Origin of the sequence: Rappaport israeli, assembly GCF_001888055.1 — a bacterium.
Classification (GTDB): Bacteria; Pseudomonadota; Gammaproteobacteria; order Cardiobacteriales; family Cardiobacteriaceae; genus Rappaport; species Rappaport israeli.
Window position 1 is genome coordinate 54,177 of the sequence record NZ_LXHZ01000003.1, and the last position, 51,288, is coordinate 105,464.

General features: G+C 45.9%; 35 protein-coding genes, 1 other RNA gene and 12 pseudogenes (1 of these 48 cut by a window edge). 36 read left to right on the forward strand and 12 right to left on the reverse strand.

Annotated features, from left to right (window positions below; translation table 11 throughout):
* The 10 genes and pseudogenes from A5N84_RS00485 to A5N84_RS00520 all read left to right on the forward strand — a co-directional run.
* On the forward strand, nucleotides 1-249 hold the 3' end of the coding sequence (locus A5N84_RS00485) for a LysM peptidoglycan-binding domain-containing protein (RefSeq protein ID WP_233119774.1). The gene continues 990 nt to the left of window position 1, outside the view; only the last 249 of its 1,239 coding nucleotides appear in the window; its start codon lies off the left edge, out of view; the stop codon is at nucleotides 247-249.
* Nucleotides 246-308: pseudogene (locus A5N84_RS13140) on the forward strand (hypothetical protein); the annotation flags it as partial. The gene A5N84_RS00485 and the pseudogene A5N84_RS13140, both read left to right, overlap by 4 nt.
* Before the next feature lie 15 nt (nucleotides 309-323).
* The gene (dprA, locus tag A5N84_RS00490) at nucleotides 324-1,181 is read left to right on the forward strand and encodes a DNA-processing protein DprA (protein WP_233119775.1); all 858 of its coding nucleotides are present in this window, start codon (nucleotides 324-326) and stop codon (nucleotides 1,179-1,181) included.
* Nucleotides 1,168-1,419 (forward strand): DprA-like winged helix domain-containing protein, encoded by a 252-nt coding sequence (locus A5N84_RS10400; protein WP_198923688.1) that lies wholly within the window; start codon nucleotides 1,168-1,170, stop codon nucleotides 1,417-1,419. The genes dprA and A5N84_RS10400 overlap by 14 nt, the downstream gene beginning before the upstream one ends.
* 16 nt (nucleotides 1,420-1,435) lie before the next feature.
* A complete protein-coding gene (locus A5N84_RS00495) occupies nucleotides 1,436-1,930 on the forward strand; it encodes a DUF494 family protein (RefSeq protein ID WP_072280853.1) in 495 nt (164 codons plus the stop codon).
* Between the two features lie 28 nt (nucleotides 1,931-1,958).
* Nucleotides 1,959-4,403, forward strand: a complete 2,445-nt coding sequence (topA, locus tag A5N84_RS00500) for a type I DNA topoisomerase (protein WP_072280854.1) — start codon at nucleotides 1,959-1,961, stop codon at nucleotides 4,401-4,403.
* A complete protein-coding gene (locus A5N84_RS00505; RefSeq protein WP_072280855.1) occupies nucleotides 4,400-4,843 on the forward strand; it encodes a MarR family winged helix-turn-helix transcriptional regulator in 444 nt (147 codons plus the stop codon). The genes topA and A5N84_RS00505 overlap by 4 nt, the downstream gene beginning before the upstream one ends.
* Nucleotides 4,844-5,018: 175 nt before the next feature.
* On the forward strand, nucleotides 5,019-5,396 hold the full coding sequence (locus A5N84_RS00510) for a VanZ family protein (protein ID WP_143324761.1): 378 nt from the start codon (nucleotides 5,019-5,021) through the stop codon (nucleotides 5,394-5,396).
* A gap of 72 nt (nucleotides 5,397-5,468) precedes the next feature.
* Nucleotides 5,469-5,942 (forward strand): hypothetical protein, encoded by a 474-nt coding sequence (locus A5N84_RS00515; RefSeq protein WP_072280857.1) that lies wholly within the window; start codon nucleotides 5,469-5,471, stop codon nucleotides 5,940-5,942.
* 10 nt (nucleotides 5,943-5,952) lie between these two features.
* Complete coding sequence (locus A5N84_RS00520; protein ID WP_072280858.1) at nucleotides 5,953-6,321, forward strand: hypothetical protein; 369 nt, start codon at nucleotides 5,953-5,955, stop codon at nucleotides 6,319-6,321.
* A gap of 100 nt (nucleotides 6,322-6,421) precedes the next feature.
* On the opposite strand, the gene ppc is transcribed toward A5N84_RS00520, so the two are convergent.
* Nucleotides 6,422-9,196, reverse strand: coding sequence for a phosphoenolpyruvate carboxylase (gene ppc / locus A5N84_RS00525; RefSeq protein ID WP_072280859.1), 2,775 nt, complete (start codon nucleotides 9,194-9,196; stop codon nucleotides 6,422-6,424).
* Between the two features lie 243 nt (nucleotides 9,197-9,439).
* Here ppc and A5N84_RS00530 point away from each other — a divergent pair, with 243 nt between their 5' ends.
* The 18 genes and pseudogenes from A5N84_RS00530 to A5N84_RS00615 all read left to right on the forward strand — a co-directional run bounded on the left by A5N84_RS00530 (nucleotide 9,440) and on the right by A5N84_RS00615 (nucleotide 34,747).
* Nucleotides 9,440-11,755: an NADP-dependent malic enzyme gene (locus A5N84_RS00530; protein ID WP_072280860.1), complete on the forward strand. Its 2,316-nt coding sequence runs from the start codon at nucleotides 9,440-9,442 to the stop codon at nucleotides 11,753-11,755.
* Nucleotides 11,756-11,796: 41 nt separating this feature from the next.
* Nucleotides 11,797-12,243 carry a hypothetical protein gene (locus A5N84_RS11110; protein WP_233119776.1) on the forward strand — a complete coding sequence of 149 codons (447 nt, stop codon included), beginning with the start codon at nucleotides 11,797-11,799 and terminating at the stop codon, nucleotides 12,241-12,243.
* Entirely contained in the window at nucleotides 12,237-14,438 is a 2,202-nt protein-coding gene (pepN, locus tag A5N84_RS00535) for an aminopeptidase N (RefSeq protein ID WP_233119777.1), read from the forward strand. The genes A5N84_RS11110 and pepN overlap by 7 nt, the downstream gene beginning before the upstream one ends.
* Nucleotides 14,435-16,561: a RelA/SpoT family protein gene (locus A5N84_RS00540; protein WP_072280861.1), complete on the forward strand. Its 2,127-nt coding sequence runs from the start codon at nucleotides 14,435-14,437 to the stop codon at nucleotides 16,559-16,561. The genes pepN and A5N84_RS00540 overlap by 4 nt, the downstream gene beginning before the upstream one ends.
* A gap of 110 nt (nucleotides 16,562-16,671) precedes the next feature.
* Nucleotides 16,672-18,752 (forward strand): annotated as a pseudogene (locus A5N84_RS00545) (M3 family metallopeptidase).
* Nucleotides 18,753-18,773: 21 nt separating this feature from the next.
* A complete protein-coding gene (locus A5N84_RS09335) occupies nucleotides 18,774-19,619 on the forward strand; it encodes an NAD(P)-binding protein (protein ID WP_078055487.1) in 846 nt (281 codons plus the stop codon).
* A gap of 119 nt (nucleotides 19,620-19,738) precedes the next feature.
* On the forward strand, nucleotides 19,739-20,596 hold the full coding sequence (locus tag A5N84_RS09340; RefSeq protein WP_143324762.1) for an FAD-dependent oxidoreductase: 858 nt from the start codon (nucleotides 19,739-19,741) through the stop codon (nucleotides 20,594-20,596).
* Nucleotides 20,597-21,157: 561 nt separating this feature from the next.
* Nucleotides 21,158-21,505: a transfer-messenger RNA gene (gene ssrA / locus A5N84_RS00555) on the forward strand.
* A gap of 744 nt (nucleotides 21,506-22,249) precedes the next feature.
* Entirely contained in the window at nucleotides 22,250-23,497 is a 1,248-nt protein-coding gene (locus A5N84_RS00565) for an exonuclease SbcCD subunit D C-terminal domain-containing protein (protein ID WP_072280863.1), read from the forward strand.
* An 11-nt stretch (nucleotides 23,498-23,508) separates the two neighbouring features.
* A pseudogene (locus tag A5N84_RS00570) lies at nucleotides 23,509-26,756 on the forward strand (AAA family ATPase).
* 154 nt (nucleotides 26,757-26,910) lie between these two features.
* A pseudogene (gene dnaX, locus A5N84_RS00575) lies at nucleotides 26,911-27,992 on the forward strand (DNA polymerase III subunit gamma/tau); the annotation flags it as partial.
* A gap of 1,768 nt (nucleotides 27,993-29,760) precedes the next feature.
* Complete coding sequence (locus tag A5N84_RS00585; protein WP_072280866.1) at nucleotides 29,761-30,087, forward strand: YbaB/EbfC family nucleoid-associated protein; 327 nt, start codon at nucleotides 29,761-29,763, stop codon at nucleotides 30,085-30,087.
* Between the two features lie 10 nt (nucleotides 30,088-30,097).
* Nucleotides 30,098-30,701: pseudogene (gene recR / locus A5N84_RS00590) on the forward strand (recombination mediator RecR).
* A 20-nt stretch (nucleotides 30,702-30,721) separates the two neighbouring features.
* Complete coding sequence (locus A5N84_RS00595) at nucleotides 30,722-31,381, forward strand: adenylyltransferase/cytidyltransferase family protein (RefSeq protein ID WP_072280867.1); 660 nt, start codon at nucleotides 30,722-30,724, stop codon at nucleotides 31,379-31,381.
* Nucleotides 31,306-31,734: a hypothetical protein gene (locus A5N84_RS10140; protein WP_158008600.1), complete on the forward strand. Its 429-nt coding sequence runs from the start codon at nucleotides 31,306-31,308 to the stop codon at nucleotides 31,732-31,734. Before A5N84_RS00595 ends, A5N84_RS10140 begins: the two co-directional genes overlap by 76 nt.
* 84 nt (nucleotides 31,735-31,818) lie before the next feature.
* Nucleotides 31,819-33,650: pseudogene (gene edd / locus A5N84_RS00605) on the forward strand (phosphogluconate dehydratase).
* A 33-nt stretch (nucleotides 33,651-33,683) separates the two neighbouring features.
* Nucleotides 33,684-34,394 (forward strand): purine-nucleoside phosphorylase, encoded by a 711-nt coding sequence (gene deoD, locus A5N84_RS00610; protein WP_072280869.1) that lies wholly within the window; start codon nucleotides 33,684-33,686, stop codon nucleotides 34,392-34,394.
* Nucleotides 34,395-34,507: 113 nt separating this feature from the next.
* Nucleotides 34,508-34,747, forward strand: a complete 240-nt coding sequence (locus A5N84_RS00615) for an accessory factor UbiK family protein (RefSeq protein ID WP_072280870.1) — start codon at nucleotides 34,508-34,510, stop codon at nucleotides 34,745-34,747.
* 198 nt (nucleotides 34,748-34,945) lie between these two features.
* Here A5N84_RS00615 and A5N84_RS00620 read toward each other — a convergent pair whose 3' ends face one another.
* From A5N84_RS00620 to A5N84_RS12305, 11 genes and pseudogenes are all read right to left on the reverse strand, one after another.
* A complete protein-coding gene (locus tag A5N84_RS00620; protein ID WP_072280871.1) occupies nucleotides 34,946-35,521 on the reverse strand; it encodes a BON domain-containing protein in 576 nt (191 codons plus the stop codon).
* A gap of 348 nt (nucleotides 35,522-35,869) precedes the next feature.
* Nucleotides 35,870-36,463 (reverse strand): annotated as a pseudogene (locus tag A5N84_RS10145) (porin); the annotation flags it as partial.
* Between the two features lie 41 nt (nucleotides 36,464-36,504).
* The gene (locus tag A5N84_RS00630; RefSeq protein ID WP_072280873.1) at nucleotides 36,505-36,861 is read right to left on the reverse strand and encodes a porin; all 357 of its coding nucleotides are present in this window, start codon (nucleotides 36,859-36,861) and stop codon (nucleotides 36,505-36,507) included.
* A 275-nt stretch (nucleotides 36,862-37,136) separates the two neighbouring features.
* Nucleotides 37,137-37,445 (reverse strand): Trp family transcriptional regulator, encoded by a 309-nt coding sequence (locus A5N84_RS13145; protein WP_072280891.1) that lies wholly within the window; start codon nucleotides 37,443-37,445, stop codon nucleotides 37,137-37,139.
* Nucleotides 37,446-37,472: 27 nt separating this feature from the next.
* On the reverse strand, nucleotides 37,473-38,879 hold the full coding sequence (locus A5N84_RS00640; protein ID WP_072280874.1) for a surface lipoprotein assembly modifier: 1,407 nt from the start codon (nucleotides 38,877-38,879) through the stop codon (nucleotides 37,473-37,475).
* Nucleotides 38,880-38,964: 85 nt separating this feature from the next.
* Nucleotides 38,965-39,632, reverse strand: a pseudogene (locus tag A5N84_RS00645) (epoxyqueuosine reductase QueH).
* 12 nt (nucleotides 39,633-39,644) lie between these two features.
* Nucleotides 39,645-40,166, reverse strand: a complete 522-nt coding sequence (locus A5N84_RS00650; protein ID WP_072280875.1) for a hypothetical protein — start codon at nucleotides 40,164-40,166, stop codon at nucleotides 39,645-39,647.
* Nucleotides 40,163-41,376: pseudogene (gene fabB, locus A5N84_RS13150) on the reverse strand (beta-ketoacyl-ACP synthase I). Before fabB ends, A5N84_RS00650 begins: the two are co-directional and overlap by 4 nt.
* 50 nt (nucleotides 41,377-41,426) lie before the next feature.
* Nucleotides 41,427-41,953, reverse strand: a pseudogene (gene fabA / locus A5N84_RS00660) (3-hydroxyacyl-[acyl-carrier-protein] dehydratase FabA).
* A 33-nt stretch (nucleotides 41,954-41,986) separates the two neighbouring features.
* Entirely contained in the window at nucleotides 41,987-42,532 is a 546-nt protein-coding gene (locus tag A5N84_RS12300; RefSeq protein ID WP_072280876.1) for a L,D-transpeptidase family protein, read from the reverse strand.
* Nucleotides 42,462-43,736: a L,D-transpeptidase scaffold domain-containing protein gene (locus A5N84_RS12305; RefSeq protein ID WP_072280877.1), complete on the reverse strand. Its 1,275-nt coding sequence runs from the start codon at nucleotides 43,734-43,736 to the stop codon at nucleotides 42,462-42,464. Before A5N84_RS12305 ends, A5N84_RS12300 begins: the two co-directional genes overlap by 71 nt.
* Nucleotides 43,737-43,837: 101 nt before the next feature.
* On the opposite strand from A5N84_RS12305, the gene A5N84_RS00675 reads away from it, so the two are divergent.
* From A5N84_RS00675 to A5N84_RS00710, 8 genes and pseudogenes are all read left to right on the forward strand, one after another.
* Nucleotides 43,838-44,368 (forward strand): RDD family protein, encoded by a 531-nt coding sequence (locus A5N84_RS00675; protein ID WP_233119779.1) that lies wholly within the window; start codon nucleotides 43,838-43,840, stop codon nucleotides 44,366-44,368.
* 30 nt (nucleotides 44,369-44,398) lie between these two features.
* Nucleotides 44,399-45,580 (forward strand): amino acid aminotransferase, encoded by a 1,182-nt coding sequence (locus A5N84_RS00680; RefSeq protein ID WP_072280879.1) that lies wholly within the window; start codon nucleotides 44,399-44,401, stop codon nucleotides 45,578-45,580.
* 278 nt (nucleotides 45,581-45,858) lie between these two features.
* A pseudogene (locus A5N84_RS00685) lies at nucleotides 45,859-46,628 on the forward strand (amino acid ABC transporter substrate-binding protein).
* Nucleotides 46,629-46,703: 75 nt separating this feature from the next.
* Nucleotides 46,704-47,420, forward strand: coding sequence for an amino acid ABC transporter permease (locus tag A5N84_RS00690; RefSeq protein WP_072280880.1), 717 nt, complete (start codon nucleotides 46,704-46,706; stop codon nucleotides 47,418-47,420).
* Nucleotides 47,421-47,430: 10 nt separating this feature from the next.
* Entirely contained in the window at nucleotides 47,431-48,174 is a 744-nt protein-coding gene (locus A5N84_RS00695) for an amino acid ABC transporter ATP-binding protein (RefSeq protein WP_072280881.1), read from the forward strand.
* 9 nt (nucleotides 48,175-48,183) lie between these two features.
* Complete coding sequence (gene hemG, locus A5N84_RS00700; RefSeq protein WP_072280882.1) at nucleotides 48,184-48,774, forward strand: menaquinone-dependent protoporphyrinogen IX dehydrogenase; 591 nt, start codon at nucleotides 48,184-48,186, stop codon at nucleotides 48,772-48,774.
* 84 nt (nucleotides 48,775-48,858) lie between these two features.
* A pseudogene (gene purF / locus A5N84_RS00705) lies at nucleotides 48,859-50,370 on the forward strand (amidophosphoribosyltransferase).
* On the forward strand, nucleotides 50,345-51,124 hold the full coding sequence (locus tag A5N84_RS00710) for a class I SAM-dependent methyltransferase (protein WP_233119781.1): 780 nt from the start codon (nucleotides 50,345-50,347) through the stop codon (nucleotides 51,122-51,124). Before purF ends, A5N84_RS00710 begins: the two are co-directional and overlap by 26 nt.
* Nucleotides 51,125-51,288 lie beyond the last annotated feature (164 nt).

Genomic DNA, 51,288 nt, shown 5'->3' on the forward strand with positions numbered 1-51,288 from the left:
ACTTTAGCAATTAAAGAATTTGACACCATCATTACCAGCTTTGGTGCAGATAATAATGCGCGCCCTGGAGATGTGTGGAAAATTGCGCGTCCTGGTCCAACGCGGGTGATTAATGGTCAAATCTTGCAAACACCTGATAAAGATATTGGTTATTTAATGATTTATCGTGTTTACAATGATGTGAGTTTGGCATTTGTGCTGGATTCTTCACAAGAAATTTATGAAACTGATTATCTTGTCCGCCCTTGAATGAACAGGATTTAGAGGCTTGGTGTTCGCTTTGGCGGGCACCAAGAGTCGGGGTAAAAACTTTTTATCAGCTTGTGGCGCTTTTTGGGTCGCCACAGGCGTTTTTTCATGCCTCGCAAAAAGAGTTGCGCGGAAAAATGCCAAATGTCGCCAGTGAAAAATATCAGACGTGGCAACAGGCAAAAGGCAGTGGGGCGCAAGATATTGCTTGGCTTAATGAGGGGGAAAGACGCGCGATTATTACGCTTGATGATGTGCGTTATCCGCCACTTTTAAAAATGATTTCTGACCCACCACCTCTTTTATTTGCTTGTGGTGAAATGGATTTGTTACAGCAGGAGCAATTGGCGGTGGTGGGCAGTCGTAATGCCACTCGTCCAGCGCTACAGACAACGACTGATTTTGTACAGGCACTATGCGCTCAGGGTTGGACGATTACCAGCGGATTGGCATTGGGGGTTGATGCAGCGGCGCACCAAGCGGCTTTAGATTGTAAGGGGCGTACTATTGCTGTGGTGGCAACGGGGCTAGATAGGGTCTATCCTGCTAAAAATCGGGCGTTGGCGCATGCAATTGCGCGTGATGGGTTGATTATTTCAGAATTTCCTATTGGTACAGGAGTGCGTAGTGGGCATTTTCCACGGCGTAATCGGTTAATTAGTGGGATGTCGCAAGGCGTTTTGGTTAGTGAGGCATCGCTTAAAAGTGGTTCGTTGATTACAGCGCGCATGGCGATGGAGCAAGGGCGCGAGGTGTTTGCTATTCCAGGCTCTATTCATAATCCTATGGCACGTGGGTGTCATTATTTGATTAAGCAGGGGACAAAGTTAGTTGAAACCGCCCAAGATATTATAGAGGAGTTGCAATATACCTCTTCCTTGGCGCGCAAAAGTACAAAACAAACGCCTGCAAAAAGTAATGCAACCAACTGAAAACACAACGCTTGAAGTAGATGAAAAGATAAAAGCGCCTCAAGAGATCACAACAGAAAATGAAGATGCACAACAACAGGTATTATTGGACTTGATGGGTTATGAGCCGTGGCATATTGACGCACTAATTACGCAAACTCAATTGACGAGTGCGCAAATTTCCGCCATGCTGTTAATATTGGAATTAGACGGCTGGGTGGAGAGTTTGCCTGGTAGTATTTTTCAGCGGATACGTTAAAGAATGGGGAAAATCCATGCGTGAATCGGTTATTGATGTATTGTTTTATCTTTTTGATGATATTTTGCCTGAGCAGAATTCGCATGAAACTGATTTAAATCAGATGGCTTTATGGCTTAGTGAGGCAGGATTTGAACGCGAGGATGTCGGGCGTGCAATGGATTGGTTTTATGAACTAACTCAGCTCAGCGCGCCTGTTGAAACTCTACGACATACTGGTATGCGTGATTATTCTGTGCGCATATTTTCTCCACAGGAGCAATTTTATATTGATGATGAGGGGCAAAATTATTTGCAAGGATTGCTGCGTATGGGGTTATTAGACAATGTATTGCTTGAGAAAGTCATTGAGCGGGCATTGGCGCTTGAGGAAGCGCTCGATGTTATGATGCTTCGCTGGGTTGCTGCGATGGTGGTATTAAATGTCTATGGTGTGAACGAAGAGGCGTTATCTGAGCCTTTACGCGAAGAGTTTTGCACGCCATTAGGAGAACAGCGTTTATTGCATTAAGCGCTAAAGGATAAATAGAAGAATTTTTATGGCTAAACATTTATTGATTGTCGAATCTCCAGCAAAGTCTAAAACGCTGGCTAAATATTTGGGTAAGGATTATGAAATTCTTGCCTCTTATGGGCACGTGCGCGATTTGATTCCGAAAAATGGCGCTGTGGAAACAGAAAATGATTTTGTAATGAATTACGCTGTGATTGAGCGCAATGCTAAACATGTCAATAGCATCGCAAAAACGCTTAAAGAGTGTGATGATTTATATTTAGCGACTGACCCTGATAGAGAAGGGGAGGCGATTTCGTGGCATTTGTATGAATTATTAAAAAATAAAGGCGCGCTAAAAGATAAGAAGGTTTATCGCGTGGTATTTCATGAGATTACTAAAAATGCGATTGAGCAAGCAGTGCAAAATCCGCGTGAGATTGCAATGGATTTGGTTAATGCGCAACAGGCGCGTCGCGCGTTAGATTATTTAGTAGGATTTAATTTATCGCCACTTTTATGGCGAAAGGTTAAACCTGGATTATCCGCTGGGCGAGTGCAAAGTCCTGCGCTTCGTATGATTGTTGAACGCGAGCGCGAGATAGAAGCTTTTGAGAGTGAAGAATATTGGAAAATATTAGCGCAACTTAGCCAAAACAATCACGATTTTCAAGCGCAATTAACTTATTATCAAGGCGAGAAAGTCAAGCAATTTACCTTTGGCAATGAGCAGGACACGCAAGCTGCGATTGCGGTACTGAAAAAACAGGCTAATGGACGGTTAACCGTGATAGAGGTGGTGGCAAAAGACCGTGCTAGACATCCAGCACCGCCTTTTATCACCTCCACTTTGCAACAAGAAGCTGCGCGTAAATTGCGCTTTTCTGCCCAACGTACTATGCGCGTAGCGCAGCGTTTGTATGAGGAAGGTTATATTACTTATATGCGTACGGACTCGGTTAATTTGGCTAAAGAGGCGGTTAGTGCGTTACGTGATTTAATTGCTACACAATACGGCAAGGATTATTTGCCAGAAAAAGAAAGAAGCTATCTAACCAAATCTAAAAATGCCCAAGAAGCGCATGAGGCGATTCGTCCAACAGATGCAACTGTAGAACCACAGGCATTAGCTGGATTGGGCGCAGATGAGCAGAAGCTCTATGATTTGGTGCGCAAGCGTGCGATTGCCTCACAAATGGCATCGGCGGTATTAGAGCAGGTGAGTATTGATTTTGAAGCTGGTGGGTTGGACAATCAATTCCGCGTGAGTGGTTCAACGATTAAATTCGCAGGCTTTATGAGCGTATATCTTGAAGATCAAGATGATGTCAGTGATGAGGTGCAGGCAATATTGCCTAAATTACAACAAGGCGATGTGGTTGCGTTAAACGATATTCTTGGAACGCAACATTTTACGCAACCGCCTCCGCGTTATACTGAAGCGAGTTTGATTAAATCCTTGGAAGAAAAAGGGATTGGGCGCCCTTCTACTTATGCAAGCATTATCAGTACGTTGGTTAGTCGTGAATATGTAGAATTAGAGGCAAGACGCTTTACGCCGACTATCATTGGGAAGGTGGTTAATGATTTTCTCACCAATCATTTTGAGCGCTATGTGGACTATGATTTTACCGCTAAATTAGAAGATAATTTAGATGATGTGTCGCGTGGAGATTTAGAGTGGAAGCCACTATTGCGAGAGTTTTGGGATAATTTTTCACAAAATATTGAGCAGAAGAAAGATATTTCCCGCGAAGAGGTGATGCAGGCACGTGATTTAGGCGTTGATAGCAAAACAGGTAAACCCGTTAGCGCGCGCTTTGGACGCTTTGGGCCGTTTGTGCAATTAGGCAGTAAAGAAGATGAGGAAAAGCCTAAATTTGCCAGCATTCCTGATGATTGGGATATGGAAACAATTACGCTTGAACAGGCGATGGAATTGTTTAAATTGCCACGTAGTTTGGGGAAAAGTGAAGAAGGCGAGGAAATGACGACCAATATTGGGCGTTATGGTCCTTATTTGCGCTATGGTAAAAAGTATGCTGCTTTACCAAAAGACGAAGACCCGCTTACGATTACGCGTGAGCGCGCGCTGGCGTTGATTGAGGAGAAGCGCGAGGAAGAGCGCAAGAAATATATTAAAGAAATTCCTTATGGGGAGGCGCCACTTCAGGTATTAAATGGACGTTTTGGACCGTATGTAACAGATGGCAAAGTAAATGCTTCTATCCCTAAGGCAATTGAGCCTGAGGATTTAACGCTTGAGCAAGCGCTTGATTTGATTGAAAAATCAATTGCGCGAAAAGCAAAGCGAGGCATGGCGACAAAGGGGAAAAAAGACGCTAACGAAAAGAAAGCATCGGCGAAAAAAACCACCAGTAAAAAGACCGCTGCTAAAAAATCGACTGCCAGTAAGGCTAAAGCAAGTACTAAATCTAAGTCATCAACCGCTAAGAATTCAACCGCTAAGAAAAAGAGTAGTGAACAATGAGTGAACAGAAATTAGACGATTTGCGTTATGGATTTGCATTTTTAATGCATGATACAACCCGCCTTATGAATCGTTATTACGACCGACGGGTGAAAATTCATGGGATTACGCGTACGCAGTGGACTTTGTTGACTTATCTTTCGCGCTATGAGGGAATTAGTCAAACAAAATTGGCAGAATATATGGATTTGGCGCCTATGACGTTAACGCGACAAATCGATAAATTAGAGCAAGATGGCTTGTTAGACCGTCGTCAGGATAGTCGCGATAGGCGAACCAATCTAATTTTCTTAACAGAAAAAAGCCAGCTGTTAATGAAAAATATGCATAAAATCGCAAGTGAGGCAAAAGAGGCTGGGTTATGTGATTTTAGTGAGCAGGAGCGCGAGCAGTTTCGTGAATATTTAGTACGCATGCGGCGTAATATGGCAAGCGCATAAAGCTTTGCGACTTATTCTAAGGCGCTTATTCACTTTGCTGGATAAGCGCTAAATTTTTATCTGTAATTTCTGCAATAGGGTAGGCGATTTTTTGCAAACAAAGGAGAGATGAAAACCAAACCAATGAGATAAAAATGAAAGAGAGGTTTTTTGGGGTTAGAAGAGGGCGGCAGGGTTGATAAAACAAATATCTAAGAAAAAATGGCGGACTATAGCAAGTCTTTGGTTGGTGGCGGTGGTGGTGATGTGTTTACTGCCTATGAGTCAGGTGGCGCCAATATCAAAAGAGCTGGCAGGGGGTATGGCGGTGGATAAGTGGGCGCATTTTGGGATTTATTGTATTGCGGCAATATTATGGCGGTTGGCAGGATGTTGTCTGTGGCGAGTGTTGCTGTTTTTATCCCTGATGGGTTGGGGGGTGGAGTGGGCGCAGGGGTTGACGACTTGGCGTAGTGCGCAGTGGGCAGATGGTGTGGCGAATATGTTAGGGGTGGGTTTGGGGTGTATGATGGTTGCGCTTATCCGTTGGGTTGGTTTTTTTACCAAAAGTTAAGAGATAATGTGAGTTTTGATGGGGCAGGGGTAGTTTCTAGACCGCTAAAGCTATTTTAATTTAGGAGAGATTATGGATGATTTTTATCGCGCATCGCGTACCAATTTAGAGAAAGTAGGAGACGGGGCGGTAAGTGAGTCGGTGGTAAAGGTATTATCGACAAGTAGTTCTTGGGCGCGTTTCAATGCGGTGATTAATTCTATAAATTTGGTCTTTACATTATTTTATGTCGCCATGATTCTTTTGAATCTGTTTTCTTCTGAAGTTTCATTGCAAGGGCGTTTGGCGAATGTTTTAATTGATGGATGGTGGGGGGTGGTGTCGATAGTGATTTATTGGTTTTTTGCTAAATCTATGAGTGATTATGCAACTTTGACTAAGCGTTTGTTGGTGAGTCGACAGGTGGAGGCAGATGTGGCGCAATGTTTTGCCCATAGTTCGACGTTTATTAAGACGCTGGAAATAACCTTGTTATTGTTTATCGGGGTTTTTGTTTTGGGTTTGATGACAGCGGTTATTTTGCCGATGTATATGTTGTTTAGATAAGGAGGCTTAGATGAATGCGTTAATTATGGCACAACTGCCGAAGGCGATTTTCTGGAGTCGTTTGACATCGATTTTCTTTTTGGTGATGGCGATTGTTTTAGTTTTATATACCATTATTATTGTTATTTTTGCCAATGGGGTCTTTTCAATAGTCAGTTTGCTTGGTGTGGCAGTGATGGGGGGATTTTTTTGGTTGTTTCGCGCGTATCAATTGGCATGTCAACAGTTATTGGCACAACCAACAAGCGCGCATTTAGAGCATGCTGTGCGTCGGCAGACGTTGATTATTAAGGTATTTGGTATGATTGCATTGTTTGTGATTGTGTTGATTGTGGTGGGGATAGCGCTAGCGATAACTGGTAGCATATATTTTCTCTAGTTCAAACTGATTGGATTGTATAACGTTAGAATAACCTAACCCCGTTATATTAAATAACGGGGTTTTTTAATGATTGATTTTTGCTTAATTGGGAGAGGGTTTAGCCTGTGTTGCGTAGTCCAGCAGCTAGGGCGTTGATGCTGCGAATGAGCGGGTCTTCTACGCTAATCTCTTGCGTATCGTTAGAGGTTTTCTCACGACGGGCGCGCTTGAGTAATTCAATTTGAATGTAGTTGATGGGGTCGAGATAGGCGTTGCGCCATTCGAGTGAGTTGGCAAGTTCGGTTTGGGTGGAGAGAAGTTGGGTTTGTTGTAAAAGGGTGTTGAGGTTTTCTTGAGTGAGGCGATGCTCTTTTAAAATGGTTTGTAAGATATTATCGCGCAACTGTGGGTCGTCGCATAATTGGCTGTAGGCTTGGGCAATGCTGGTTTCTGATTTGGTAAATGCCATTTCAATATTGCTGATAAAGACTTTGAAAAAAGACCAATGCTGGTTCATCTCTTGTAGTAGGGTTTGTTGGCTTGGGGTTAGGCTAGATAAAGCGCTACCAACGCCATACCACGCAGGAAGGGTAAACCGCGCCAGCGACCAACCAAAGACCCAAGGAATGGCGCGGATGGTGGATTTGCTGGGGAGTCCTTTTTTGCGGTGTGCTGGGCGTGAGCCGATATTAAGGAGGGAAATTTCTTGTACGGGCGTGGCTTGAGAATAAAATTGATAAAAGCCTTCGGTGTGGTCGGTGAGTGCGCGGTAGCTTTGTTCGCCAGCTTGGGCGAGTTGGGCAAAAAGGGTTTCATATTGTGGCAGTTGCGCAGGTTGGGCTACAAAGCGACTTGAGCTGGCTTTGAGTGCGCCAGTAATGCCCATGGTGAGTTCAAATACGGCGGTATCGGCGTTGGCGTATTTGGCATAGAGTACTTCGCCTTGCTCGGTAAATTTGATTTGTCCGTGTAATGTGCCAGCAGGTTGGGCGGCAATGGCTGCATGAGTTGAGCCCCCACCGCGACTCACTGAGCCACCGCGACCGTGAAAGAGACGGGTTTTGATGCCAAATTGATGAGCGATTTGGGTGATGATTTGTTGGGCTTTGTAGAGTTGCCACGCGGAGGTGATGATGCCACCATCTTTGGAGGAGTCGGAGTAGCCAAGCATAATTTCTTGGGTATCGTTATCTTGGTTGAGAAGTTGGCGATAGAGGGCGTTGTTAAGTAGGGCAGGGAGGATATGTTCGATTTGTTTTAAATCTTCGATGGTTTCAAAAAGTGGTGCGACAGGAAGGGCGGCGCTGAGTTGTCCTTGCTCATCTAGGGTGCTTAGCCCTGCAAAACGCATGAGGAAGAGCACTTCAAGGAGCTGGCTGGCGTTATTGGTCATGGAGATAATGTAGCTACCGAAGGTGCGCACTCCGACAAGTTGGCGCAGTTTGGCAATGGTGCGCATTAGGGCGAGTTGCTCTTTGGTTTGCTCGCTTAGCTCAGCGTCATATAGAAGCGGTGCGCCACGGGTGCTGAGGAGTTTGGTCAGCCAGTATTGGCGTTGGGTTTCATCAAGGTTTTGATAATCAGGAAGATTGGGGGCGTGAGCGAATATATCAGCGATTACCTCGCTGTGATAGCTGGATTCTTGGCGGATGTCTAACGCGGCTAGATGAAAACCACAGGTTTTAACCAGACGAATGAGGTCAAGCAGAGCGCCGTTGGCGTGGGTTTCGTCGTGTTGATGAACGCTTTGGTAGATGAGTTGTAGGTCTTCTAAGAAGTCCTCAGGGCTTGCGTAGGCATGCTGATGGGCGCTGTGTTCGCCTTGATGTTGGATTAGGGTGTTGGTGGCTTTAACTTTGGCCAAAATGATAGAGAGTAATCGGCGGTAAGGTTCGTTTTGATAGTCTTTGGGATTGTAGGTAAAGATATCTTCATCAAGCTGGCGGTAGTGGTTGATGCGTTGATAAATGGCTGAATCAATATTAACGATGGTATCGCTATGGATAAGGGTTTGGCGTAGTTTTTCTAAGCATTGTTGATAGTGATTTAAAACGGTATCGGCATGCATGAGCACCGCTTGTTCGGTTGTTTGATGGGTAACGTAGGGGTTGCCGTCTCTATCTCCCCCAATCCAAGAGCCAAAAGTTAGAAAGGTAGGGAGGTTTAAAGATTGTAATTCAGGGTAGGTGTCGGCAATGGCGCGCTCAAGATTGCGATAAATTTGCGGAATGGCGCTAAATAAACTGACGTTAAAATAATGTAGTCCGTTATTAATTTCATCATATACCAAAGGTTTACGGGTGCGCACTTCATCTGATGACCATAATAAATCGATGGTTTGAGCAATGGCTTGTTTGGCTTGTTGGTAGGCAGGGCTATCTTCTGGATGTTGGTTGAGCTGTTGATTTTGACGAAAGAGGGATTGTAGGTTATTCATGGTGGTGCGACGGCGCGCTTCGGTGGGATGTGCGGTAAATACGGGGGTAATGTGTAATTGTTCGAGCAGTTCTTGCATTTGCTCTGGGCTAATTTCTCTTGCGCGACAGTCTTGTAGGGTGCGACGAAATGAGCCTTCCCAGCAAATACCGTTTTGCTGGCGTTGGGTGTGTCGTTGTTCGCTTAAAGCGCTTTCTTCGCAAAGATTGGCGAGGGAGAAATAAATAGAAAACCCACGAATGACGTTTTTAAGAGTTTGATTATCTAGCGAGGCGATAAGCTCAATTAAGGATTGTTTGTGTTGGGCGTTGGGTTTGCGCCGTTCTTGGATAAAACCTTGGCGTAGGGTCTCGATGGTTTGTAGGGTGTTTTCACCCGCTTGGCGAGAAATTGCATCTCCTAATAATGCGCCCATTAAACGAATGCGATCTCTTAATAAGTCATGATGAATTGTCATAATATTGCCCTTTTTAAAAACGTTTAGCCTACGCGGGTTTTTGTTGCGCGATAAGCGCTATAAAATACGCACAAATGCATTAATTGCAAGTATAAAAAATATCTCCTTGAGGGATTGTTTGCAAAATATAGAGTTGGATTAAATTCTTTCGTGAGTGTGGTGAAGTTTCTGTTAAAATCGCGCCTTATGTTGTCTTTGAATTAAATCAGAAATCATGGCATTTAAGTTGTCAAGGAAATCAGTATGAGTGACGATACTTTTAAAGAGGAAGCCCTACGTTATCATAGTTATCCGACGGCGGGGAAATTAGCAGTAATCCCTACAAAAACCTTAGCCAATCAACGTGATTTATCTTTAGCCTATTCCCCTGGTGTGGCTTATGCCTGTCAGGCGATTGAACAAGACCCGTTGCAAGCTGATTATCTTACCGCGCGAGGGAATTTGGTGGCGGTGATTTCTAATGGTACGGCGGTATTGGGTTTGGGCAATATCGGTGCGCTGGCAAGCAAACCAGTTATGGAAGGCAAAGGGGTATTATTTAAAAAGTTTGCGGGTATTGATGTATTTGACCTTGAAATTAAAGAAGAAAATGTCGATAAGATTGTTGAAACCATCGCAAGTCTTGAGCCAACGTTTGGGGGCATTAATCTGGAAGATTTTAAAGCGCCAGAGTGTTTTGAAATTGAACGACGCTTGAAAGAGCGCATGAATATTCCCGTTTTTCATGACGACCAACACGGAACGGCAATTATCGCAACCGCAGCGCTTATTAACGCATTACGTATTCAGAAAAAAGAGATTAAGAAGGTGCGCGTGGTTGCATCTGGAGCAGGTGCTGCGGGCATGGCTTGTTTGGATATGTTTATTGCCTTGGGAGTGAGTCGGGATAATATCATTGTGTGCGATTCCAAAGGCCCAATTTATGAGGGTAGAGAAGGCAAATTAGACGGTCGCAAACAAGAGTTTGTCGCAAAAACACAGGCTCGGAGCTTGGCAGAAGCGCTAGAAGGTGCGGATGTATTTTTGGGTGTCTCGCAAGCAGGAGTGTTAGATGCGCAGATGGTTTCAACAATGGCAGATTCGCCACTGATTTTAGCACTTGCCAATCCTGTTCCTGAAATTATGCCTGATGAAGTCCATCGCGTGCGCAAAGATGCGATTGTGGCAACGGGGCGCTCTGATTTTCCTAATCAGGTGAATAATGTGTTGTGTTTCCCTTATTTATTCCGCGGAGCGTTGGATGTGGGCGCGACGGTGATTAATGAGGAAATGAAATTAGCCGCCTGTTATGCTTTGGCAGATTTGGCGCAATCGCCAGCGGGTGAAGAAGTGATTGCCGCCTATGGTGGGGATAAGCTTTCTTTTGGCAAGGATTATGTGATTCCAAAACCATTTGACCCTCGTTTGATTGCCACTATTCCTTATGCTGTGGCAGAAGCAGCGATGTCTTCAGGTGTGGCACGTCGTCCTATTGCAAATATGAAAGCCTATCGCGAACAGCTAGAAACGCTTTTAACCCGTAGTGGGTTTGTTATGAAACCCATTTTAGAGCAGGCTAAAGAGAAAAAACTAAAAGTCGTTTTTGCTGAAGGGGAGGAATTGCGTGTATTGCGGGCGGTGTTGGCATGCTTGCAAGAGGGGTTGTGTGAGCCAATTTTAATTGGCAGACGTAAACGCATTGAAGAGCGCTTAAAAGAGCATTTTTTACCTATTGATTTGGATAAAGATGTAACCCTAATTGAGCCAATGGATAATCCTTACTACACCGAATGTTGGCAGGGGTATCATAAGCTGCGCGCGCGCGAAGGCGTAGGCCCAAATGAGGCGAAAATTCATTTAAATACGCGCCCAACGGTTTTAGCGGCAATGTTGGTTAAACTGGGTCATGCAGATACATTAATTTGTGGCGTGGTAGGGCGTTATCATCGCCATTTGCGTCGCATTTCTGGTATTTTTGGCATGCGTGGCGCACTTTCACAACCCGCGGCAATGAATATGATTATTCACCCGAAAGGCACTATTTTTATAACCGATACGCATGTGCATGAGAATCCTGATGCCGAAGAATTGGCAGAAATTACCATCCGCGCTGCACAAACGGTAGAACGGTTAGGGATTACGCCTAAAGTGGCGTTATTATCGCATTCTAATTTTGGCTCTATGCGCGAATCGCAAAGCTCTATTAAAATGCGTGCGGCATTAAAACGTATTCAACAGCGCCAACCTAATTTGATGATTGAAGGTGAAATGCAGGCAGATAGCGCATTGGCTGAAGAGATTCGTCGTGAGATTTTCCCTGCCAATCAATTAGATGGGACGGCAAACGTGTTGGTGATGCCAAATTTAGATGCTGCTAATATTGCTTATAACATGACTAAAGTAACTTCTGATAGCACAGAGGTCGGGCCAATTCTGTTGGGTTTAAAACGCCCTGTGCAAGTGCTGTTACATACCGCAACGACAAGACGCATTATTAATATGGTGGGTATTGCGGTATTAGAAACCAATGCCTATTATCAACGTATGGAAAGCAAATTGCAGCAAGGCGAGTTGGATTGATTTTATCGCGCAGAATTAAAATAAATTGGGTTTAAAAAGATATGAATGAATTAGAGATTGTTCGTCTGGCCGACTATGAACCGCCAGCTTTTACCACGTTACACCATGATTTAACCTTTGATTTGCAACAAGACCATACATTGGTAACGCATAATCAACAATTTAAGCGTATCCAAGCCAGTGTCGATGAAAATGGTTGGGCGGTTGAGTTGCAAAAACATTTAGAGCTTGATGGTGAGGGGCTTGAACTAATAGAAATTGCCATTAATGACAAGGCATTGTCTGATAATCAATGGCGCTATGAAAATAATAAACTCACGTTATTTAATGTAGCAGATGAATTTACGCTCACCACTAAAGTTAAGATTTATCCAGATGATAATAAGGAACTTTCTGGGCTTTATCGTTCTAATGGCGTGTATTGCACCCAATGCGAAGCGCAAGGTTTTCGCCGTATTTCTTTTGCTCAAGACCGCCTGATGTGTTAGCGACTTATCGTGTGCGCATTGAAAGTGATAGTGAGACTGCGCCTGTACAATTGTCTAACGGCAATTTAGAGGTTGAGGGGACTATTGATGCCAAGCGACATTTTAGTGAATGGACAGACCCACACCCCAAGCCAACGTATTTATTTGCTTTGGTGGCAGGGGATTTAGAGCAAGTCAATCGTCGTATTACTACGCCACTGGGTAAAAAAATTGATTTAAGAATCTATACAGAAGCAGCTTTTATTAAGCAAACTGATTTTGCCATGCAATCTTTGATTGAATCGATTAAATGGGATGAGGAGCGTTTTAATCTATCTTATGATTTAGAGCGCTTTAATATTGTTGCGGTTAGTGATTTCAATATGGGCGCGATGGAAAATAAAGGGCTGAATATTTTTAATACGCGCTATGTGTTGGCAGATACAGAGACCGCTACCGATGAGGATTTTCATAGCATTCGCTCAGTGATTGGGCATGAATATTTTCATAATTGGACGGGAAATCGGATTACCTGCCGTGATTGGTTTCAATTAAGCCTTAAAGAAGGGTTAACCGTTTTTCGCGACCAAGAATTTTCTGCCGATATGGGTGAGCGTTCGATTGAGCGCATTGCTGATGTTAATTGCTTGCGTCGGGTGCAATTTCCTGAAGATGCTGGCCCTATGGCGCACCCCGTGCGTCCTACATCCTACGCTGCGATTGATAATTTCTATACCGCTACCGTGTATGAAAAAGGTGCAGAAATTATCCGCATGATGCATACCATCATTGGTGAAGAGCTTTTTCAAAAAGGCATGGCGTTGTATGTGGAGCGACACGATGGACAGGCGGTGCGGATTGAAGAATTTGCGCAGTGTATGCAAGATGCCTCGGGATTTGATTTTCGTGGGTTGTTCTTTAATTGGTATACCACCAGTGGCACGCCGCATGTGCAATTTACCTCATCTTATAACCAGCGCGAGCGCACCTTTACACTAAGCGCAGGGCAGCAAGTCAAAAAAGTAAATCCAGAATCGGCATTGCTTATTCCTATCCGCATTTCGCTCTTATCGCGCAATGGACGAGAATATAAATTTGAAGATGGGTCATTTAGTCAATTGTTGTTATTGGATAATCGGCGGGGTAGTTGGGTTTTTGAGCATGCAGATTCTGATTTGATTCCTGTGATTATGCATGGTTTTACCGCCCCTGTTCGCTACGAGCATCATTATGAAGATGAAGAATTAGCCGTTATCGTTAATCATGCCAAAGATGGATTTGCGCGCTATGAAGCGATGCAACGATGCTTTTTGCGCCTATTTGAGCAGTCGCTTAAACAGCCTAAAGCTTTGGTTGAAGGAGCTAAAAAGATTGGCAAACTCTGCCAAGAAATTATTGACAATACTCAACGCAGTGCGCAGGAAAAAGCGCTATTACTGGCATTACCAAGCATCAATGACGTGATGGGGCAATTTGATGCGCCTGTAGATATGGATGCGATAACCAATGCCTATGAGCGGGTTTTGCGCTTAGTGGCTTTGAAAATTCGTTTACCGCTAACCAGAGAATTTAAAGCGCACCCCCAACCCGAACAACCGCGTTATAGTGTAAAAGATGCAGGTGAGCGTGCTTTGCGTGGTCTGTGTATTCATTATCTATCGGTCTTTAACGAGCCTAAAATTCGGCAATGGTTGTTTGAATTATACGAACAAGCCAATTGCATGACTGAGCGCATGAATGCACTACAAGGACTTAATCGATATCATGATGACTGGCGCAGTCAGGCGTTAGATGAGTTTAGTCAACGCTTTGCAGATTATCCGTTGGTGATGGATAAATGGTTTGCCTTGCAGGCGCGCTATGAGGGAGAAGACACGCTCACCCATTTAGAAAAATTGGTCAATGATGCGCGTTTTGATTTAACCAATCCCAATCGCTTTAGGGCGTTGGTGGGGACTTTCGCGCAACAGAATTTATTGCGTTTTCATCATCAAGATGGCAGTGGCTATCGGTTTGTTGCCAGCCAAATTCGGCGTATTTTAGGCATTAATCCGCAGTTGAGCGCGCGTCTTTTAAACGTTTTTGCAAGCGTTGCCAAATTAGATGAGGCGCGTCAGCAAATGGTGGCGCAGTTGTTGCGTGAGTTGTTGACGGTAGAAAGCATTAGTGTGGATGCGCGTGAGGTGATTGAGCGCATTTTAAGCGGTTTAAAATGAGTGTAGCGCCACACCCACTGGATAACTTAGATTCTAGCATTCGCCAAGCGCTTGAGCCTGCATATGAGTTAGCTAGTGGCTGTGCGTCTTTTAAACCAAGCCATGCGCAAACGCTTTTACAACTGCTGATTGAGCTAAAATCTGATACGACCTTGCTTTGTGCTGCTTTATTTGTTCGTCCTTTGCGGGCGCAGGAATTGGCATTAGAAGAGATTGAGGCGGTTAGTAGTGAGGCGGTGGTTGGGGTGTTGCAAGCATTAGAAGATTTAAGCCTCATTGACCGCCTGCATGAGCAGGAGCAGAGCGATTTAGAAAGTTTGCGCAAGATGTTGTTGGCGATTGCCTCAGATATTCGCGCGGTGATTTTAAAGTTATCTTTGCAAGCGCTGTTAATGCGAGAGGTTGAGCGTTTTGACCCTCAAACTCAGCAACGCCTTGCGCTACAAACGCAAGATTTATTTGCCCCACTTGCTAATCGTTTGGGCATTGCGCAACTTAAACTAGAGTTAGAAGATAATGCCTTGCGCATTTTAGAGCCTGATATTTATCAGGAGATTTCGCAAGCCCTAGAAGAAAACCGTGCTGACCGTGAGCGCTATATTGAGCGCATTATTGCGTTACTGCGTCGGGAGTTACAGCAAGCAGATATCCGTATTAATCGCATTTATGGGCGAGTTAAACATATCAATAGTATTTATCTGAAGATGAAGCGTAAACGCTTGCGCTTTGAGCAGGTTAATGATGTGCGCGCGGTGCGGGTGGAGGTGCCAACTAAGGGGGAATGTTATGGGGTGTTGAGTGTGGTGAATGCGTTGTGGCAGCCCATTGCTGAAGAATTTGATGATTATATTGCTCAGCCCAAAGCCAATGGCTATCAATCGTTGCATACGTCGTTAATTGGCCCTGATAATCGGGTGCTGGAGGTGCAAATTCGCACCAGTGATATGCATCAACGCGCTGAGTTGGGAGTGGCGGCGCATTGGCTGTATAAGGAAAAGGGCGCGCGCCATACCAAACAATTTGAGCAACAGATTGAATGGTTGCGACGCATTTTAGAAGGCGGGGACGCGGCGCGTGGGGATGTGGTGTTTAATCAATTTCGCAATGAAGCGTTTCGTGATAGGGTGTACGCCGTTTCTCCACAAGGGCGCGTGGTGGACTTGCCTGAAGGCGCGACGCCACTAGATTTTGCTTATCATATTCATACTCAGCTTGGGCATCGCTGTATTGGCGCGAAACTCAATCAAAAAATCGTCCCCCTCACCACAGCGCTAAAAAATGGCGATGTGGTGGATATTTTGACGCAAAAAGAAGCTAATCCCAGCCGTGATTGGTTAAATGAGCATTTAGGATATTTACAAAGTGGGCGCGCTAAGGCGAAGGTGCGAAGTTATTTTAAAAAGCTAGAGCGTGAGAAAAGTATTGCCGCAGGGCAAGAGATGTTGCAAAAAGAAGCTAAGCGCCTAGATATTCAGTTGAAAACGGAGGATTTGCAGGCGCTGGTGAAAAAATTCAATGTCAATACGATAGATGAATTATTAGCAGCGATTGGTTTTGGGGATGTGAGTGTGTTGATGTTGGTGCATGAATTGCTTGCGCGTCAACCAAAACCATGTGAGAGTTTGGATGAGCGCTTGGCGCGGATTCCGATTAAAGCGCCTAGAAAACAAGCGCGCCAAAGTGTGATTGTAGAAGGGATGGATGATTTGATGATTAACTTTGCCAGTTGTTGTCAACCTGTCCCACCTGCGCCAATTAGCGGATTTATTACGCTGGGGCGAGGGGTGAATGTGCACCGCAAAAGTTGTACTAATGTTCAACACTTAGCCAAAATGCACCCTGAGCGGATGATTGAGGCGCATTGGTCTAATGCCGTTGGTGGGGTGTTTAGCGTGGATGTGGCGGTATGTGCTTTTGACCGCGCGCATTTGTTGCGCGATATTACTCAGATTATCGCCAATGAAAAAAGCACGATTTTAAAAGTGGATTTGCAACAAGATAAACAACAGCAATTGCATGGGCAATTTACCTTGGAAATTGCGGATATGAGCCAGCTTTCGCGGATTATCGACCGTTTAAGTCAGCTTAAGGATATGAAAAAAGTACATCGTGTAAGTCATTAGGGCAATGAGTCGGTCGAAGATGGCTTGAGAAGCCTTATGTTGACGCGCGGATAAAGCGTGAGCACTTAAAACACAAATTTTATATAGAGTTATATTAAAAGGATATTGTTATGAGCAAACAAATCACTTCTTTTGCTAGTCAAGATTTTAGCCAAAACCCGTTATATCATCCGCCAGAAGCGCCTAATTTTGCCGCGATTCGTCCTGAGCATGTGCAGGCGATTGAGGCGATTATTGCAGAGAATCGGCAGGCGGTTGAGGATTTGTTGGCGCAGTCGGTGTTTAGTTGGCAGAATTTTGTTCTGCCATTAGAGCGCATGGAGAATCGCTTATCTAAGGCGTTTTCGCCGATTTCGCATTTGCAATCAGTCTGTAGTAGTGAGCAGTGGCGTAAGGCGTATGAAAAGGTGTTACCGCTACTGTCTGAATATGGCGCGGATATGGCTCAGCATAGTGGGTTGTATGCGGCGTTTAAAAGCATTCGTGAGGGGGCGGAGTTTGCAACGCTTAATGCTTCGCAACAAAAAATTATTGTCGATGCGCTGGAGGATTTTGAGCGCAGTGGGGTGGCGTTGTCTGATGAAGATAAGGCGACTTTTAAAGCGCTAACGTTAAAACTTTCTGAGTTGACGACGCAATTTGCTAATCATGTGTTGGATGCAACGAATGCTTGGCAACTACACTTAACCGATGCACAACGTTTGCAAGGATTGCCTGAGAGTACGCTGGCATTATTGGCGGATTTGGCGCGACAACGTCAGTTGGAGGGGTATGTCTTAACGTTGGATGCGCCTGTGGTGATTGCGGTGTTGACCTATGCCAATGAGCGCGCGTTGCGTCGTGAGGTGTATGAGGCTTATAGCGCGCGTGCTTCAGATAGAAGTGATGAGGGGCGTTTTGATAATCAAAACATTATTCAAGAGATTTTATCGCTTCGACAGCAAAAGGCGCAGTTGTTAGGGTTTGAGGATTATGCGGCGTTGTCGTTGGATGTGAAGATGGCAAAATCACCGCAGGCGGTGATGGATTTTATCGAGGATTTGCTGGCTAAAAGTAAATCCAAAGGTGAGCAAGAGATGGCGGAGGTGCGCGCTTATGCAAAGACGCAGTTTGGATTAGAGCGCGTTGAGCCTTGGGATGTGGCGTTTGTAAGCGAGGCGTTGCAACAGGATAAATTTTCAATATCACAAGAGCAGCTGCGCGCTTATTTTCCTATTGATAAGGTCTTGGAGGGATTGTTTTGGGTGGCGCAGACGTTATTTGCGGTGCGTTTTCGTCCCAATGAGACGTTGAGTGTGTGGCATAAGGATGTGTTAGCATTTGATGTGTTAGATGAGCAGGGGCAGTTGCTGGCGCAGTTTTATTTGGATTTGTATGCGCGCGCGCAAAACGAGGGGGCGCGTGGATGGATGGTGCGGTGTCGCGCTTTAAAGATGGTGCACATTTGCAGTTGCCAGTGGCGTATTTGGTGTGCAATTTTACGCCTGCGGTGGGCGATGCGGTGGCGCATTTAACGCATGATGAGGTTACTACTTTATTTCATGAGTTTGGGCATGGGTTGCACCATATGCTAACGCAAGTGGAATACTATAGCTTGTCAGGGATTAATGGCGTGGAATGGGATGCGGTGGAGCAACCCAGTCAGTTTATGGAAAATTTCTGCTATACCCCTGAGGGGATTGCTGCATTAACGCGCCATCAACAATCTGGAGAGGTTATGCCTGAGGCGTTGGTGGATAAATTGGTGGCAGCGAAAAATTTTCAGTCGGCGATGGCGTTGTTGCGTCAGTTAGAATTTGCCTTATTTGATTTGCAGGTGCATAGCAAGGCAACCGCTGGACAACCAGTCTTAGAGATTTTGCAAGCGGTGCGCGCGAAGGTGGCGGTAACGCCTGAATATGAACACAATCGTTTTCCCATGCAATTTAGCCATATTTTTGCTGGCGGTTATGCCGCAGGATATTACAGCTATAAATGGGCAGAGGTGTTATCAGCGGATTCATTTGCCGCTTTTGAAGAGGAGGGCGTGTTTAATCCTAAGACGGGCGCGCGCTTTCGGAAGGAGATTTTGGCGGTGGGCAGTTCGCGTTCATCAATGGAGAGTTTTAAAGCGTTTCGAGGGCGTGAGCCATCAGTTGAGGCGTTGTTGCGCCATAGCGCAATTGTAGATGAGCGTGTATTAGCGCAGTAATAGATTCAATAAGAGGCAGATATGGCGATTACAAGACGGGATTTTTTAAATGGGGTAGCGTTGAGTGTAGGCGCTGGCTTGTTGCCGTGGCAACAGTTGGCAGCGCAGCAAGGGCGCTACTATCCGCCTATGTTGGTAGGATTGCGGGGCAATCATGAGGGCAGTAATCGCTATACGCATCCGCTGGCGTTTGGGGCGCTTAAAATCGATATTGAGGCGCTACCCATTGAAGAGGATTATGATTTAGTGGTGGTGGGCGCTGGCATTAGTGGGCTGGCGTCGGCGTGGTTTTATCGTCAGAAATTTCCTCAAGCTCGTATTTTGATTTTAGATAATCATGATGATTTTGGTGGGCATGCAAAGCGTAATGAAATGGGGGAGGGGGAAAACTTTCGCATTACTTATGGGGGGAGTGAGTCGCTGGATTCACCTGAGGGGACGTTTAGCGCGGTAGCGAAGGAATTATTGCAATCTTTAGGGGTGGATTACACTAAATTCCATCAGTATTTTCAACAAGATTTGTATGAAAGCCATGGCATGACGGAGGGAATTTATTTTGATGCGGCACATTTTCGCCGAGATGTTGTCGTAAAGGGAGACCCTTATTTTGGAGAAGCGGATGCTGCGTCAGTGGTGGCGCAATTCCCACTTTCTGAAGAAGATAAGGCGGCGCTAACGCAGTTATTTGTCAATCCTGAAAATTATTTTCCTGAGCACAGTCGCCAAGAAATTGAAGCGATTTTAGGGGCGATGAGTTATGAGCACTTTTTGCAACACCATGTGCGGTTGAGCAAATCTGCGCGCTCGGTGTTTCAAGCCTATCCTGCAGATGAGTGGGGGTATCCCTATGATGCTATGCCGCTATAGATGGTTTTCATGATGGCTACCCTGGATTTGACCAGCTCGATTTACCAGAGATTGAGCAAGAAGATGAACCTTATATTTATCATTTTCCTGATGGCAATGCCTCTATTGCGCGGTTATTGGTGCGTTCATTGATTGGCGATGTTGCCTCAGGTAATACGATGGAGGATGTGGTGAGCGCGCAGTTTGATTATGCAAAATTAGATTTGCCCAATAATGCGGTGCGTCTGCGTTTGAATTCTACCGTGGCGGTGGTGCGCAATGAAGAAGATGGGGTGGGGGTGGTGTATTTGCGCCGTGAAGCAGATGCGGATAAACAAGTTCGGGTGCGCGCAAAACATTGTGTGATGGCGTGTTATTACCGCATGATGCCTGCAATTGCGCCACAACTGCCCAAAACGCAACAAGACGCCATAATAGAAAATGTAAAAATTCCTTTTCTTTATACAAAGGTATTAATTAAAAACTGGCAGGCATTTAAAGATTTGGGCGTGCATAGTTTTTATTGTCCAACAGCGCCATATGCGGTGGTAAAACTAGATTATCCCGTGAGTATGGGAGAGTATGATTGTCCACGTGAGCCTGAGCAGGCGATGGTCATTCACATGGTGCGCGCAACAGCACCTTACGGGACGCGCGGCGATGTGCGTGAAATGGCGCAGTTGGGGCGGAAATTAATTTATGGCACAGCATATAAAACATTAGAGCAAGAAGCCATTGCGCAGTTAAATGGGTTATTAAGCCCCGTGGGAGTCAAAGTTGAACCATTGATTGAAGCCATCACCATTAACCGCTGGGCGCATGGTTATAGCTATGAGCCTAAAACGCTGTTTGATGGAACATCCGATATAGAAACACTCAAAACACAAGCGCGCCAACCTTTAGGAAATATACACATCGCTAATTGCGATAGTGGCTTTAGCGCTTATTTGCAAGTGGCGGTGGATGAGGCGCATCGCGCGGTGAGTGAGATGAGTTAGGTTGAAGGACAGGTAATGAGGCTTTGTTGCAGTTAGAAAGAAGGGGGGAGATAGCGCGGTTTAATAAGGTCTGCGAGTTCGAGGTAGGAAAGGGGAATTTCAATATAGCCTTCACCAAAAGAACCTAAAGAATAGGGATTATAAAAAAAGTAATGCCTTCAGTGGTAAAGTAGAACATATTTACCGTCTAATTCTGTGGCACTCTCTCACGTCGCAACTCAAAACCCACCACACAATTACGCTACACCGATAACCATGGTAATAATCCATCCTCTTGTGCCATCAACGCCACTCGCCCTGATAAATCATACCCCCGAGCGCCCCAAAATTACATGCCACTACCCAGCAGAAAACACCTGCGAGTACTCTTCAAACACCGCCTGATCGCCATAGATAATCGACAAATTATCTACCCTAACCGTCACTACCATCTCTCCCCCTTCTCACACAGCCAAGCAAAACCGCCATTTGCCATAGTAATAATGAATTGAAATAAAAAAGATAAAAAGCTTACCCTACTAGCCAAAGAAAAAAAATCTGTTATAATCGCTCGCCACATCTGGGGGCGTTCTTGGATTCGACGGGGATAACAAAGCTCTAGGTGCATGTCGAGAATGAAAGACTCTCGTAAAATTCTTTCAAATATTAGTTGCAAACGAAGACAACTACGCTTTAGCGGCTTAATTCCCGCTTTCACTCACCTAAATTTGTCTGTGGATTTAGACTGAGTGTAATCTACACAGAATCGCGATTGAGCGTGTCTAGCGTTTAATCGTTAAACCAACTAGACTCGCATTTTGGAAGTTTGTTCGTTGACTGAAAAAATGTTAAAACCAAAAACGAACTAAACATGTAGTACCGAAAGTGGCGTATTTGCGGACGGGGGTTCAAATCCCCCCGCCTCCACCAAACCCATTATCAAGCACCATCAAGGTGCTTTTTTTGTATCTTTAAAACCCTTGTTGTTGCTTGGTTTTTACCTCATGGGGGCGCACTGAGCCTCTCCTGCATGCAAGACTTTTTATTGGTGTTTATTATCATGGGGCGGGAAAATACAACTTGCCTTAAAACCCATGTCCTGCGTGGGATTGATGGTTAAAAAACTAACAGCAAGGAAAGATATGGGAAAACTTACGCGCAAAGCTTGCGATAATGCCAAATTATCCAAATTATCCAAATTATCCAAATTATCCAAATTATCCAAATTATCCAGTCCCAGACTCAGCCCTGAAGGCAAGCCCAAGCGCTATGCAGACAGGTAGGGGTTGTATTTGGAGGTTACGCGCAAAGGGAAGTACTGGCGGGGCGCTTATCTTTTTGAGGGCAAGCAAAAGACGGTATTGTTTATAGTTGGAGAAGTGGAAAAGTAGTACAAGGCGGCGAGCCGCAGACAGTACAGATAGTACGGCAAGGCGAGCTAACGCCGTAATACTTTTTCAATTCTTCGACTATAGCATTTTGTTGGATATGCTTTCAAAGCCATTTGCACCCGTTAATAAAATATCTAGAGGCGGGTCAGGATTAAAATCTGATGCCTAGATTTTTTAAATGCTTGGATAAGCGAGGAATTCAGCCTAATTGATTAGGAAAAATCACCAATGATTGGTTTAAAATGAAAACTGATGATTTTTCGCAGGCAGGTAAGGATAGTCAATGAATCAGAAATTACCACCACTTAAGTTGCTTCATACTTCCGACTGGCATATTGGGCGCACGCTTTATGGTAGGAAGCGCTATCAAGAGTTTGCTGCGTTTTTGCATTGGCTGGCTCAGACTATTGAAGAGGAAAAAGTTGATGTTTTGCTGGTGGCGGGGGATATTTTTGATACCAACACGCCAAGCAATCGCGCTCAAGAGCTCTATTACCAATTCCTATGCCGTGTGGCGGTATCATGCTGTCGGCATGTGGTTGTGATCGGAGGCAATCATGATTCCCCATCTTTTCTTAATGCGCCAAAGGCGTTGCTCAAAACTTTAAATGTTTATGTGGTTGGTAGTAGCACGCAATCTTTAGAAGATGAGGTGTTGATGCTTTGTAATGAGCAGGGCGCGCCAGAGTTGATTGTCTGTGCTGTGCCTTATCTTCGCGATAGGGATATCCGCATAGCAGAGGCGGGTGAGAGTATTGAGGATAAGGAACGAAAATTAATAGAGGGCATCCGCAATCATTATGCCACTGTTGGCGCTTTGGCAGAGCACAAGCGCGAAAAACTCGGGAGGGATATTCCCATTGTTGGCATGGGGCATTTATTTAGCGCAGGCGGACAAACCGTTGATGGCGATGGCGTACGCGAACTTTATGTTGGCTCTTTGGCTCATGTTACGGCGGGGATTTTTCCAGTGTGTTTTGATTATTTGGCGCTGGGGCATTTGCATGTTCCGCAAAAGGTGGGCGGTTTTGAAACCATGCGCTATAGTGGCTCTCCGCTACCTATGGGCTTTGGAGAGGCAAAACAGCAAAAGAGCGTTTGTTTGGTTGAGTTTCACAGCACGGCGGCATCTGTACAGCTAATCAATGTACCAGTGTTTCAAAGGCTTGAGCACATCAAGGGGGATTGGGAGGCTATTTCAAACCGCCTTTTTGAACTAGCGACAACGAATGCCCAAGGCTGGCTTGAAGTGATTTATGATGGCAGTGAGATTATTGGGAATTTGCGTGAGCGCTTAGAATCAGCAATTTCTAATACCCAAATGGAAATTCTTCGCATAAAGAATAACCGCATTATTGACCGTGTGTTGGGGCAAGCTGAAGAAGAAACGCTGGATGATTTGAATGTGCATGATGTGTTTAAACGCTGTCTCGCCGTTTATGAAGTGCCTGAAGATCAGCGCGTTGAACTGCTGCAAGCCTACCAAGAAATAGTTTTGTCTCTCTATGAAGATGACGTACAGGCGCAATAAAGAGGCTGCCAATGAAGATATTACAGCTACGCTTTAAAAATTTGAATTCACTGGTTGGTCAATGGCAGATTGACCTGACGCATCCTGATTTTGTATCTGATGGAATTTTTGCCATCACTGGGCCTACAGGCGCAGGAAAAACAACCATTCTTGATGCGATTTGCTTAGCGCTTTATGGGCGCACGCCCCGCCTGAACAAGATTACCAAAAGCGCAAACGAAATCATGTCCCGCCAGACTGGTGAATGTTTTGCGGAGGTAACCTTCCAAACCCAGAGCGGACGTTACCGCTGTTATTGGAGCCAACACCGAGCGCGGAAGAAAGCAGACGGCGAACTCCAATCCCCAAAACATGAAATTGCTGATGCTGATTCTGGCGAAATTTTCGAATCTAAGATTAAAGGCGTAGCGAGCAGATTGAATCGGTTACTGGTATGGACTTTGAACGGTTCACCCGTTCCATATTGCTCGCTCAGGGCGACTTTTCCGCCTTCCTTCAAGCGCCAGCGGATGAGCGCGCCCCAATGTTAGAACAAATCACAGGGACAGAAATTTACAGCCAAATCTCCATTCGTGTGCATGAGCGCAGACGTGAAGCGCGAGAAAAACTAAACCTACTACAGGCTGAAACGGCAGGGATAGTGATGCTTGACCCAAAGCAAGAACAAGAGACCAGACAGACGCTTGAGATAAACAACAAGGAGGAAACAGACCTTACCGCCAAATTCGCTGAAACCCAAAAAGCCATGGACTGGCTGACTACTATTGATGGGTTAAAAAAGGAAATCATTCACCTAAGCGATGAAGCAAATAAGCTACAGGGCGATATTGAGGCATTTAAACCAGAACGAGAAAAGCTCAATCAAGCTTTGAGCGCCGTTTCATTAGATGGCGCTTATGCAACGCTTAGCGCTATCCGTAAACAACAGACAGATGACAGAGCAGGGTTAAAAACAGAGCAAGAGGCGCTTCCTAGGTTGGAATCCTTTGCCAAAGAACAGACCAAGGCACTGAAATTGGCTGAACAACAAACCATTCAAGCTAAAGAAGCGCTGAAGAGCGCCACCCCTATACTGCAAAAAATTCGCGCCCTTGATGAGAAACTTTCTGCTAAGAAAAAAACGCTAGAGCAAGAGAATGAAAGCTATAAAAAGGCAATAATAACAATAGAAGCAGACAAAAAAGCTCAAATTGAAGAACTAGAAAAACGCGCCAAGGCTTACGCGAGCCTAGCTTTTGTAGAAGATTATCTCAAGGAGCATGCACAAGATGAATGGCTAATAAGCGCTCTGGCTGGTGTGGAAGAACAAATTGATGGACTACTTTTTAAACAAGATGAAATCCTGCAAAAGGAGGCAGCTCAAGAAGCGGTTCATACAACTTTGCAACGGGCGATAAAGTCATACGAAACCCATCACAAACAATTGAGCATTTGTAAAAAGGAATTGGGAGATAGCTTAAAACGCCTTGAGCAAAATAAAGAGGCATTAAGCCAATTATTAGGAGAGCGCTTATTGCGAGAATATCGCACCGAGAAAGAAACTTTGCTACGTGAAATGGCATTTTTAACCAAAATTGCGAAACTGCAAGCGCATCGGGCAAAACTAGAAGACGGTAAGCCCTGTCCATTATGTGGCGCGACGGAACATCCGTTTGCGCAAGGCAATCTCCCTATCCCTGATGAAACCGAGCGCAGGATTGAGGCTTTGACCAGCTTGATTAGCAAAGCAGAACATCAGGAAGCCATCATCAAAAAACTAGCAGAAGCCGAGAAGTTAGCCCGTAAGAATCTAACGGAGGCTGAAAAATTAGAGCTAGTAGCGGCGAATGAGCAAACAAGCGCCAAGAAAGCGCTAACCGAGACGCAGGACACTCTGGTAAAACTGCGTGCTGATTTTGCCAAACGCAGGCAGGCTGTTTTAACCAAACTGCAAAATCTTGGAATTACAGATATCCCTAAAACAGATTTTTCATCATTAATCGAACACCTCAAAGCGCGACTGAAAGCGTGGCAGGAACAGGTTAAAAAAAAGGCAGAGATTGAAAAACAAATCTTGGCTTTTGACAGTGAAATAAAGCGACTGGATGCGCTGATTGAAACTCAAAGCAACGCTTTGACTGAAAAACTAGAACGCCTCGACATCTTAGAAAAGGAGTTCACCGCTGGAAATGATGAGCGCAAAGCAATCTATGGTGATAAGAATCCCGAAAATGAGGAGCGCCATTTAATCAAGACGATTTCACAGGCTGAAGATTTTGAAAAACAGCTCAGAGAACGACACCATGAATCCCAACAAAAATGCAATATCGCAAAATCTTCTATCGACACTCTCAATAAACGCATCGAGCAACGCGCGCCAGAGTTAAAAAAACTTGAGACAGAATTCATCACGGCGCTTGCACTTGCAGGTTTTTCAAGTGAAGAACAATTCTTGGCGGCGATACTGTCGCCTAAACAACGAGCAGAGCTGATGAGTAAGGTCAAAAATATAGATGAGCGTCAAACAGATTTAAAAGCCAGACAAAAGGATAGGGAAACACGCTTGGCAAAAGAGATTTCTCACAAGCTTACAGACCAATCATTGGAAGAACTACAAGCGCAACTCAAAGCGCAAGAGGTGAGCCTAAAAGAGCTGAGGGATATTATCGCTGGTCTTAAACACAAATTAAGCGAACATGCGAGCGCTAAAGCGCGAATAAAGGAAAAACAAGTTGCTATCGAAATTCAGGAAAAAGAGCGCCAAAGATGGGAAAACTTACACGAATTAATCGGCTCAGCCGACGGCAAAAAGTACCGAAATTTTGCTCAAGGGCTGACTTTTGAAATGATGGTTGCTTATGCCAACCAACAACTGCAGAAAATGACCGACCGCTATTTGTTAACCCGAGACACTGCTCAGCCGCTAGAGCTTAACGTGATAGATAACTATCAGGCTGGAGAGATTCGTTCTAGCAAAAATCTTTCTGGTGGAGAGAGTTTTATCGTTAGTTTGTCCTTGGCTCTGGGGTTGTCTCATATGGCGAGCCAGAATGTCCGCGTGGATTCATTATTTTTAGATGAAGGCTTTGGCACCCTAGACGAGGAAGCCCTTGATAGCGCCTTGCAAACCCTTACAGGGCTACAGCAAGAAGGCAAACTAATCGGCATCATTTCGCATGTTAGCGCCTTAAAAGAGCGTATTAGCACGCAAATCCATGTAACCCCTAAAACAGGTGGCAGAAGTCAACTATCAGGGGCTGGATGTCGTCAAATCGCCTAAACTTAGCGCAACTGAAATTTTAAAAGAGTGTATATCAAAAAATATTTAAAATGCGCTGAACCATTAACAGCGTTGAAAGCTTTTTTGTTCAAGGCGCAAAATAAGGGGATTCTGTTGTTATAATGTCGTCTATTTTGGCTTAACTGAAGAATGTATGCACCAAGTATTAGCGCGTAAATGGCGACCTAAAAATTTTCATGAGTTGGTAGGGCAGGCGCATGTGCGCCAAGCGCTGATCTATGCGCTTGACCATCAACGTTTGCATCATGCCTATTTATTTACAGGTACGCGCGGTGTGGGTAAAACAACCATTGCGCGCATTTTGGCAAAATCGTTGAATTGTTTGACGCATGGCGTGTCGTCTAATCCTTGTGGTCAGTGTCAGTATTGTCAAGAGATTGAGCAGGGAAGATTTCCAGATTTAATTGAAGTGGACGCTGCCTCACGCACGGGCGTCGAGGATACGCGAGAGTTGCTTGATAATGTGCCGTATGCACCTGTTAAAGGGCGCTATAAAATTTATCTTATTGACGAAGTGCATATGTTTTCAAAAAGCAGTTTTAATGCGCTGTTAAAAACGCTAGAAGAACCGCCAGAGCATGTGAAATTTGTATTAGCAACCACCGACCCACAAAAATTACCTGCCACAGTGTTATCGCGTTGCTTGCAATTTCATCTTAAAAATATGAGCGAAGCGCAGATTATTGCACATGTGCAAACCATTTTAGAGCATGAAGGGGTGGGCTATGAGGATGAGGCGGTGCGCTTGTTAGCACAGGCAGGCAATGGCAGTATGCGCGATGCTTTGAGCTTGCTCGACCAAGCCATTGCTTTTGGACAAGGTAAAATCGCTACCACAGAAGTGGCGAACTTGCTTGGTGCAGTCCCGATTACTCAGTTGCGCGGTTTATTAAAAGCATTGGTTTTAGGCGATGCGCGCGCGTTGCGTGAGGCATTGGCACAGATGGAGCGTTTTCGCCTGATTATAGTGAGGTATTGCGTCGGTTATTAGAGCAGTTTCAGTTGATTACCATTGCTCAGCTAGAGGCGGAGCGTGAATTGGGCGAAGTGGGGGAATTTAATGCAAGTTTGGCGCGCGCCTTGCCTGTGGAGTTGTTGCAGTTGTGGTATCAAATCGCAACCGATACTTGGCGCAATTTGCCATATCAGCCTGATGCGCGTTTAGCGTTGGAGATGGGATTGTTGCGAATGTTGGCTTTACAACCTGTTATGGCAGGGGTGGACATTGCACAAGTACAAGCATTAGAAGAGCCACAAGCGCCAATATTTGCCGAAGATGCGCCAGAATTAACCGAATTGGCGGCGCAGCTAGAAGAGAAGATAGCGACAGGCGGTGAAGCAAAAAAGCCCGCCCATGAGGCGCACTCAGAGGTTGGGGTAGAGCAAGATACAGCGCGCTTTCATGAGACGGATGGGGCGCAAGCGCAAGAAATAGAGGCAACGCAATTGCGCGCAATGCAACCGCAACTACAGGAGCAAGGGCAAGCGCGAACACAAGCGCCAGCGCCTCAGCAAGAAATTCCGCAATCCTTGAATCTTGACAAGAATTCTCCGCCTTGGGAAGCGGAGGCGGAAAATCAAGCGACCGCGCAACACACTTACGCAGTGCGTGAGGGTGATTCTGATGCGCCGATAGCGTCAGCACAAGCACAAGCACAAGCACAAGCACAAGCACAAGCACAAGGGCAAGGGCAAGGGCAAGGGCAAGGGCAAGTGCGAACACAAGCGCCAGCGCCTCAGCAAGAAATTCCGCAATCCTTGAATCTTGATAAGAATTCTCCGCCTTGGGAAGCGGAGGCGGAAAATCAAGCGACCGCGCAACACACTTACGCAGTGCGTGAAGGTGATTCTGATGCGCCGATAGCGTCAGCACAAGCACAAGAACAAGAACAAGCACAAGCACAAGCACAAGCACAAGCACAAGAACAAGAACAAGAACAAGAACAAGAACAAGAACAAGAACAAGAAATAGAGGCAATGCAATCCCACGCGATAGAAGCGCAACCGTCGAGCATTGCAATTAATCCGCCACCGTGGGAGGAGACGGAGGCATTAACATGGGAAGATGAGCAAGAACCGCCAAAGTGGTTAACCGATGTGCCGCCTTTGGATATGGATATGCCTTGGGAGTTGGCGCGTGAGCAAGAAAGCCATGCAGACTTTATGCAAGAGAGGGGGCAGGGGTATTTTCCCAATGATGCAGGGCGTGAGATGTCGCATGTAAGGCAACCTTTAAAGCAAAGCGCCAATAAGCAGGCAGAGCAATCTACGCATTCAAAATCAGCCAGTATGTCTCAAGCAATCGCGCGGGCAGGCGTTCAAGCGGTAGAGGCGCGTTCAAGCGCAAATCTAAGACCAGATGCGGGCGTTCAAGTGGTAGAGGCGCATCCAAATCCAAATCCAAATCCAAATCCAAATCCAAATCCAAATCCAAATACGAGCGCTCAAGCGGTTGCGTTTTCTGCTGGAGGAGAGGGGATTGTGTTAGGTGAGGAGGGGCGAAGATTTGCGAGTTTGCAGGAGTTGTTATCAGCGTGTGTGGCGCGTGCGATGCTTTGGGATGATTTGTTAAAGCAGATGGCTTTGAGTCATGAGGCGTTGATGTTGGCAGAATTTGCTACGCCGAGCGCGTGGCAGGCGCCAGTGTTGACGTTAGATTGTGAGCAGGAGATGGCGGGGTTGATTAGTGATGCGCAAAAGCAGGCGTTGTCTCAGGCGTTGTCGGGGTTGTATTCTGGGGAGCGTTGTGAGGTGGTGCTGGCGTTTAAAGAAGCGGTACAGACGCCGAGTAAGCGTTATTTATTAGCAGCTGAGCAACGAGAACAGGCGGCGAGAGCGCGTTTTTTAGCACATCCGCAGGTGGTGGCGTTAACGAAAACATTGCATGCGGTGGTGGATATGGAGAGTGTTGCGCCTTTAGATGAGGCGTGATTTTTATTATTGATTGGTTTTTATTGAAGTTTTTATTTTAAAAGGAGTCGTTATGTTTAAAGGTGGTTTGGGCGGTATGATGAAAAAGGCGCAGGAAATGCAGGAAAATATGCAGCGCATGCAAAAGGAGTTGGTGCATAAGACTGTGGTGGGGCAGTCGGGCGCTGGGGGGGTGAAGGTTACGCTTAATGGGCATTATGGTTGTGAGCGGGTGGAGATTGCTGATGAGCTTTGGCAGGAGGAGCGCGAGATGTTAGAGGCGTTAGTGGCGGCAGCGGTGAGTGATGCAACGCAAAAGACAAAGGCGCTGGTTGAGGCGGAGATGGCGAAGTTGACGGGGGGCATGAATTTACCAGATGGATTTAAGATGCCATTTTAGGTGCTAGAGGATGTCTTTTTCTCTTTCTTTTGATGAATTGGTGCAGGCGCTGACGTGTTTGCCTGGGGTGGGGGGCAAAAACCGCGCAACGTATGGCGCTTAATATGTTGTTGAAAAAACCTGAGCAGGCGGGGCAGTTGGCGCAGGCGATTGCAAAGGCGTTGACGACGGTGCAGCGGTGCAGGCGTTGTCGTAATTTATCAGATAGTGAGGTGTGCTTGATTTGTAGTAATGCCAAGCGCGATGCGCAGGTGATTTGTGTGGTGGAAAATCCTGATGATGTGTTGGCAATTGAGCAGTCGACGGATTATCGTGGGCAATATTTTGTTTTGATGGGGCATATTGCGCCATTAGATGGGATTGGCCCGCAGGAGTTGGGGTTGGATGTATTAGATGCGCGTTTGGCTGAGGGGGGGATTCGGGAGATGGTATTGGCAACGAATGCGACGCTGGAGGGGGAGTCAACGGCGTATTTTTTGGCTCAGTTGGCGCAAAAACATGGGGTGTTGGCAACGCGTTTGACGCATGGGGTGCCGATGGGGGGGGAGTTGGTGTATATCGATAAACGGACGTTGTCGCTGGCTTTTGCAACGCGCTCGCGCTATCAAGAATGAGATTCTAAAGAGGCGGATAGATGGCTAAGCAATTGGATTTTTTGGTGTTTATTGGGCGGTTTCAGCCGTTGCACCGTGCGCATGTGGCGGTGATTGAGGCAGCGCTTGCTCAGGCACATTCGGTGATTGTGTTGTGTGGTTCGGCAAAGAGTGCGCGTGATTTGCGTAATCCGTGGTCGGTTTTAGAAAGAGAGCGGATGATTCGTGGGGTGTTTGATGCGCAAGACAATGCGCGTTTATGGGTGCGCGGGATTGAGGATGTGCCTTATGATGATGCGCGTTGGGTGGCGCAGGTGGAGGCAACGGTTGCTGAGATTGTGGGAGAGGATGCCAAGGCAAGGGTGGGGTTGATTGGGCATGAGAAGGATGAGAGCTCGTATTATTTGCAGTTGTTTGCGCGTTGGTCTTTTGTGGCGATGGACAATATTGATGGCTTGAATGCAACGGATATCCGCAAGCGTTATTTTGCTTTGCAGGCGCAGGAGGCGGTGGCGGAGAAGGATTTGCCACAGGCGGTGGTGGCGTTTTTAGAGGAATTTCGTCTAAAAGAAGCGTATGCGCAGTTGCAGGCGGTGCAGCAGGCGGTTAGCGATGAGAAGGCGCGTTGGCGCATGCGCCTAAAGAGGCGGTGGCGTTGTGTGCGGCAGCTTGGGTGGTGTGTGGTGAGTCGGTGTTGGTGATGCCTTGTGTGGAGGGGGTGGGGCGTTTGTGGGCGTTGCCTCATAGGCGTTTAAGTCAGGGAGCGCGTTTGTTTGAATCGGCTGTGTCTGCGGTGTTGGCGACTTTGGGCGGAGAGCGTGAGGAATTGGTCGCTCATTTTAGTGGGCAGCGGGTATTTGATGCGCCTAAGCGGGTTGATGGGGTGCGAGAGGTGGTGCAGGTGTTTGGGTTTGAGTTTGCCAAAGAGGCGTTGCCTACACTGCAAGGAGAGGGGCGTTGGCTTGCGCGTGGGGCGCTACAACGTGGGGATTTTTATGCCGATTATTATGATGTGATTGAGCATTGTTGGCGTAAAGGTTTCAATAAATGGTAATTTAAATTTGTAGGTGGTGCGGATGTGGCTTGGGTGGCGGTGGTAGAATAGGGGTTTTAATAATGATTAATTGGGAATGTCATCATGAATAAAGTGTTATTAGAGGTTACTCATCGAATTGTTGAGCGTAGTCGTCCTGTGCGTGAGCGGTATTTGGCGCAGGTTGAATCAGCAAAGAAGGTCGACCGTTTGGGGCGGATGGAGTTATCTTGTACGAATTTGGCGCATGCTTTTGCGGCGATGCCTGAGGCGGCGAAGGAGCGTATTAAGGCTTCACGTGCGCCGAATTTGGCGATTGTCTCTTCTTATAATGATATGTTGTCAGCGCATCAGCCGTTGAAAGATTTTCCACAGTGGATTAAGGAGGCGGTGTTTGAGGCGGGCGCTACAGCGCAGTTTGCGGGGGGGACGCCTGCGATGTGTGATGGGGTTACGCAAGGTCGTCCAGGGATGGAGTTGTCGTTATTTTCGCGCGATGTGATTGCGCAAAGTACGGCAATTGCGTTGTCGCATTTGATGTTTGATGGTGGGTTGTATTTGGGGTGTGCGATAAGATTGTGCCAGGGTTGTTGATGGGGGCGTTGTCGTTTGGGCATTTGCCAGCCATTTTTGTGCCTGCAGGCCCTATGACAAGTGGGATTGCAAATGATGAAAAAGCAAAAACGCGTCAGTTATTTGCTGAAGGGAAGGTTGGACGTGAGGTGCTGTTGGAAAGTGAGGCGCAGTCTTATCATTCAGCAGGGACATGTACGTTTTATGGTACGGCAAATTCAAATCAGATGATGATGGAGTTGATGGGTTTGCATTTGCCTGGCGCGGCGTTTGCTAATCCAAATACGCCTATTCGAGAATTGCTCACGCGCGCTGCAGGAACTCAGGCGGCGAGAATGGTGCGCCCTGATAGTGGGGTAAAACCACTAGGCGAGATGGTGGATGAGAAAACGATTGTTAATGCGGTGGTGGGGTTGTTGGCAACTGGGGGGTCAACGAATCATACATTGCATTTGATTGCGATTGCGCGCTGTGCGGGAATTGATTTGCAGTGGTCAGATTTTAGCGATTTGTCTGCAATTATTCCTTTACTAATGCGGGTTTATCCAAATGGTAAGGCGGATGTGAACCATTTCCATGCTGCTGGTGGGTTGGGATTTGTGATTCGTGAATTAATTGAAGCAGGATTGGTGCATGAGGATGTTTCTACGGTGATGGGGCAGGGGTTGTCAGCTTATGCGCAAGAGCCTTGTATTCGCGATGGGCAGTTAAGCTGGCAAGAGGCGCCAAAAATGAGTGGGGATGAAAATGTGTTGCGCCCTGTAAGTCGTGCGTTTTCAGATAATGGCGGTTTGAAAATGTTACATGGCAATATTGGACGGGCGGTGATTAAGATTTCTGCTGTAGCGCCTGAACATCGTGTGGTTGAAGCGCCTGCAAAAATATTCCACGACCAGCAGTCGCTGATTGAAGCGTTTAATGCTGGGCAATTGAATGAGGATTTTGTCGCGGTGGTGCGTTATCAAGGCCCTAAAGCCAATGGAATGCCAGAGCTCCATCAGCTAACCCCACAATTAACTTCTTTGCAACAACAAGGCTATAAAGTGGCATTGGTTACAGATGGGCGGATGTCGGGTGCATCGGGGAAAGTGCCTGCTGCCATTCATGTTTCGCCTGAGGCGTTATTAGGTGGAATGATTGGGCGTATTCATGAAGGCGATATGGTGCGCATGGATGCTGAAAATGGGGTGTTGGAAGTGTTGGTGAGTGATGAGGAGTTAGAAGCGCGCGAGGTCAGAACGCCTGATTTAAGCGCAAATCAAATGGGAACGGGGCGTGAATTATTTACTGGCTTTCGTATGCTTACCACGCCTGCTGAAGAGGGCGCGATGAGTTTCCCACATCCGCTTTGGCAGAAGAAATAATATTTTGATGGTTTAATTCAATAGGAGAAAAAAATGGCTACCCCACATATTAATGCTGAAAAAGGTGATTTTGCACAAACAGTGCTGATGCCAGGCGACCCGCTGCGTGCAAAATATATCGCAGAAACGTTTTTAACCAATGTGCGCCAAGTCAATGAAGTGCGTGGAATGTTAGGCTTTACTGGTGAATATGAAGGTAAGAAATTATCCGTAATGGGGCATGGAATGGGGATTCCTTCTTGCTCAATTTATGCTAAAGAATTGATTACTGAATATGGCGTAGAGAACTTAATCCGTGTGGGGTCGTGTGGTGCGGTGTTGGATGATGTGAAAGTGCGTGATGTGGTGATTGGGATGGGCGCTTGTACCGATTCACAAGTAAACCGTACGCGTTTTAAAGGCTATGATTTTGCAGCTATTGCTGATTTTGGCTTGACGTGTGCTTTAGTTGAAGCGGCAAAGGCGCTTAATGTACAGGCTAAAGTGGGCAATCTGTTTTCCGCGGATTTATTTTATACCCCTGATGCAGAAATGTTTGAGGTCATGCGTCGTTATCAAATTCTAGGCGTTGAAATGGAAGCTGCGGGCATTTATGGTGTGGCGGCAGAATTTGGTGCAAAGGCAGCAACGATTTGCACGGTGTCTGATCACATTATCAAAGGCGAGGCGACTAGTGCACAGGAAAGACAAACCTCATTTAATGATATGATTAAAATCGCGCTTAATGCAGCGGTTTCTATCTAAAATCCAGTAAAAATTCTCTAGCAATGAAGGTAAGTTTGAACACCAACAAAGCTAGAGAATTTTTTAGAATTTACAAAAGACAATATCAATTTATCATCTATTAAGAGAAGACAATGAAAAATAATCCTTTTGCTTTCATGCGTAGCAAAATTGAAGAAGCGATGCCTGAAGCATTGCGCCCAATTAATGCGGAAATTAAAAGCGCTACACGCCGATTTATTCAAGAACGGTTAAGCGATTTTGATTTGGTACCGCGTCAGGAATTTGAGCAACAACAACAATTACTGGCACAAGCACAACAACGCATTGAAGCACTAGAGAAACAATTAAGCGAACTTACGCCAACCCGTTAGGTTGATGTTTTTAGTTGATGCTTAGAAGTGGGTGGGTCTAAATCCATAGCGTTCAGCGCGTGCGTTAGAGATAGTTAAGTTAAAAGAAACCCCTATTATGATTGGCATAATAGGGGTTTTAGTTTATCTGAAAACTATGCGCTCATTGTTATAAATCGAGCTTTTTGTAGAGCACAGATTTTTTAGTTGGACAAATGATTATCTGATTTCAAAATAAGTAATGACTTTTCTGACGCCTGAAACCCGTCGAGCGATTTCTGTTGCAGCCTTAGCTTCTTGCTCACTCACTAGCCCCATTAAATAAGTAATTCCATGTTCAGTAACGACTTTGACGCGTGTGGGGTCAAATCCTGCTACAGCAACATCCAATAAAGCAATTTTCACTTTTGCTGTCTGTTTGGTGTCATAAGTGCGCTCAGCTAAAGTTGATTTTCGCCCAATAATAAGCTGGTTTTGAATCAACTTAACATAGCCAATTTGTTGCACAATATCAACAGCCCGCGCGCGAATCTGCTCATTAAACACTTCACCTGAGAGTAGCACCTGACCATTATAAGCGGTTACATTGATATGGCTATTATCAGAGACCAAGTCATCGCCAGATAATTTGCCAAAAACCAATACTTCTAAAGTGTTGTCATCAATGACTGTACCTGCAGTGCGACGCTCATGAATAACGCCTGCTGTGGTAGCTGCGCCACCAATTAAAAGCGGTGCGCAAGCTTGGATAAATAGCGCCGAGAGAATGAGTGCAATGGAATGATGAATTTGCATGGTTGACTTCACCTGTGCTGATTTAAAGCGTTAATTATAGACAGTATTGTTATTATTGCCTATCTCTATCTAAATTGTGAGGATAAAGTTTAATTTTTTGATGATATTGGTATGGCGGCATCACTAGTAAGCCTAATTTTTTTGCCAAATACATAAAGCCTTTAGTTATTATCTATGTTTTTATATTAATAATTTACCAAAGCATCATAAAGGTTTTGGGATTTTAATAAAGACTACCTGCTTATCTTAATTTTGCTGGGCAAATATTATTTTTTAGTTTAGCGAGGCGAATGGAGCATAAAAAAAGCGAACCGAAGTTCGCTTTTTTGAGTTCTAGCAAAAAATTGCTTAGAAGTTGTGGCGTACACCAACAACTGCTTGGAAACCATCTTTTTCATTTTTGGTTCTAGTGTAGTTAGCTTCAACCCAAGATTTGGTGCGTGGGCTGAATTTGTACTGATAACCCAATGCTGCTTGAAGAGCATCACTTCTGCTGCTCTTATTGTCAACATAAGCAAGACCAGCACGGAAAGTGCTCGCACCGTTGTACCACTCACCAGCAACATTATAAATTTTAGATTTTGATGAAGCGCTTTGTGCGCCAACGCCTACTTGATATTGGCTAGTTTTGTAAGAAACATTTCCAACTAAGAATTCATCAGAACCGTTTCTTGCGTTAGCAGTACCTTGATATTGTTTGAGGTATGCAGCACTTGCATTGATGCCATTAGCTTCATACAACGCACCAACTTCAAATGCATCAGCACCTTTAGAAGCTAGGTTTTGACCATCTAATACGATTGAACCACCTAAAGTTAAACCAGCAATATTTGGTGATAAGTAGTTAATAGCTTTGCTAACAGTACCTGGAGCATCAATGTCAGCAAGGCTTAGTTGGTTAAAGCCACCACGGAAACCTGTTGCTTCGTCTAAAAGGGTACCTTGCTTACCAAGAGTTAGTTGACCGAAATCACCACGGAAGCCTAAATATGCTTTTTTAGTTGAGTTAAGACCATAGGAGCATTCTTACCATCTTCACTTAATTTAGTAGCATCATCTACACCAAATTCGTACTTGAAGAATGCTTCTAAACCATTTGCTAATACTTCATTCCCTTTAACGCCAATTTTTGCGCTTTTGGTTTGTAAATCCCAGTGGGTTTTTTTAAGGCTGTTTGGTTTTAAGCCATTTACTACGCCATCATTGCTGTTAGCAATAGTTACTGAGTAGCCTAATGAACCATAAAGAGTAGTGCTGTTTTTGCCTTCCACTTTCACTGCTGCGTTGGCAGAAGCGATGCTTCCTGAAACAACAGCTAATGCGATTAATGTTTTTTTCATGTGTGTCTCCAAGTGCTATATATATGCTAAATTTTGTTAATTCGCGGATTCGCCTAATCCGAAGGCAATGATACTTTCTTTTTTGTGTTCTTGCAACATTTTTGTTGCAAGAAACCAACAAGGCACAATTTGTGGTTTTTTCACGACAATTTACTGGGTGTTGTTGGTTAATGGTTTGATTTTTAATTATTTTTACAAAAGCTCTTATCTGCTTTAACAGTAAGATTAATGCAATATTTTTTATTAAGCATAAAACTTAACAACCTATAGGTTGTTTAGATGATGTTAGAGGTGGGGATTAAAAAGTTTTTCGCCGATATCGGGTAGGAGCTGATTGATGTTGTGCTGTTGGTAGCTTTGGCGCCTCGAGAGACGGTAACAAGGCTTACGCCTACCGTGGTGCTGATATCTCGTTGGGTTGTGCCTTGTTGTAAAAGGGCAAAAATTTGTAGGCGCTTGTAAAGCTCTTGTTGTTCTTTGGGGCTTAAAAGCGCCCCTAGGATAGCAGCTAGGCGCTCTTGGTCGGTGGTTTGCTGGAGGAGGGTTAGGAGGTAGTGTTCTGGGGGTTGTTTTGGGGGTGTGATAAGTCATAATAATGATTCTTTTGTAGGTTAGAAGGTTTTGGAAAATTCCAGATAGGCGTTTGTGCTTTGGCGGTTGTCGTAGTAGAAGTGGTTGCTGTCGGTTTTGTTCCAATTTAAGGTCAGTTTTGGGGTGATGCCCCATAGGTGCCAGTCGCGTTTCCAAAGGCTTAAGCTGGCGCTGTATTCTAAATCTTGGCGTTTATGTTCAACAAGAAATGCGCCTGCATATTGGCGTTTGCTTAGGCTGGTGGTGAGGCGGGTGGATAGTCCTTGTGTCCATTCTTGTCCCCAACCAAGATTTAGGCTCGGGCGGGTGTAGGTGTCGGATTTGTTATCAGCATGATGATGATAAACGCCAATGCCAGCAAAATAATAGCGTTGGGCGTTGGCGATATGAAGGAGGTTGCTCCCAAGGTAGTATTGATTGCTATGGGTTTTGTTTTGATTGCTTTTGGTGTGGCTGTAGAGGGCGTTGGCATTGAGTTGCCAGTTGGGGGTTAGCCAATATTGTCCGTTTAGATTGACGCCGAGAGCGGTGGTGTAGGGCTTATTGGCGTAAAAGCGTTGGTTGATGAAGGGGTTAATGCGCAGGTTGTGTTTAAGATCTTGCCAGCCAAGGCTAGTTCCAAGGGTGAGGTTTAGGTTGTTGTAGTTGCTTTTATCCCATTGGTCGCCGTCAATGCTGGCGTTTATGGCGCTGTAATAGCCGTTGGCGTGGGTAAAGGTTTTATCAGCGCTGACATTATAATGAATGCCTTTGGCTTGTTCGCGGGCGGGGTAGCTGCGTTCTGTTGGGCAGAAGTAGTTTGATTCACCCCGAGCGATGGCTTCTTTAATTTTTTGATCGCATTGTTCTTTGGTATTGAGGATGATTTTTTGCACGCTGGGGGCGTTGTTAATATTGTTATCGCTTTGATAATAGGCGCTAAATTCAAAGTTCCATTGTTGTTTTTTTTGTAGGTTGGTGAGTTGTTGTTCGATAAGTTGCTGGATGTCTTCGGGTAGGGGTTCGCTGTGTAGGCGTTGGAGTTGGTCTTGCGCGGCGCTGTCTTGATGGTCGGCGATTAGGGCTAGCGCAAGTTTAAGGCGTACGGGGGGGAGGTTGCTTTCTTGCGCAAGCATTTCGCGGTAAAGGGCGATGGCGTCTTTTAAGCGGTTTTGTTGTTGCGCGAGGTTGGCTTTGGCATAGCGGATAAGCTGTTGGTTGGCGTTGGCGCTATTTTCATAGATATCTAGCAGGGCGCTGATGTTTTCGAGGTTGTTATCAACAATGGCTTGGTCGAGAAGATGAGCGGTTAAATTAGGGTCTTGATAAAGGGCATCTTGAGTTAGGGGTTGTTTAGGCTCCAGAGGTGTGGGTTCGTTAGGATTGTGGGCGTTTTGCGCAAGTGCAGTGAGTGGAGCGAGGGCGGTAAGGAGGAGGAAAAAACGCATGGAATAATTCCTTTTTAGCAGGTAAAGGTGGGCGATTATATCATGCGTTTTTGGTTTTTAGGGGAAGGTGGCGGGTTATTGAGGGTTAATTTTGGGTGTTGTCTTTGCCATAAAATTTTACGCCAATTTTAATTTTTGAGCGTCCTTGAGAGAGGCGGTGTTGGTTGGTGTCGCGTAGGGAGTAAACGCAACCACAATATTCTTGCATATAAAATTGTTCGCGTTTGCTAATTTCAATCATGCGTTGTGAACCGCCTTGTTTGCGCCAGTTGTATGTCCAATATTGAACGTCGGGATAAGGGGCGGCGGCGCGTTCGCCACTTTCGTTGATTTGTTGCATATTTTTCCAGCGTGAGATGCCTAGAGAGCTGGTTATGATGGGAAAACCGTGTTCATGGGCGTAGAGCGCGGTGCGCTCAAAGCGCATATCAAAGCACATGGTGCAACGAATGCCTCTTTCGGGTTCGTGTTCCATGCCTTTGGCGCGCTCAAACCAGTTGTCGGTATCGTAGTCGCAATCGATAAAGGGGACGTTGAATTTTTCAGCAAAGGCGATGTTCTCATCTTTGCGCAGGAGATATTCTTTGCGTGGATGGATGTTGGGATTGTAAAAAATATGGTGTAGTCGATGCCTGAGGCGAGCATGGCTTCCATGACTTCGCCCGAGCAGGGCGCGCAGCAGGAGTGGAGGAGGACTTTTTTATGTCCATCTGGCGGTGTGAGGATTTGGCGTTGCGGTTGGATATTTTGCATAGGAACTCTTTTTTATTGTGAATTTGATTCGGGGTTGGTGTAGTAGGTGCTATTGGCTTCAAGAGGGGTGAGCATGCCAAAGAAGTCGGCAGGAATGGGGCAAGGTTTATTTTCATCAAATAAATAGGTGTTGCCACGAAATTTAATCATTCCGCTACAGGTATCTGCTGGAATAATGGCAGGTTCGTTGGTGGTTTTGGGAATTTGTGCGGTTTGCTGTTCGCGGATAATTTGGCAATGGTTATATTTATGTTTATTTTCATCATCGGCAAAGACAAATGTATTACCATTGCGGCATTGGTAGATGCGTCGGGCAATGACGACGGTTTCGCTTGCATCAAGGGTTTCAGCGGTTACGAGTGTGGGTTGACCGACAAATTGTGGCTCTTCTTCGGATGGTTCGTGAGTGGAGGGGGTTTGCGTTTTAGGGCTGTTTTGCAAAGGCAAGGGGCGCACAGGGGTTCGCTCACCACTGTTTTGGGCATGAGCAGTGGTGATGAGCAAAGCGCTAAGGATAAAGCTTAAGAATTTCATGCAAGACGGCTAAAAATCAATGTGGCATTGGTGCCGCCAAATCCAAAGCTATTAGACATGATGGCTTGTAAAGGCGTTTGGATGTTTTGTTGAATGATGTTTAGCCCTTGAGCATTCTCATCCAGCGTTTCGATATTGACAGAGGCAACCGCAAAATCATTGAGCATCATTAATAATGAGTAGATGACTTCATTAGAGCCTGCCGCACCAAGAGCATGCCCTGAAAGGGATTTGGTGGAGCTTATCATGGGCATGGATTGATTTTGAAAGACTTCGGCAATGGCACTGAGTTCGCGCGTATCCCCTACGGGTGTGGAGGTGCCATGGGCATTGATGTAGTCAATATTGCCAGTGTGGGTTTGGAGCGCCATTTGCATGCACCGCACCGCGCCTTCGCCTGAAGGTTGAACCATATCATAACCATCAGAAGTAGCGCCGTAGCCCGTGATTTCAGCAAGAATGGTTGCCCCGCGCGCTTTAGCATGTTCGTATTCTTCTAAAACAAGCACGCTACCTCCGCCTGAGATAACAAAACCATCACGCGCTTTATCATAGGCGCGGGAGGCTTTGGTGGGTTGGTCGTTGTATTGTGTAGAGAGGGCGCCCATGGCGTCAAAGAGCATGGTGAGCGTCCAGTCAACATCTTCACCACCGCCTGCAAAGACGATATCTTGTTTGCCCATTTGGATGAGTTCTGCACCATGACCAATACAATGCGCGCTAGTAGAGCAGGCGGAGCTCATGGAGTAGTTCACGCCTTTGATTTGAAATGGAACGGCTAAGCAGGCGGCGGTGGTTGACGCCATGGTTTTGGTAACGCCATAAGGTCCAATGCGCTTAACGCCACTTTCTCTTAAGATGTCAGCGGCTTCTACTTGTGCTGAAGGGGCAGCGCCTCCTGTGCCAATAACAATGCCTGCACGCGGACTAGAGACTTGTTCGGGAGTGAGTTTGGCTTGCTCAATGGCTTCTTGCATGGCGATATAACAATATGCTGCAGCGTTACTCATAAAGCGTAGACTTTTGCGGTCGATGTGTGCTTTTAGGTCAATATTGATATCCCCGTGTACTTGTGAGCGCAAGCCTCTTTCCTGATAACTTGGCGCAAAAGAGATACCTGATTTTAGGGTTTGAAGCGCGTTTAAAACCTCGGTTTTGTTGTTACCTAACTTGACACGATACCCATGCCAGTTACGACCACTCGTCTCATGATGTTGTTCTCCTTAGTTGAGAAGAAAAATAAAAATGCTTTCTTTGAAGTTAAAAGTTCTCGGTTTGCGTAAATAGCCCTACCCGTAGATTGTTGCCCGCATAGATGGGTTTACCGTCTACTTCCATAGTGGCATCTGCAATGCCTAGAACAAGCTGGCGCATGATGATGCGTTTCATATGGATGTGATAGGTGATTTTTTGTTACTGGGCAGAACTTGTCCGCTAAATTTAACCTCACCACAACCTAGGGCGCGTCCGCGTCCTTGTCCGCCGCTCCAGCCAAGGAAAAAACCAACCAGTTGCCACATGGCATCTAACCCTAAACAGCCAGGCATGACGGGGTCTCCTTCGAAATGGCAAGCAAAAAACCATAAATCAGGGGAGATGTCGAGTTCAGCGATAATTTCGCCTTTTCCGTAGTTGCCGCCAGTGTTGTTGATATTAACAATGCGATCGACCATCAGCATATTGGGGAGGGGTAATTGGGCGTTGTTTTCACCAAAGAGGTTGCCGTGGGCGCATTGTAAAAGTTCGTCTTTGCTGAAGCTTTGTTTGTGAGTAAGTGCGTTTGTCATGCCTATCCTAATGTTAAATAAACGGTTGTTGAGTTATAAATTCAGAGCCTGTTGGTATTGTTTAAGTAGTTTGTTGTCCAAATTATAAATATCTTGAGCGAATTTAATTTGTCCTTGAGTGTCTGCCCATGTTGTCCAATAGACTAAATAAATGGGCGTTTCATTGGGGGGATTGACCCAACTTTCTTTGCTTTTGTTGGCGGCGGCGCGGATTTTCTCAGGAGTCCACTGGCTATTTTTTAGAAGTATATCAGCAAAATCCATGGGGTCTTGTAAACGTATGCAACCAGAGCTATAAGCGCGGTTGGCGCGGTCAAATAGTTCTTTATTGGGGGTGTCGTGCAAATATATGGCGTGTGGGTTGGGAAAGAGGAATTTTATGCGACCAAGGGCGTTTTGTCTACCTGGTTTTTGGCGTAGGGTGTAGTGCGTGGCGTCGCTGGTATGCCAGTTAACCGCTGAGGGTGAAAGGGTTTTGCCATTAGGGGCAACTGCTTCATAAGTGCCATCAAAGGCGGCGGCGTTTTGGCGGAGTTGGGGGAGTTTGTCGTGCTTGAATATGCCAGGGGGACTGTCCAAGTGGGCTCATAACAACGTGGCGGATGCGGTCAGTAAAAGCAGGAGTGGGGCGGGTTTTGCGTCCTACTACCGCCTTGGTGTGATAAATCACTTGATTGTTATCAAGCATATTAACTTGATAACTGGGGATGTTGACTAAAACATAGGGATTGCCGAGGTCTTGGGGCAGCCAGCGTTGGCGTTCGAGGTTGATGGCTAGTTGGTTGATAAGGTCTTGACGGGTTGTGTTGAGGAGCGCGCGGGTGGCAGGTCCTGCTATCCCGTCGGGGTCAATACCTATATGCTGTTGATAATGTTGTAATTTTTGTTTGAGTTCGGCGTCAAAATAATGATTATTGCCCTCTAGCCCTAATTTCTGGCGCAGTAGTCCAACGGCTGGGTGGGTCATGCCAAGTTTTAAGGTGAGATTAGGGAGTGAGGTTTCAGGGGTTTGGGTGAGGCGTTTTTTAAGTTGGTTGTATTGTTTTTTGAGCGCTTGATAACGGGCGTTGTTGGCATTAAAGCTGGCAAGGCGCTGGGGGTGGTCTTGATGGAGATGAGCGTTGCTGAGATTGGCGATTAGCTCTAGCGGTTTGACTTTAACTGCGTTCCACTCGCGATGGGTTTTTTTGGGGTCGACAATGCCATTAGCGAGATGTTCGGCAAGGGTGAGGTAAGCATCGGTTAAAAGCAGTTCGTAGTTTAGGCGCTCTTCAGGGGTGAGGGTGGAGGGAAGGTTGTTTAGAATTTGGCTGTGGTAATGGGCAGGATTGAGCCCATCTTCTTGGCTTTGCTGGATTAGGGTTAGGAGGGTTTGCGCTTGTGGTTGTAGTTGGTTGTCTAGGCTCCAAATAAAAGGATAGTTCTGAGTTTGGTAGAACTGTTGCACCAGTTCGGGGCGATTTAGGCGGTAGGTTTGACCCTGTAAGTTGGCTTGTTTGGGTGGGGTTTTGACGGCGTTTATAAGCTCATCACGCTGATTGTCGTTTAGCGGTTCAATGCTGGGAATGGTGGGATTGATGTTTTGGCTATCTTCGGGCGGTGCATCAAGCATTTCAAGGGTTTCGTCTGGAGCGAGGTTGTCGCTTACAACAGGCGGTGATTGGTCGAAGGTCTCAAGCGCAGTTTGTACGGTGATGGTTAATGCTTGGGCGTTGGCGTTGGGATTGAGCATCGCCAGTGCAAGAATTGTTGTAATTTTGCAACGACGCGAAGGGGCTATCATACGCTTTTCCTTAAATTTTAATTTAAAAATGCCCTATTTTACGCGTATTTGCAGGCGTTGCCTAGCTAGAGGGTGGTTGTGGTAGTAAAACCACAGGCATTATGGGTGAGGATTGGCAGGGGAGGATGGAGCTGGCATACTGGTGTTGGTGTGAGCGTTATTCAGGGAGTTTTATGGAAAAACAACGTTTGGCGGTTAATGCAAGGCGTGCGCCTTTTTGGCGGCGGTTAACAGCGCTTTTATATGATGCGTTGTTGGTGGTGGCGTGTTTGATGGTGGTGGGGTTTGTGATGGTGGCAGCGAATGCTGGGGAGCGGATTGCGCCACGTTCGCCATTGTTCTACGTGCTTCAAGCGGAAATGTTGCTAACGCCTTTATTATTTTATGTCTATTTTTGGACGTCGCAGGCGCAGACGTTGGGCATGCGCGCATGGCGGTTGGTGGTTATGGATGAAAATGGACAAATGCTGGGCGTGGGGCGCGCAATGATGCGCTGGGGGTTGGCGGTGTTAACGTGTTTGCCTGTGGGGTTGGGGCTTTGGTGGGCGTTGATAGATAAACAGGGACGGTCGTTATATGATGTACTGTCAAAATCACGTTTGTTTTTGGTAGATAAGAATCCTTATTCTTGAATTGTATTGATTATTTTATGGAGGTTTGAGATGTTTTCTGGTTTAAAACAATTACCTGATGACCCAATTTTACGTTTGGGGGCGTTGTTTGATGCGGATGTGCGCGAGAATCGTGTGGATGTAGGCGTTGGGGTGTTTCAAGATGAAAACGGGCATACTGCTATCATGCGCGCGGTTAAAAAAGCTGAAGAGCGCGTTTGGCAACAAGAAGAGAGTAAAAAATATCTCGGGTTGGCAGGTAATTTGCGCTTTAATCGTGCTATGGTGGATTTAGTGTTGGCAGAAGCGGTGGATTCTACGCGCGTGCAGGCGATTCAAAGTGTCGCGGGAACAGGGGGATTGCGCTTGGTGGCGGATGTGTTGGGGCGGATTGCGCCAGAGGCGACGGTGTGGCTGCCCAATCCAACTTGGGGCAACCATAAGGCGATTTTTCAAGCCGCTGGATTAAAAACGCAATCTTATTCTTATTATGATGAGCAAAGTGCCGCGGTGGCGATGCAGGCGCTGTTAGATGATTTGGCGCAGGCGAAGCCTAAGGATATTGTGGTATTGCATGGCTGTTGCCACAATCCAACGGGGGCGGATTTATCTCCTGCACAATGGCAACAGATTGCAGCGCTTTTAAAAGAGCGTCAATTGATGCCAATTGTTGATTTGGCGTATTTGGGTTTTGGACAGAATTTAGATGATGATGCCTATGGGGTGCGCCATTTAGCCTCTGTGGTTGATTATTTATGGGTGGTGGTGTCGTGTTCGAAAAACTTTGGATTGTATCGTGAGCGTACGGGGGTTGTGCTAACAGTTGCGCCAAGCGCGCAAGAAGCGGAACTGGTGCAAAGTTATTTAGCAGCCTCTAGTCGGGCGATGGTTTCAATGCCTCCTAATCATGGCGCAGAAATTGTAGGGGAAATTCTTACTGATGCCGCTCTTTCTCAACAGTGGCGTGATGAGCTGGCAAAGATGGCGGACTATATCAAAATGCGTCGCCAGCAATTGGCTTTGGCGCTCAATCAACTAGATGGCAAGGATTGGTCGTTTATCACCAAGCAACAAGGGATGTTTAGTGTGTTGCCGTTGGGAGAGGCGCGCGTGCAGGCGTTGCGCGAGGATTATGGCGTGTATATGGTTGGCGTTGGGCGGATTAATTTTGCTGGGCTAAAAAGTGAGACGGCGGTTTCGTATGTGGCACAATCTATTGCCAAAGTGCAGTAAATAATCGTTACTTAAACAATGTGTTATTAAATATCACCTAAATAAGACAAAATTAGTCTTGATTTATGTATTGAGAACGATTACTATTAACCACGTCAGATAGCAGGTTATCTGTCACATTGCCTCATGATGATTTACCCCGATTCGTTCGGGGTTTTTTTATGCTCTTAAGCTATGCAAAATACAATTCGTCTTATTCTAAAACGGCATAAATAACGCTTAAATTTATTTTATACTGTGCCTCGATTATTTCTTTGAGTTATTTAACAGGAGCAGATATGAAAAAAACAGCCTTGGTCTTATTGTCAGCAGTGGCATTGTCGGCATCGGCAAATAGTGATATTTCAGAGCGTTTAAGTAATGGTGGGGTATGGACGATTGGTACAGAAGGGACGTATCCCCCATTTACTTATCACGATGAAACGGGAAAATTAACAGGCTATGATGTAGAAGTAGCGCGCGCGGTGGCAAAAAAATTAGGCGTAACGGTAGAATTTAAAGAAACACAGTGGGATAGCATGTTGGCGGGGTTGGATAGTAAGCGCTTTGATTCAGTTGCCAATCAAGTGAGCCTTAATACGCCTGAACGTCAGGCTAAATATGATAAGTCCGAGCCTTATAGCTGGTCGAATGCGGTAGTGGTTGCGCCGAAAAAGGTTACTTTAACCAGCTGGGATGAGATTAAAGGCAAAAAATCAGCACAATCTTTAACCAGTAACTATGGCGAAATGGCGCAAAAATATGGTGCGCAGTTGGTGGGTGTGGAAGGTTTGGCGCAGGCGCTTGCTTTGATTAATCAGGGGCGCGCTGATTTAACCATTAATGATAATTTGGCTATCTTGGATTATTTTAAAGTCAAACCTGATAACGGGCTTGAGATTAAATTACAAGCTGATGACAGTGAAAAAGAGGCGCAGGCATTATTTTTCGCAAAGGTGAAGAAGAAGCGGTGGCTAAAGTGAGTGAAGCGATTAAAGCGTTGCAAGCTGATGGCACTTTATCGCGCTTATCTGAACAGTTTTTTGGTGCTGATATTAGTCAAAAATAACAGGTAAAATAGCGTTCGCCACTTGTCAGAATTATTTGGCAGGTGGCGATTTTTAATGTTTAGAAAGAGAGCGTTATGTTGGTTGATTTACTTGCAAAATTACCTTTTATGACTGCCGATAAAGCAGCGATTGTGACAGACGCTTTTTTGCCAATGGTGAAAGGTGGTTTGTTGTATTCCATACCGCTTGCGATTGTGTCGTTTATTTGTGGGCTTTGTATTGCCTTGGCGGTGGCAATGGTGCGAATTACCCCACGCCACGCTCTTTGGCATAAGCTGTTGTATCGTGTGGCACGGGGCTATGTATCCGCCATTCGTGGTACGCCAATGCTGGTTCAGTTGTTTATTATTTTTTATGGTTTGCCTGCCTTTGGGGTTACGCTTGACCCGTTTCCCACAGCGATTATTGCTTTTTCTTTGAATGTGGGGGCGTATGCGTCCGAGACAGTGCGTGCGGCGATTTTATCCATTCCCAAGGGGCAATGGGAGGCGGGCAGTAGCGTGGGCTTAAGCTATATGCAGACCTTTCGCCACGTGATTTTGCCTCAAGGCTTTCGTGTCGCTATCCCACCGCTATCCAATACTTTTATTAGCCTTGTTAAAGAAACATCGCTGGCGTCTTTGGTGTTGGTTACCGAATTATTTAAAGAGGCTCAAATCGTGGCTTCTCGTACTTATGAATTTATGCTGGTGTATATTGAGGCGGCACTCATTTATTGGGTGATTTGCTTTGTGCTGACCTTGCTACAAAATCGCTTAGAAGCACGCTTTGACCGCCATATTGCCAAATAAAAGGAGTGTTATGATTACAGTAAGCCACATTCAAAAACGCTTTGGCGATAATGCGGTTTTAAAAGGTATTGATTTGACCATACAAAAAGGGCAAGTGATGGTGATTTTAGGGCCATCAGGTTCTGGCAAAACCACGCTGTTACGCTGTTTAAATGGGCTTGAAGTGCCTGATAGCGGTCATATTCACTTTCATGATGGCAGTTTGACGGTTGATTTTGCTGGTAAATTAACTAAAGCTACTTTACAAGCCCTACACAAAAAATCAGGAATGGTGTTTCAGTCGTACAACTTATTCCCCCACAAAACCGCCTTGCAAAATCTCACTTTAGGCCCACTTGTCGCCCAAAAACGCCCTGCCAATGAAATTGAGCGTGAAGCCAAAGCCTTGCTTGCTAAGGTGGGGCTTGCAGATAAGATGGATTTGTATCCGTATCAATTGTCAGGGGGGCAACAACAGCGAGTAGGCATTGCACGAGCATTGGCAATCAAGCCTGAACTGCTGTTATTTGATGAGCCAACCTCTGCTCTTGACCCCGAATTGGTGGCGGACGTACTGGCGACAATGAAACAGCTGGCGGCTGAAGGTTGGACGATGGTGGTGGTAACGCATGAGATTGGTTTTGCACGTGAAGTGGCTGATGTGGTGGTGCTAATGGACGATGGCGTGGTGGTGGAGCAAGGCTCGCCCAAGCAGTTGTTTGAGCATTCCACCCACCCAAGGGTAAGAAGTTTTTTACAGCAAATTCAATATTAAAGATTAACGATGAAACTACTTTTTTTATACGCCAGCACCAATGGGCATACGCGCACCATTAGCCAACACCTAGCCACATACATTAACGCCCAACAGCCTACTTGGCAGATAACCCAACAGCCCATTGAAACAGCGCACACCATAACGCCTAGCGAATTTGACGGCATTATCCTTGGCGCAAGCATTCGTTATGGCAAACATCACCGCGCGGTGAGCGCATTTATTGATCAGCACCAACACACCCTCACGCAACGCCTATTTGCTTTTTATTCGGTTAACCTAACCGCGCGCAAGCCCGAAAAAAACACCCCACAAACCAATCCATATATACAAAAATTTTATCAATCTCTCCCCATCAAACCCACGTTAGACGCCGTATTTGCTGGACGGCTCGCCTATCCAGAATATGCTTGGTATAACAAACTTATGATTTGCCTTATCATGAAACTCACGCACGGGCCTACCAACCTCAGCACCATAAAAGTTTTTACTAACTGGCAGGCAGTTGAGCATTTTGCACAGCGCCTAATCGCACAGCTTACGCAACGATATAGTTGGAGAAGTGGAAAAGTAGTACAAGGCGGCGAGCCAAGTCCGTAATACTTTTTCAATTCTTCGACTATAGAGAAGCCAACCATACGATTATTGATATAATGCAAACCAACCAACCATAAGGAGCGAAAGATGTGCGCAATTGTAGGTATGATAGGGCAAGGGTATGTAAACCAAATTCTATACGACACCCTAACCATACTCCAACACCGTGGACAAGATGCCGCAGGCATTGCTACTTGTGAGAATGGGCGCTTTTTTATGCACAAAGCCAACGGACTGGTGCGCGATGTCTTTCAAGAAAAACATATGACGCGCCTTATTGGGCATTATGGCATTGGGCATGCGCGCTATCCAACCGCAGGCACTTCCTCCTCAGCTGAGGCGCAACCTCTTTATGTAAATTCTCCTTATGGCATTGCATGGCGCATAATGGCAACCTCACCAATGCCGACGAACTCATTAAAGAAATCTATGCGAGCGATCTGCGCCACATCAACACCCGTTCTGATTCTGAAGTATTGCTCAATGTTTTTGCCCATGAACTCCAGCGCCAGCAAGTACTACGCCCTAATCCTGAAGTTTTATTTACCGCAGTGCGCCAAACGCACCAGCGCGTTAAAGGCGCCTATGCTGTTGTTGCCTTGATTAGTGATTATGGACTGATTGCCTTTCGCGATACACACGGCATCCGCCCCGTAATCTTTGGAGAGCGCGAAACGCCAAAAGGCAAAGAATATCTCATTGCCTCTGAAAGCGTCGCCTTACAAGCGCAAGGCTTTCGCATTATCCGCGACATTGCCCCAGGAGAGGCGGTAATTATCACCAAAGAAGGAGAGATTTATAGCCAGCAATGCGCTGATAACCCAAGCTACACCCCATGCCTTTTTGAATACGTCTACTTTGCCCGTCCAGACTCCACCATTGATGGCATTAATGTTTATAAAGCGCGCCTACGCATGGGCGAAAAACTCGCCGAACGCATCTTGCGCGAATTTCCAGAGCACGACATCGACGTCGTCATACCCATCCCCGACACCAGCCGCAGCTCCGCTTTAGAATTAGCCCACCGCCTAGGCGTTAAATTTCGCGAAGGATTTATGAAAAATCGCTACATTGGGCGCACCTTCATCATGCCAGGGCAAAGTCTGCGTGAAAAATCCGTACGCCAAAAGCTCAACGCCCTTGCGCTAGAATTTCGCGACAAAAACGTCTTATTAGTAGATGATTCTATTGTAAGAGGCACAACCAGCGCACAAATCATCCAAATGGCGCGTGATGCAGGGGCAAAAAAAGTTTATTTCGCCTCTGCCGCCCCCCCCGTGCGCTATCCCAATGTTTATGGCATCGACATGCCCACCTTTGAAGAACTTGTTGCCTACCAACGAAATGAACAGCAAATTGCCCAACACATTGGTGCAGACCGCATTTTTTATCAACACCTAACCGACCTACTCGAAGCCGTCCAAGACACCAAACATAGCCTCCCTACAGGATTTGATGCCTCTGTTTTTGATGGTCATTACGTTACAGGCGATATTAACGAAACCTATTTAAAACAACATTTCAAACAACGTACTGACAAGCAACGCCCGCCTAACCCCCATGAACACCGCCATTGACCTCAACAACGCCAACGATTAACCCACCCCGCATGTTCATAGAACTCTACAACCCCAATAATCACCAACCCGCCTATTTACCATCCCCCCACATCATCCAGCCCATCGAACATCCACACCAAGCCAGCAATGCCTACTACCTCACCCTCACAGCCGACGGCTATTATCACCTCTGCGACAACCAACAGCGCCATAGCCCCCTAACCATCGACTTTACCGCCCCCTATTATCGCTACCGAGGCGGCACAGAATGGCTACCCAAAGCCTTAAAAAACCTCCCCCATCCGCACCTAGCCGACACCACCGCAGGCTGGGCGCGCGACAGCTGGCTTTTAGCTTATAGAGGCTTTCATCTCACCCTTTTTGAGCGCAACCCCTACCTACAACTCCTCTTACGTCAAGGCATCAAACGCGCCCAATCCACCCCCAGCATCGCCGCCATTGCAAAGCGCTTAAGCCTAGAGGCGCAAGACGCCATAAACCACCTACAAACCCAAACAACCAGCGCCTATAGCGCCATCTACCTAGACCCCATGTATCCCAACAAACGCAAAAACGCCAAAGTCAAAAAAGATATGCAAGCGCTTCATCAACTCCTTGGCGGCGAAGAGCAAGACGCACAAACCCTCCTCCAACTCTCACGCGCCAAAGCTCAACAGCGCACCATCGTCAAACGCCCCCAAGGCGCTCCCTTACTAAGCCCAGACGCCCCCACCTACCAAATCCATGCTCCCAATACCCGCTTTGATGTGTATAGTACCTTAACTTCAAAATGAGACTTAGAGATACACATTTTGTCAGGAGAAGCGCTTAGAATAATCTCATTTTGAAGTTAAGAGACTATATCAACGCAAAGACGGATAGCACAAAACGCCCAAAACAAAACCGCCCCGAGAAAATCAACCACCAAGCATCAAGCATCGCACCGCACCGCACCGCA

Bases quoted from the DNA above. Each gene is read 5' to 3' on its own strand.
- A5N84_RS10400 (WP_198923688.1), top strand. From the start codon at position 1,168: ATGCAACCAACTGAAAACACAACGCTTGAAGTAGATGAAAAGATAAAA.
- A5N84_RS00495 (WP_072280853.1), top strand. From the start codon at position 1,436: ATGCGTGAATCGGTTATTGATGTATTGTTTTATCTTTTTGATGATATT.
- topA (WP_072280854.1), top strand. From the start codon at position 1,959: ATGGCTAAACATTTATTGATTGTCGAATCTCCAGCAAAGTCTAAAACG.
- A5N84_RS00505 (WP_072280855.1), top strand. From the start codon at position 4,400: ATGAGTGAACAGAAATTAGACGATTTGCGTTATGGATTTGCATTTTTA.
- A5N84_RS00515 (WP_072280857.1), top strand. From the start codon at position 5,469: ATGGATGATTTTTATCGCGCATCGCGTACCAATTTAGAGAAAGTAGGA.
- A5N84_RS00520 (WP_072280858.1), top strand. From the start codon at position 5,953: ATGAATGCGTTAATTATGGCACAACTGCCGAAGGCGATTTTCTGGAGT.
- ppc (WP_072280859.1), bottom strand. From the start codon at position 9,196: ATGACAATTCATCATGACTTATTAAGAGATCGCATTCGTTTAATGGGC.
- A5N84_RS00530 (WP_072280860.1), top strand. From the start codon at position 9,440: ATGAGTGACGATACTTTTAAAGAGGAAGCCCTACGTTATCATAGTTAT.
- A5N84_RS11110 (WP_233119776.1), top strand. From the start codon at position 11,797: ATGAATGAATTAGAGATTGTTCGTCTGGCCGACTATGAACCGCCAGCT.
- A5N84_RS00540 (WP_072280861.1), top strand. From the start codon at position 14,435: ATGAGTGTAGCGCCACACCCACTGGATAACTTAGATTCTAGCATTCGC.
- A5N84_RS09335 (WP_078055487.1), top strand. From the start codon at position 18,774: ATGGCGATTACAAGACGGGATTTTTTAAATGGGGTAGCGTTGAGTGTA.
- A5N84_RS00565 (WP_072280863.1), top strand. From the start codon at position 22,250: ATGAATCAGAAATTACCACCACTTAAGTTGCTTCATACTTCCGACTGG.
- A5N84_RS00585 (WP_072280866.1), top strand. From the start codon at position 29,761: ATGTTTAAAGGTGGTTTGGGCGGTATGATGAAAAAGGCGCAGGAAATG.
- A5N84_RS00595 (WP_072280867.1), top strand. From the start codon at position 30,722: ATGGCTAAGCAATTGGATTTTTTGGTGTTTATTGGGCGGTTTCAGCCG.
- deoD (WP_072280869.1), top strand. From the start codon at position 33,684: ATGGCTACCCCACATATTAATGCTGAAAAAGGTGATTTTGCACAAACA.
- A5N84_RS00615 (WP_072280870.1), top strand. From the start codon at position 34,508: ATGAAAAATAATCCTTTTGCTTTCATGCGTAGCAAAATTGAAGAAGCG.
- A5N84_RS00620 (WP_072280871.1), bottom strand. From the start codon at position 35,521: ATGCAAATTCATCATTCCATTGCACTCATTCTCTCGGCGCTATTTATC.
- A5N84_RS00630 (WP_072280873.1), bottom strand. From the start codon at position 36,861: ATGAAAAAAACATTAATCGCATTAGCTGTTGTTTCAGGAAGCATCGCT.
- A5N84_RS00640 (WP_072280874.1), bottom strand. From the start codon at position 38,879: ATGCGTTTTTTCCTCCTCCTTACCGCCCTCGCTCCACTCACTGCACTT.
- A5N84_RS00650 (WP_072280875.1), bottom strand. From the start codon at position 40,166: ATGAAATTCTTAAGCTTTATCCTTAGCGCTTTGCTCATCACCACTGCT.
- A5N84_RS12305 (WP_072280877.1), bottom strand. From the start codon at position 43,736: ATGATAGCCCCTTCGCGTCGTTGCAAAATTACAACAATTCTTGCACTG.
- A5N84_RS00675 (WP_233119779.1), top strand. From the start codon at position 43,838: ATGGGTGAGGATTGGCAGGGGAGGATGGAGCTGGCATACTGGTGTTGG.
- A5N84_RS00680 (WP_072280879.1), top strand. From the start codon at position 44,399: ATGTTTTCTGGTTTAAAACAATTACCTGATGACCCAATTTTACGTTTG.
- A5N84_RS00690 (WP_072280880.1), top strand. From the start codon at position 46,704: ATGTTGGTTGATTTACTTGCAAAATTACCTTTTATGACTGCCGATAAA.
- A5N84_RS00695 (WP_072280881.1), top strand. From the start codon at position 47,431: ATGATTACAGTAAGCCACATTCAAAAACGCTTTGGCGATAATGCGGTT.
- hemG (WP_072280882.1), top strand. From the start codon at position 48,184: ATGAAACTACTTTTTTTATACGCCAGCACCAATGGGCATACGCGCACC.